The organism is Staphylococcus hsinchuensis (assembly GCF_038789205.1).
Lineage (GTDB): Bacteria > Bacillota > Bacilli > Staphylococcales > Staphylococcaceae > Staphylococcus > Staphylococcus hsinchuensis.
This window is the reverse complement of sequence record NZ_CP128355.1, coordinates 115,344-171,603: the sequence shown is the minus strand read 5'-3', so window position 1 is coordinate 171,603 and position 56,260 is coordinate 115,344. Positions and strand designations below refer to the sequence as shown.

Here is a 56,260-nt window from a genome sequence, read left to right as displayed (position 1 = left end):
GTGGGTGGTTAATAAGATTAATCGAGAGTGTTATCGTGTTACCCATCGTTTTACCACCGACAGTAATGGGGTTTATCTTGTTAATTGTATTTTCACCTCATAGTCCCATTGGTTTTTTCTTTGCACATATTTTGCATTTACCTGTGGTTTTTACATTGGTCGGGGCCATCATTGCATCAGTCATAGTAAGCTTTCCATTAATGTATCAACATACAGTTCAAGGATTTAGAAATATAGATGAGAAGATGTTGAATACAGCTCGAACAATGGGGGCGAGTGAAGGTAAGATTTTTTTGAAAATAATTCTACCTTTATCGAAAAGGTCAATGCTCGCAGGTATTATGATGAGTTTTGCGCGGGCTATAGGGGAGTTTGGGGCTACGCTTATGGTGGCAAGTTACATCCCTCATAAAACGAACACTTTACCATTAGAAATATACTTTTTAGTGGAACAAGGTAAGGAAAATCAAGCCTGGTTATGGGTTGTTGTATTGGTAGCATTTGCAATTACTGTTATAGGCACCATCAATGCATTGAATAAAGCACCGTATCAGGAGGACAGATAATTGATTGAACTCAAATTAAAACATGAACTCAATAACTATCAACTTTCTATAAACATAAAGGATACTACCCCGAAAATATATGCAATCAAAGGTCGTTCCGGAAGAGGGAAGACTACAATTTTAAATATTATAGCTGGTTTAAAACGAGCTAACGCTTGTTACTTAAATCTAAATAATAGAACATTAACTGATACGGAAAATAATAAAGAAGTGAAGATTCAAAAGCGTAACATCGGCTATTTATTTCAAGATTATCAACTCTTTCCAAATATGACAGTTTATCAGAATATTACGTTCATGGCTCAACATAGCGATCATATTGAAAATATCATGCATCAGCTCAACATTGCTGAATTAAGTGAGCAATATCCACGTCAATTATCAGGCGGGGAATCGCAACGTGTTGCATTAGCAAGGACGTTAAGTACCAAGCCCGACTTAGTACTGTTAGATGAACCATTCTCAAGTTTAGATGATGATACAAAAGATGAAAGTATCTCGCTTGTACGTAATATTTTTGAACAGTGGCAAATTCCAATCATTTTCGTTACGCATTCGAAATTTGAGGCACAATCATTAGCACACGAAATCATTGATCTTGAGGTATCACGTTAATATATCTTATTCTCAATTTGAATTAAAAAAGGAGCAAAACGTTAAAATCTAACAATTTAATTAGATTTCAACGTTTTGCTCTTTATATATAGGCAGACATTATGCATTGTCTTCTGGTATCGGAAAAGCTTTGAATATTTCACCTGTCGCTAATGCATTGCTTAATGTTGAAAGCCAAGCATAATACGTTTTTGAATGTTCAATTTGAGTCAGTAATTTGGTTGCTTCCTCTCTAATTTCTGTCGATGTGGAGTCAGATTGTACGATTGGATTTAGTATATCTTCAGCTTTATGTATTGCTTCTAAATTTAATTTAATTTCACGTTCCCATTTTTGTGAAAAGAAGTTGCCAAAGAAAGTAAAGAAATCTTTTTCAGCGGTAAAATGCTGTTTACGACTGCCTCGTATAAAGTCTTGTTTGACTCCATCAAATTCTTGTAATCTTTTTACCCCAGCGCTCATGCTAGGTTTACTCATTTGTAGTTCATTGCGCATTTCGTCTAATGTCATGCTCTTGTGTTCGAATACCATCGTTCCATATAGATTACCTACGCTACGATTAACACCATACAAATCCATTGTTTCTCCAATTGAGTTTATAACTATATCTTTAGCTATATCTAATTGCTCTGTATAATCTTTTGCTCGTCCCACAATCTCACCTCCATTGCATTGTATATGTTTAGTTACCTTTTAATTAATTGATAGAAAACGATTGTTACATTTACATTTTATGTTGTGACTTTTAAAAAATATTATTATAGTTGCAACTTACAATTTTAAATGATTATGAAACAACTGTACACCCAAATTCAACTATTTATTTAGATATTACTTTGTTTTTTCATTTGATGCAATGACTAAGAAATATACATCAACCTTTTGGGAATTTTTAATGATTTTGCTAGAACAGGTGTAAACCATTGTTACATAAATGTGCAAGTTTTATAATGAATATAATGATTGAGAGGGGAATTAATTGCGATGAGTGATAAATATTCTAGACAAACGTTGTTTAAACATATAGGTCAACATGGGCAACAACAACTGATGGACGCACGTGTATTGATTGTAGGCATGGGAGCCTTAGGAACGCATGTTGCCGAAAGTTTAGTAAGAGCAGGTATCGGTCATTTAACGATGATTGACCGTGATTATATTGAAGAAAGCAACTTGCAAAGACAAACTTTATTTACTGAACGTGATGCTCGCCAAGCTTTGCCTAAAGTGATTGCTGCTGAGAATAAATTAAAGCTTATACGTGAAGACGTAAGCATTGAAGCTCATATTGGAAATATGGACCGGTGGTTTCTAGAGAATTATGCTCAAAATGTTCAACTTATTATAGATGCGACAGATAACTTTGAAACACGTCAGTTAATAAATGACTTTGCATATCAACAACACACACCGTGGATTTATGGTGGAGTTGTACAAAGTACATATATTGAAGCAGCATTTATCCCTGGTGAAACACCATGTTTTAATTGTTTAGTTCCTCAACTACCAACAATCAATGTCACATGTGATACAGTGGGGGTAATTCATCCTGCTGTAACGATGACGACCAGTCTACAAGTTCGTGATGCTATGAAAATATTAACGCATCAAAGTTTTACACCTAAAGTAACATACGGTGACATATGGGAGGGTGAACACTTTCAATTTGGTTTTAGTAAACTTCAACGAAACGAGTGTGCCACATGTGGAGAGTCACCCACATTTCCATATTTAAATGAAGCAAAGCGTCAATATGCGAGTTTATGTGGTAGAGATACGGTACAATATGAAAACAACAATATTACCTGGGAAATATTGGAAACATTTTTATATCAACGTCATATTCAATATCGTTCTAATCATTATATGATACATTTTAACTTTAATCATCATCGCATCGTTTACTTTAAAGGGGGGCGTTTTTTAATACATGGTATGACGAATCCGCAACAAGCAACGACCTTAATCAATAAATTATTTGGGTAGAGGAGTGGACTTATGCATCATAATGAAACATTAAAGAGAAATATTAAATGTGCAGTGCTTACTATTTCTGACACGAGGGACGTTAATACAGATAAAGGGGGACAATTGATACAAAACCTTCTATCTGAAAGCGACATGACTGTAGATTCCGAGATACATTATGTCATAGTGAAGGATGAGATAGATGCTATTCAGCAGCAACTTCAAGAATGGCTTGCCCAAGATGTCGATGTAATTATTACGACAGGAGGCACAGGTATTGCCGAAAGAGACGTTACGATTGAAGCGATTGAACCTTATTTAACTAAAGAGATAGAAGGATTTGGTGAACTCTTTAGGTATTTAAGTTATGTAGAAGATGTTGGTTCACGTGCAATGCTTTCAAGAGCTATTGGTGGCACAATTAAAGATAAGCTTATCTTTTGCTTACCTGGATCTACAGGCGCAATAAAATTAGCGATGAATCGATTAATCATACCAGAAGTGAACCATCTCATCTCAGAAATTAGGAAATAATCATTTATATATATTAATGAAGATTAGTCTGTTGTTCTCGTATAGTCACCAGACTTACCACCGCTTTTTGATAGCAGATAAGTTTCGCCGATAACCATTGATTTATCGAGTGCTTTCGTCATATCGTAAATCGTTAAAGCTGTAACAGAGGCAGCAGTTAAAGCTTCCATTTCCACACCTGTCTTGCCGGTAGTGGATACAGTGACCTCAATATTTAAAACGTAAGATTCGGATGCTTGTTTCCAATCAAATACAACATCAATGCCGGTTAGCGGTAAAGGATGGCACATAGGTATCATATTTGAAGTGTTCTTCGCTGCCATAACGCCAGCAATTTGAGCCGTATTTAATACATTACCTTTATCATTTGTATGTTGAACAATCTGTTGGTATATGTCTGGATTTACAGTAATGCTTGAATGTGCAACGGCAATTCGTTTCGTAACTTCTTTACTAGAAACATCGACCATCTTCGCATTACCTTGTTGATTGATATGTGTGAATTCAGTCAAAAGAATACCTCCTTATTTTAATATAAATTATAACACGAAAGGAGCAGTTTTGATGCCAGTTGAGAAAAGAACGCCACTACCCGTAGGAAATGCAATAGAACGTATCGTAAATGAAGATATTCAATCAGAGACCATAGAGGTTTCATTAAATGAAAGCTTAAATTATATTTTAGCAGAAGATATCGTAGCAACTCATGATATTCCTCGTTTTAACAAATCACCGTATGACGGTTTTGCACTTCGCAGTGTTGATACTTTAAATGCGAGTGGTGACAACCGAGTTGAATTTAATGTCATTGATCATATTGGTGCTGGTGACGTTTCGAAAAAAGTCGTAGGGGAGCAAGAAGCAGTGCGTATTATGACAGGTGCTGCGGTTCCTGAAGGTGCAGATGCAGTCGTTATGTTAGAACAGACAGTCGAAGGCGATCAAAGTTTCACGATTCGTAAACCTTTTAATCGTAATGAAAATATTTCTTTTAAGGGTGAAGAAACGCAACAAGGTGACCTGATCTTAGAAAAAGGTCAACACATCAATGCCGGAACAATAGCAGTATTAGCAACATTTGGTTATACAGAGATACCAGTTTTTAAAAGACCGAGCGTGGCTATTATAGCAACTGGTAGTGAGTTGTTAGATGTAGAAGATGAATTAGAGCCTGGAAAGATTAGAAACTCAAATGGTCCTATGGTAGCTGCATTATGTAAAAAGTTAGACTTACCTTGTAGCACTTATAAAATACAACAAGATGATTTAGAAAGTTCTATTCAACGTGTTACTGAAGCGTTAAAGCAACATGATATCGTTATTACGACAGGCGGGGTATCAGTAGGTGATTTTGATTATTTACCACAGATTTATGAAGCATTAGATGCAAACGTATTGTTCAATAAAGTAGCAATGCGACCTGGTAGTGTGACGACAGTTGCTGTAGCTCAAGGTAAATATTTATTTGGTCTGTCAGGTAATCCATCTGCCTGCTTTACTGGATTTGAGTTGTTTGTTAAGCCTGCAGTTCTGTCTATGATGGGGGCACATAAGCGTTTCCCACAAGTAGTACAAGCAACTTTAATGGATAACTTTAAAAAAGCAAATCCATTTATGCGATTTGTTCGTGCTCAAGCGACATTTGATGGTAAACAAATGACCGTGAAACCGGCTGGATTTAATAAATCGAGTGCAGTTGTCGCGATTGCCCACAGTAATTGTATTATGGTATTACCTGGAGGGTCTAGAGGACATCAGCAAGGCTATACAGTCGATGTAATATTAACCGAATCTCAAACATATGAATGGGATGCGTTCGTATGATTTTACAAATTGTAGGGTTGAAAAATTCAGGCAAAACGACACTCGTCCAACATTCAGTGAAGTTATTGAAGGAACATCATTATATGGTGGCGACAATCAAACATCACGGGCACCAGAGTGAACACGATATTACTTTGCAACAATCCAATGTAGATCATATGAAACATTTTGATGCTGGTGCAGATCAAAGTATCGTGCAAGGATATGAATATCAACAAAGCGTCACAAGAACTGCTAAACAAAGTTTGGATGAAATCATCAGTCAGTCTGTTACAATAGACAGTAACATTATTCTAGTTGAAGGTTTTAAAGAAGCGGATTTTAATAAAGTACTCGTGTATCGAACTGAATCTGATAAAAACACTTTAGCTGAGCTCTCTAATGTTAAATATTATATTAACATAGACGATCAAGATGCATTAGCAAGCTATGATGAGTGGTTATTATCTTTTGTAAATAAGAAGGAATGAAGGTTATGAAACAATTTGAAATCGTTAATACACCTATAGAAACCGAACAATATAGGGACTTTGTAGTAAATCCATATCAAGGTGCAGTCGTAGTGTTTTCGGGCCATGTTAGAGAATGGACGAAAGGTGTCAAAACAGAATATCTTGAGTACGAAGCGTATACACCTATGGCAGAGAAGAAATTAGCACAAATTGGAGATGAAATTAACGCACAATGGCCAGGCACCGAAGTCGCAATTGTACATCGTATCGGGCCATTACAAATTTCAGATATAGCAGTACTTATAAGTGTCTCATCACCCCATCGTAAAGATGCATACCAAGCGAATGAATATGCGATTGAGCGCATTAAAGCTATTGTACCGATATGGAAGAAAGAAATTTGGGAAGATGGTTCCGAATGGCAAGGTGATCAACGTGGAAACCATACAGAGGCTAAAAAAGGAGGCCAATCATGAAAGTCCTATACTTTGCTGAATTAAAAGAAATATTGGGCACTGATTCAGAAAATATTGATCTAAGTTATGACATAACAGTTAAGGATTTTATTACAAATTTATTTAAGAAACATCCAAGTATTCAAGAAAAACAGTTTCAAATAGCGGTAAATGAGGAGTTTGTTCAAAGTGATGACGTCGTTAGACCTAATGATATTGTGGCCTTGATTCCGCCCGTTAGTGGAGGTTAATGAAAGATGATAGCTATTATTCTTGCAGGCGGTCGTTCAGAACGTTTTGGTGAACCGAAAGCATTTGCCGAAATTGATTCTCAAATGTTCTATCAACGCATAATTAACGTCTTAGATCGTACGAATATGTTTAACAAAATAGTTATAAGTACTAATGAAAAGATTGTTGATCAATTTAACTATGATCCTATCGTTATCGATCAGTCTATTCATAAAGATAAAGGGCCTTTAGCTGGAATCTATTCAACGATGTGTGCCTTTCCAAATGAAGAATTATATTTTGTTATTTCTGTAGATACACCGTTGATTACACAAAAAGCAATTAGTCATTTATACCAATTTATGGTAGAACATCTCATTGATGATCAATTAGACATTGCAGGCTTTAAAGAGGGTCAATATCCTATACCAACGATTGCTTTTTATAGTCCACGTACTAAAGAAGTAATAAAGCAAGCATTAACTTCGAACGATTATAGTTTGAAAAATGTCTATTCAAATATGAGAAGTGACTGGTTAGATGTCGATGAGATTAATTCACCAGAATACTGGTATAAAAATATTAATTATCAACAAGATTTAGACTCTATAAAACAAAAGTTAGAAAAATAGATCGGGGGTCTAACTGTATGGTACAACAAATCACTGATAAACTAGGTCGGCCAATACGTGATTTAAGAATTTCGGTTACAGATCGTTGTAATTTTCGTTGCGATTACTGTATGCCTAAAGAAATATTTGGTGATGATTTCGTATTTTTACCCAAAGATGAATTACTCACGTTTGAAGAAATGGAACGTGTTGCACGTATTTATGCACAATTGGGTGTGAAAAAGATACGTATTACTGGTGGTGAACCACTGTTAAGACGAGACTTATATAAACTTATTGAAAAACTCAATGCAATAGAAGGTATAGAGGATATTGGTTTAACCACAAACGGTTTACTACTGAAAAAGCATGGAGAAAATTTATATAACGCTGGATTACATCGTTTAAATGTCAGTTTAGACGCGATTGATGACGAGACGTTTCAATCTATAAATAATAGAAATATTAAGGCGACGACGATATTAGAACAAATAGATTATGCCAAATCGATAGGTTTTCATGTGAAAGTGAATGTTGTTATACAAAAAGGTGTAAATGACGACCAAGTGTTACCGATGATTCAATATTTTAAAGATAAAAATATTGAAATTAGATTCATTGAATTTATGGATGTAGGCAACGATAATGGTTGGGATTTTAGTAAAGTGGTAACTAAAGATGAAATGTTATCACAAATTGAAGCGAATTATGATATTGAAGGCGTGCCACCAAAGTATTATGGTGAGGTCGCTAAATATTATCAACATAAAGATAATGGAGCGAAATTTGGTTTAATCACTAGTGTTTCCAGTTCATTTTGTTCTTCTTGTACAAGAGCACGTTTGTCATCAGATGGAAAGTTTTACGGTTGTTTATTTAGTGAAGTAGATGGATTTGATATTAAGTCATATCTCAGAGCAGGTGCCTCTGATCAACAGTTATATGAAAAATTCATTGAATTATGGCATTTAAGAGATGATCGTTATTCAGATGAAAGAACAGAACAAACAGTAGCTAATAGAAAACGCAAAAAAATTAACATGAATTATATTGGCGGTTGAATGTTAGCTAAATATAAGAAAAAGAGGAGTCTGAGATATCTATTTTTGTCTCAGATTCTTTTTTGTATGTCAAAATAATTAAGTGATTTAAAATATCCCACAATAATAGTAGCGTTATCAATAAACTAACCACTGAATCACTTGCCCCCTAATTATAAATTAAGAAATAAAAATTCAAACAAAATAGTACATGAGTTTCTAAATGATGAATTTAAAATTAATGTTCATACTAAAAAATTCGATAAGAAATATAGGATATAAAAAAAGCAATGCATAGAGAAATTTATTTATTTTAAACTATATAAATAATAGATTTAATGAACGTAATGTAGTATAATACAAAAAAAGGATTAATTAATTTAAGCCTAAACTAGCAAGGAAAGACAATGAGGAGGCAATGCAATATGGAAAGTAACGTGTCGTATTTCATAATGTCTGAAAGGGCATTAAGTCAACTGAAACACTGGTTGAAATCTGAACATCGACTATCAATTGAAGAATTTGTAGTTTTGTATAAAGTTCTAGAATCAAAGAAGATCAGTGGAAAAGAATTACGTGACACCTTACACTTTGAAATGTTGTGGGATACTAGTAAGATAGATGTGATTATAAGAAAGATTTATAAAAAGGAATTAATTTCTAAATTACGTTCAGAAACCGATGAAAGACAAGTATTTTATTATTATGATGCAAATCAATCAAAGGGCATAGAAAGTATTATTAAAGATGTTGAAAATATTAAAATACCGCAATAATTAATACGTTTTTAATCAACTCATTAACACCGAGAAGTAGTTAATCCATTTATACGAAAAAAGATGGGGGCGGGACAGAAATCGAATTTTCTAAGAGAGATTTCGTAGTCCCACCCCGGCAAGGATGACTAGGATTGAAAAAAGTTTGTTCTAAGCGCATTTTCAATTCAGACATCTACTGCCAAATTGATAAAGAGTCTGAGACACCTATTCTTGTCTCAGACTCATCTTTTTTTTATTAACTAATTTGTTCTGATTTTACGTTTTTACCGTGTAGGAAGAAGTAAAGTACTGTCATTACTAAAACAACAATAGCCATAATACCGTAAAGTTGAGCGTAACTCATTGTAGAAGTTAAGAAACCTAAAACGTAAGGACCAAAGCCAATGCCTAAATCTAACCCAATGAAATAAGTTGAAGTAGCTATACCATACTTCTCAGGTGGAGAAACTTTAATTGCTATCGCTTGCATACATGATGAAATATTCCCGTAACCAGCGCCTAAGAGTAGGCCAGCAATAATGAGTAGCAATCCGTTATGTGTTAAACATAAGGCCACAAATGTTAAAAATAAACAAATAAATGCAGGATAAGCTACAACATTTTCGTTTTTATCATCCATTAATCTACCAGCAATTGGACGTGTGATTAATGAAGCAATCGCATAAAAAATAAAGAAGTAACTTGAAAGTGCTACGAGGTGAATTTCTTCAGCAAAAAATTGTAAGAATGTTAATATGGAAGCATATGTTAAACCTGCAATTAACATAATTAACGCGATAGGCAATGCTTCTTTAGCAATATAATTATGAATACTTAAAGCACTATGTTGATTTGTTGTTTTATTGTTCGTTGGCGTTATGTCGAATTTGATATTTACGAAGAAAGTAATGATTAAACTAATAATCCCACAAACTAGACAAATCACAAATAGTAACTCAATTGGGAAACTGTGAATTAAAAGCAATCCGAAAAATGGTCCAATCGCAGCACCAATGACAAGACTCAATGAAAATAAACTTATGCCTTCACTCTTACGTTCAGGCGGTGTTACAAATGCAGCAATGGTACCTGTTGCTGTAGTCGTTATACCCGTAGCAATACCATTTATGAGACGGGTGAACATGAGTAAACCAAGGGAACCTTGTATAAAGTAGAAAAGTTGCGTAATAATTAGAAAGCCTAGGCCTATTAATAAAATCTTTTTAGGTCCTAATTTATTAACGAATCTACCTGTCGCAAAGCGTCCGATGAGAGATCCGATAATGAATAAACCAGATACCAACCCTGCGATACTATCAGATGCGTGATATTCAGATTTAGTATAGCTAGCAATAATAACTATAAGTAAATACATACACAAATAGATTAAAAAATTAGTAATAAAGTTAATGTTAAAACTCTTCGTCCAAATAGGTGTTTTGGTTGAAGCTGCTTGTGTCATTTAATTGTCCTCCATTCCGATAATACTTTCATGAATTAATTCCATAGTTTGAACTGTAGTTTTGATTTGTTCTTCTGAGATAGCTACATTTTGAAGTATGTCATTTTGTACCTGTTCGATACGATGTAAAATTTCGCGGTATAGCTCTTGACCCTCAGGTGATAGTGATAGTATTTTTTCTCTTTTATCACTGCCTTGTTCAATGTGGAGTAAAGACTTTTCAGAGAGTACCTTTAATATCTTTCGGGTCGTTGGTTTCTCAATTGCACGACGTTTTGAAATTTGTACCAATGTCGTTGGTCCATTCATTGCAATATCTTTTAAAATGAGCCACTGTGCAGAATAAAGGTTAAATTCATCAAAAATTGGCTGTAATTGTTTAATATACGGTCGATACATAGCAGTAAATTGATTAAATAAAGAATTCGCTCCCATAAGATCCTCCTTAAAAATATAGTTAGCTAAGCTAACTATTTGGACGTATATTATTCTACGACTTTTATCCATACAAAGCAATAGCTTATTTCAAATTCCTTTAGAAAAACATTATTTTAATGCAATAAAGTTTTGTTTAAGTGGAAGAATAAAATAACATATGATTAATCAATATTATTGTTTTAAACGAGTAAAGTGTAAGCGAATTTGTTAAGATAAAACAAAGCTATAAAGATAGGAGTGAGGCTATGGATGATTTGAAATTGGACCACATCATTCACTATGTCCAGAATTTAAATGACTTTAATTATCCAGGTCATTTGTTTAAGTTGTATCAAGGTGGGCAGCATGAAAAGTTAGGTACATACAATCGTTTAGCATTTATAGATAATACTTATTTAGAGTTATTAGATGTCCATAAACCTCAATTATTAAAAAAGGTAGTTAAAACTGAAGAAGGTCGTGTAACGTTTCCGTCTAAAATTGTGCAAGATAACTTTCGCCAAGGGATAAAAAATATAGCGTTTCGAACTCAAGATATTGATCAAGTGAAACAAAGTTTGGAATTAAGAAATGTTGATGTGATTGGGCCAGTAAAGATGCAACGTGAAAATAGAAGAGGTAAACGTTTAACGTGGCGCGTTCTATATATTGCTGATCCTGATTACCGAGTTAAGCCACCGTTCTTCATTCAATGGGATGATGCAGATGGGGTCAGAGCTAAAAAGATTGATCCATACGCTCAAAATGAATTTAAGGTACATGGAATCAAGATTAATAGTACTGAACGTAAACATACTGTAGCAAAATGGAAAAATTGGTTTGATATGGAAGTCGTGGATGAAACAGATCATTACACGACAATGAAATTGAAACATGACGATATACTTTATCACATTTATGACGGAGATTTTTCAGGTTATAAGACTATTTTATTGAAAGATAAAAAGACAACATCTTCATATACATTAATCATTCGAGGCGCCACATATCAGTTTACTGCAGACAGTGAAAAGGAATGAATTTGATTCGCGCATTAGTATCTAAAAGTATATTTGAGTGTTAAAATAGAGAAGTAAGCGGTAGCGTGTTTTGAACGCCAATTTGGGCTTGATGGAGCATTGTTAAACAGACAATTATTTAAATCAATTGATGAATCAGTCCTACGTAAATAATGTACGTATGAGCAAAATTAGCACAGGTTATTCATGCTCATTTTATTGCATAACTATACTTCAAATTAAAAAGAAAAGCACACAAGAAATAACGTATTAAAATGAAGCAATACCGTAAAATAAGTGCTGTAAGGTATATCTCATTAGCATGTTTTATTATGTGAAAGTATGCATTAAGCGATGTATAATAAAATGGAGTGTAACGATAAAGGAGAATTTCGGTTTATGGAAAAGATAAATATCACAGATCAAGAACACGATGCGTTTGTTAAAGCACATCCACAAGGAGATTTACTACAATTAACAAAGTGGGCAGAAACAAAAAAGCTCACGGGTTGGTATTCTAAAAGAGTAGCAGTAGGAGAATCAGGTGAAATTGTTGGAGTAGCCCAACTATTATTTAAAAAAATACCTAAACTACCTTATACACTATGTTACGTATCTAGAGGTTTTGTAACTGATTATAGTAATAAGTTAGCTTTAGAAACCTTACTAGAAGCTACAATTCAAATCGCTAAAGAAGAAAAAGCTTATACAATTAAAATTGATCCCGACGTAGAAGTTGATAATGGCGCGGATGCATTAAAACATTTAAATGAGCTTGGATTTAAACACAAAGGTTTTAAAGAAGGTTTATCGAAAGACTATATCCAACCTCGGATGACAATGATAACACCAATCGATAAGTCTGATGATGAATTAATGCAAAGTTTCGAAAGAAGAAACCGTTCTAAAGTTAGACTTTCATTAAAAAGAGGCACTAAAGTTGAACGTTCAAATCGTGAAGGCTTAAAAACATTTGCGGAATTAATGAAAATAACGGGTGAACGCGACGGCTTCTTAACAAGAGACATTAGCTACTTCCAAAATATTTACGATGCTTTAAACCCTGACGGAGATGCTGAACTGTTCTTAGTAAAATTAGAACCAAAAGAAGTCTTGAAAGACTTACGAGACGAAAGACAGAATAGTGAAGAAGAAAAATCACGTTTATTAGAGAAAAAGCAAAACAAAAAAGTATTAAATAAAATTAACGATGCAGATAACAAAATTGCAAAAACACAAGAGTTGATAGACGAAATGGAAGAGTTAGAAGAGAAACATCCTGATGGTATGTATTTATCTGGCGCTTTACTCATGTTTGCAGGAAATAAATCTTATTATTTATATGGTGCTTCTTCAAATGAATATCGTAACTTCTTACCTAACCATCATATGCAGTATGAGATGATGCGTTTTGCAAGAGAACGTGGAGCAACAACATACGATTTCGGTGGCACAGACAATAATCCAGATAAAGACTCATCGCATTACGGTCTTTGGACATTTAAAAAGGTATGGGGCACATATCTAAGCGAAAAGATTGGTGAATTTGACTATGTGTTAAATAAACCATTATACCAAGCTATTGAGAATGTAAAACCGAAACTGACAAAAGCTAAAATCAACCTTTCTAGAAAACTAAAAAGAAAATAATCGTTAGGTTTACAAAATTTTATAATCTAATTAACACTCTATAAAGTTGTGAAAGCTAAAATGTTAATCGTGGTTAATATCATGCAATTTATTTACATGATTCACGATTACATATTCACAATTTTATAGAGTTTTTACATATTTAACCGATAATAAAAAAACATTTCCAGTAAATGTTTTTATTTGTTATGAATTATGTATTTTATTGAACTTAATTATGTTAAATTGGGTGTAATACTATAAAAAGGAGAGGGGATTCATGCATGATTAAAAAATTGCTGCAATTTTCATTAGGAAACAAATTTGCAATTTTCCTAATGGTATTGCTCGTCATTTTAGGTGGGGTATATTCAAGTGTGAAGATGAAACTTGAATTGTTACCCGATGTTGAGCCACCGATGATTACAGTACAAACAACAATGGAAGGTGCTACACCACAGACTGTTAAAGAAGAAGTCAGTGATAAAATTGACGATCAAGTCAGGTCAATGGCGAAAGTGAAAAATGTTGAAGCTGAATCAGATCAGAATGCGTCTATGGTAAAAGTAGAATATGATCAAGGTACAGACTTAGATAAAGTAGAAAATGATTTAAAAAAAGAATTGGATAAAATATCATTCAAAGATGGTGTTAAAGAACCTGAACTTGTCAGAAATTCAATGAATGCTTTTCCAATCGTAGCGTACTCATTTACTACTAAGGATAATAACTTGAAAAAAACTACAAGTGAAGTTAAAAAGAACCTTATCCCTAAATTACAAACGGTAGATGGTGTTCAGAACGTACAAATTAACGGTGATACAAACCGTGAAGTATCAATTAAATTCGATCAAGATAAATTGAAGAAAAAAGGCTTAACAGCTGATAACGTTCAACAATACATAAAGAGTGCGACGAACGAAACACCATTAGGTTTGTTCCAATTCAATAAAACTGAAAAATCGATCGTTATTGATGGTCAATTTAAATCAGTAAAAGGATTGAAAAATTTAGAAATACCTTTATCTGCTTCAAGTATGTCTAGTGGTCAACAAGGAGACAAAGGTGATTCACAAGGTGGCTCACAAGGGGGCTCTCAAGGTAGCTCAAGTGGTTCAATGCAACAAAGTGCTTCTAGCCCACAAGCAGCTAGCAGTGCTAAAGGTATGCCATCTGTTAAATTAAAAGATGTCGCTAATGTTTCAATAGGAGACAATAGAGAGTCTATCTCTAAAACGAATGGCAAAGATGCAATAAATGTTCAAATTATTAAAGCACAAGATGCGAATACTGTTCAAGTTGCAAAAGATACGAAGAAGGAAATTGATGAATTTACTAAACGTAATCCAAATATTAAAGATACGAAAGTAATGGATACTGCGAAACCTATTGAAGATGCGATTTATACAATGGTTGAAAAGGCATTACTCGGTACAATATTTGCGATTATCGTTATCTTATTATTCTTAAGAAACATCAAGACGACGCTGATTTCAATCGTATCTATCCCGATGTCTATATTAATCGCAATGGTTGCACTAAAACTTGCTGATGTATCGTTAAACATCTTAACTTTAGGAGCCTTAACTATAGCGATAGGACGAGTAATTGATGATTCCATTGTTGTAGTGGAGAACATATATAGGAGATTGTTCGATAAAAATGAACAATTACAAGGCGGTCGTTTGATTACAAGTGCAACAGCTGAAGTGTTTAAACCGATTTTATCTTCTACGCTTGTAACGATTGTCGTATTTTTACCTCTAGCATTTGTAACCGGTACAGTAGGAGAGATGTTTAGACCGTTTGCATTAGCGATTGCATTCAGTTTATTAGCATCATTACTCGTTGCCATTACAATTATTCCAGCTTTAAGTGCGACACTATTTAAAAATGGAGTAAAACGCAAGCAAGAAGAAACACTAGGTTCAATTGGTAAAGGCTATAAAAAAGTATTAAGTTGGGCATTAAATCATAAATGGTTAGTGATGATTATTACAACTGTACTACTATTTGCTAGTATTGCTTTAGGAGCCGCAAAATTAGGTACAAGTTTCATTTCAAGTGGGGAAGACAAGTATATGGCTTTAACATATACACCTAAGCCTGGCGAAACGAAGAAAAGTGTACTGAAGCATGCTAAACAAGTACAAAAATATTTAAATGGTAAAGATAAAGTTAAGACAGTTGAATATTCTGTGGGAGGTAAATCACCTTCAGACCCAACAGGTACGTCTAATAATATGGCTATCATGGTCGAATACGATAAAGACACGAAAAACTTTGATAAAGAGCCTGATAAAGTATTGAAACATATAGAAAAATTCCATCAACCTGGAGAATGGGGTAACCAAGACATGAGTGGTGGCGGTGGCACTAACAATAAACTAGAAATTACAGTCACAGGCCCTACACTTGACTCTATTAAAGGTACAGTTAAGAAAATGGAATCAAAAATGAAAGATATGAAAGGTTTAGCAAATGTTAAATCAGACTTAACCGAAACCTATGATCAGTATGATCTTAAAGTTGATCATAATAAAGCGAGTCAATATGGTTTATCTGCTTCACAACTTGCGATGAGTCTAAATGAAAATACACCAGAACAAACAGTTTCAACAGTAAAAGACCACGGTAAAAAAGTAGATGTGAAGATTAAACAAGATAAAGAAACACATTGGACTAAAAACAAACTTAAAAATACAGAAATTCAAACACCAACAGGTAAATCAATTAAACTGAGCGATGTAGCTGAATTGAAGAAATCAACAACACCAAACAAAGTTATGACTAAAGCTGGAGATCAAGCAACAACCGTATCCGCCAAAGTTACTGACAAAGATGTTGGTGGCGTTTCTCAAAAAGTAATTTCTAAAGTGAACTCAATTGATAAGCCTAGCAATGTGAAAGTTAATGTAGGTGGGGCAAGCGAAGATATTGGTAAAGCAATGACTCAATTATTAGTAGCAATGCTCGCTGCAATAATCATTGTCTATCTCGTATTAGTATTAACGTTTAAAGGTGCTTTAGCACCACTAACTATACTGTTCTCATTACCATATACAGTAATCGGGGTAGTAATTGCCCTTGTGGTGACAGGTGAAACTGTTTCAGTTTCAAGTATGATAGGTATGTTAATGCTAATCGGTATCGTTGTCACTAACGCAATCGTTTTAATTGACCGCGTCATCAACAAAGAACGTGAAGGATTAAATATGAAAGATGCATTACTAGAAGCTGGTGGAACGAGAATTAGACCAATTCTCATGACAGCATTAGCTACGATTTGTGCTTTAATACCATTACTTTTCGGGGAAAATAGTTCAATTATTATCTCTAAAGGTATGGCAGCTACAGTAGTTGGAGGACTCATTTCTTCAACGCTATTAACTTTAATCGTAGTACCAGTGATTTATGAGATTCTATTCGCAATCAAACATAAATTCACAAGACGTAAATCTAAAAAGTAAATAAATATTTTAGCGATTCATTTCCTTGCAATTGAAGTAGGGGAATGAATCGTTTTTTATTTTATGAAAAAGAAGAAAAATATGCCCTTAGAAGTAAATGAGAATTACTTCTAAGGGCATAAGATTTTACCAAATATATAAAAGAATCAAGTATGATAATCATTGGTTTATGAAGATATTTAATAAACGATAAGCGTTAAAATAAGGTAGATAACAAATAATGAAATTGTTATGATGTTTAGAATTTTTAATGCTTTTTCATCGTCTTTACTATGTTTAAATGCCGTAATTTCTACGTTGGCTACAATTAGCAAGAGTATGACGAACACCCACCAATTGACTAATGGGAATGAAAGCGTCGTAAGAGCCACGACAAATAATAATAATATTGCCATAATTATACGTAAAATACGTGTGATAATAGTATTCATCTTATAAATACTAATATAGCTAACGATAAGATATAATATCGGTAGTAATATGAGGTAAAGTTGCATTGAATGACATCCTTTCTATTTTCGCTCTTTATCTTAGCATGACCAGATTGCGATGACTAGGTTATTTATTTTCTTGTTGTCTCATTTCAGAACGAACAGATGCCATTTCTTGTTCTATTTCATCAAGTTGACGGACCAATGGATCTACATCTTGATTGACAGATTCTCTTTTATCTAGATCATTTTGTAATCTTACATAATCATATTTAAGTTCTTCTAACTTGTCATTTAAATTCATCTGAGTTGACTCCTTTTTTGAAAACTATTCAATACTTTATTTTAATATAAATTATAACACGAAACTGAAAGCTTCTAAAATAGACACAATTTATGTTAAAGTATGAAAATGTAATGAAAACGAAATATAAAATGAAAGAAGGATTATTGTGACGCAACAATTTATCATAATCATTTTACTTATCGCCTTAGGTTACTTTTTAAAACATCTTAACTTTCTAAAAGCAAATGATAGTCAAGTATTGTCGACGTTGGTATTTAATGTCACGCTTCCTTCGTTAGTTATAGTTAATTTGAATAAAGCCGAACTAGATCCTTCACTTTCTGTATTATCGATCATGATGATTATTTATGGTTTGGTTGCGAAAACACTCGTTGTTTATTTATTTTTAAAATATGACAACCAAGTTCGCGGAACAGTAGGCATGATGATGGCTTCTTTAAATATCGGGCTATTTGCATATCCACTCGTGGCAGCTATTTGGCCAGATTCAGGCATGATATACTTCGGTATGGCTGATATTGGTGGTGCGCTCATTATGTTTGGGGTAACATACTTTGTTGGAAGTTACTTTAGTAGTGGTGGAGATAGTTTTGATTTTAAATACTTAGCGAAAAACATAGTGAAATCTGTTCCACTTATGACATACATGATTATGTTTATATTGAATATGGCAAATATTCATTTTCCCAAGCCAGTAACTCAATTCTTTTCCGATTTATCAGGTGCCAACATGCCGCTATCTATGATTTTACTTGGGTTAATGCTTAACTTTAATATTGATAAACGCTATTTACCAATTGCACTTAAATACCTTGGTATACATTATGGTTTTGGTATAGCGATGGGGCTATTGGTACACTTCTTTTTACCAGTATCAGACCCTATGATTAAGACGACGTTACAAGTTGCCTGGATTTTACCTGTAGGTATAGCGATTATTCCATATTCCATTCAATTTAAGTATAAAACCATACCACTTACAGGAATGGTTATTAATGCGTCTATCATCATCAGTATTATATTGATTTATGTTTATCAAGCATTATTTGTATAAGTATAATTCATGATAAAGCTTTAAATAATATGAAAAAGCCGATCAGATATGCAATTCTGATCGGCTTTTATATATAGGTATGGAAATGTTTTCTTAACCTTTACCACCCATAAACGCTGGATAATTAGTCATACCACCATCAACGTAAATAGTTGTCCCGTGTATATAACTTGAGAAATCTGAAGCTAAGAATAATGCTACATTGGCAACTTGATCTGCTTCGCCAATTTCTTTAGCTGGAATCATTTCTAATGTTTCTTCACGTGTTTTTGGATCTGAAAACTTCTCTTTCGTATGTTCAGTTACAATGGCACCTGGAGAAATATTGTTTATACGGATACCATGTTGTGCGTATTCCATAGACATCGTTTCCATCATGAGCTTTAATCCGCCTTTACTTGCTGCATAGTTCGCATAATTAGGCCATGGAATTGTGTCATGAACACTAGAAGTATTTATAATTACACCTTTTTTATCTTCTTTTAAAAACTGTTTAACTGCTGCTTTTGCTCCAATAAATGCGCCAGTTAAGTTGATATCAATTACTTTATTCCATTCTTCTACTGACATTTCATGTGTAGGAATAGGTTTTTCATAACCAGCATTATTTAGCATAATATCTAATGTCCCATATTCATCCACAGCAGCTTGAACAAGCTTGTTTACGTCAGCTTCCACTGAGACATCAGCTTGAACTTTAATTGCTTGTCCACCGGCTTCTTCTATAAGATTAATAGATTGTTCCATCGCTTCTAAATGACGATCAGAACGATAATTCATCACGACTTTAGCCTGAGCTTTACCAAATGATTCCGCGAATGCTTTACCTATACCGCTACCAGCACCAGTAATAACTACGACTTTACCTTTTAAATCTTCAAACATAGAAACTCCTCCAATATTTATAATTACCTATAAAATAAGAATTTGACCATTTTTACGTCATTGAGGTTAACCTTTAATATTACCGAGTACAAAAGCCGCGATAATAATGAGGGCGATACCAGACCATATTCCAATCATCTGACGTTTATCTTTGCGTTCTCCAAGTAAGAAGATACCACCAAGCGTTGAAACGATAACTAATAGTTGTGAAAATGAAAAGCTTGTTGCGACGCCAACTTTAGGTTGAGAATAGAACATAAATAAGTTACCAATACCCCAAACAATACCTGGAATCAAGTTCCAAAGTGTGCTTTTTGTTGAAGTTTCTCGATTGATTGATAATATTATTCCTCCGATTGCCATTCCGACTGATTGGAAGAACAATGCACTCATACCATCTACACCAAAGATTTGTGCGACAACAACATATACAACATAACCAACAGTAGAAATTAGTAAAATTGGCATTGCTTTCCCAAAGTTTTTATTATTTTCTGCTGCTTCATTTTTACCTTTAATTGAGGTAAGTGCTATTCCGATTACGAGGAGAACCATAGCAACTAAACCTAATAACACTTGGGTTCCTGTGCTCCATTCACCTAAGAAAATAGCACTAAATAAAGTTGTCCCAACTAATTGTAAGCCTGTAGAAATAGGCATCGTTTTCGATACACCAATAAGACTTACGGATTTTAACTGGTACCCTTGACCTAACGCCCAGAAGGCGCCTGAAATTAAGCCGACTATAATGACGGTGATATTATCAAATTTGGCATTTCCTGTTAATAATAAAATAATACCGATAATTAACGCGCCAAATGTTGTACCTCGTATTTGATTATAGGGGCCTCCACCTACAAAAACATTAATTAACACAACACTACCCCAAAAAAGGGCAGGTAGTAAGGCAATTAATAAATCCATCTATTACTCACTCACTCTCTATTTTCTTTCTTATAGACAGATTTCTCAATGTCTATAGCAACTCATTTTATAGTAAAAAAACGTTTTAGTAAAAAATATAGCTTATTTTTTTAAAAGGGTTTATTTTAAAGGATTTTAATTTTCAGAGAAATAAAATTAGCGTAATTCAATTAATGAGGCTAGTATATACATGATAAGTCGAGTGTAAACATAGTCGTTTGTTAAAAATAGCTTAATAAACCAACACATATAATAGTTAAAATTAATGAATTCGGGTTGCATAAAGGTAAAATAAAAAAGTCATGTGTTACACATGACTTGAAACAAATTTGAACTTTTTATATTCCACGTTCACATTAAACCCTAGCTCGTTAAAACGTTCAACGAGTTTGTTGTTTTTACTACGAATTTTGAAATATATGATGTTTATATCGTAATGTTGGAAAGCATAATGAAGTGCATGCGTTAATAAATCGAAAGCAATGCCTTTCATTCTATAGTCTGAATGTGATGTGAAATACTTAACTTCAGCATTATGGTTGTCTTCATAGACTTGTAAATATAGATAGCCTTTAAGCAATCCCTCGGACATAAATACATATAATTTATTATTGTCGTCTAAAGAATTAACAATTTCATCCGCTGTCATCGCACCATGTTTAAATGTGTGTGCGTGTAACTTTTGAAAGGCGCGATAATATGAAGGGTGATATTCAGCAATATTTTGTTCATGTTCGGTAGTACCAACATCTTTTGTTGCGATTAAATGATAGTCTGTAAAGTTGTAACCGGCTTCTATAGCTTTCATCATAGGTGTGTAATCTTGTTCATTTACAATGAAAGAAAAGTTAAAACTTACTTCTTCTGGTTTACTTTCTGTTAATGATTTAAATAAATCTTGAAATAACTCTAGAGAAAGAGGTTCGCCTTTACGAATAAATGGTCCGATAACTTTATATTTATTATCATCATATTTAAATGGTAAGAGCAACATTTGGATTTGATCTTGATCATCAATTTGTGCAAATACACCTGGTTCCTCTATCGTGTTACGGATGTATTGTTCAACATCTTCACTGTTTTGTTGTAATTTGTATAAATAAGAAGCTGAGATATCATCGGCATCGTTGATAAATTTCATTATTTCTTTGTAGTCGTTAATTTGAATAGTTTTCATAACATACCTCCTTCAGAGATCCTATTACTTTAATTATATGAATAAATTAAGATAAATGGAAGTTATGAGGTGCTATATACATGTTACAATGAGAATATTATTTAAAGTTTTGAAAGGAAGACATTATGAAATCACTGATTATAGCTGAAAAACCTTCCGTTGGCAGAGATATAGCTAAGTCTCTAAATATTAATACTAAAAGACACGGTTTTTTCGAAAATGAAAAATACATTGTAACTTGGGCATTAGGACATCTCGTGACTAACGCAACGCCTGAACAATACGATGTACAGTATAAAGAATGGAAGTTAACTGACTTACCTATAGTTCCGAAACAAATGAAAACTGTCGTTATAAATAAAACGAGAAAACAATTTTCGATAATCAAAGGTCTTATCAATGATAACAAAGTGAAAGATATTATTATCGCAACGGATGCAGGGCGAGAAGGGGAACTCGTTGCACGACTTATATTAGATAAATCTAAAAATAAAAAACCCATTAAACGCTTATGGATTAGCTCAGTAACGTCAAAAGCGATTAAAGAGGGATTTAAGAAATTGTACGATGGGCGCAAGTTTAATGACTTATATCAAGCAGCTTTAGCAAGAAGTGAAGCGGACTGGATTGTTGGAATTAACGCAACGCGTGCCTTAACAACGAAGTATGATGCGCAATTATCATTAGGCCGTGTTCAAACGCCTACAATACAATTAGTACAAATGCGTCAAAATGAGATTAATCAATTCACCCCCGAAACTTATTATTCGCTGAAGTTGATGGTGGGAGGATTTGAATTTAAATGTGTAACACCAAAATCGCATTCTGACAAAGCATATTTAGAACAGATACAAACACAGATTAAAGGGCAAGCTGGTGAGATTACTGACATTAATAGAACGCGTAAAAAATCCTATCCTTCACAGTTATATAGTTTAACCGATTTACAGCAGGATGCGTATAAACGATTCCATATGACACCTAAAGAATCACTTAATGTACTGCAAAACCTATATGAACGTCATAAATTACTTACATATCCTCGAACGGATTCGAATTATTTAACGGATGATATGGTGCCTACACTTAAAGATAGAATAAAAGCTTTATTCGCTACAGATTTTAAAGATATAGCAAAATCCCAAATGAACCGTTCATTTAGTGGGAAATTTAAATTTGTAAATAATAGCAAAGTCTCAGACCATCATGCGATTATTCCTACAGAAATACGTCCTGATATGTCACAACTGAGCCCTAGAGAATCTAAAATATATTTGATGGTAGCTCAAAGATTTCTGGAGAACTTATTACCACCACATGAATATGAAAGTGTATCTGTTACGTTACAAACATCAGATTATAAGTTTATTTTCAACGATAAGGTAACGATAAATCCTGGTTATTTAGCATTAAGAGACAAAGAGGCTAATGCCCATCGAGACTTAAATCAATTACAACGAGGCAATACTTTCACATTAAATAATGTGAAGATTGAAGATCATGAAACAACAGCACCGAGTTATTTTAATGAAGGTACGTTACTTAAAGCAATGGAAAGCCCCCATAAATATTTCGATTTACAAGATACGAAACACCAAAAAACTTTAAAAATTGCAGGTGGTATCGGGACGGTCGCAACACGTGCAGATATCATTGAAAAGTTATTTAACATGAACGCCATTGAATCACGAGATGGTAAAATAAAAGTAACACCAAAGGGTAAACAAATATTAGAATTAGCACCACAACGATTAACTTCACCATTATTGACTGCAGAGTGGGAAGAGAAACTTCTCAAAATAGAAAAAGGTCAATATAACGCACAACAATTTATTAATGAGATGAAAAACTTCACATATGAAGTTGTAAATGAGATTAAAGAAAGTGATCAGAAATATAAGCACGATAATCTTACTTCAACCGAATGCCCAACGTGTGGCAAATTTATGATAAAAGTAAAAAAGAAAAACGGGCAAATGCTCGTATGTCAAGATCCCTCATGTAAAACGAAAAAGAATGTTCAGAGAAAGACTAAAGCTAAATGTCCAAACTGTCACAAAAGAATGACCTTGTTTGGCAAAGGAAAAGAGGCAACTTATCGTTGTGTTTGTGGCCATACAGAAACACAAGCACAAATGGATCAGCGTCTAAAAAATAAAAAAACAGCAAAAGTGAATAAGAAAGATCTCAAAAAATATATGAACCAAGATGATGGCATAGAAAATAACCCATTTAAAGATGCATTGAAAGATTTGAAATTGTAGCTTTTTATCGAACGTAGAGATATTTAATTATAATAAAGTTCGTGTTTGCTATTGTAAAAGTGCAAGAATGGTATTAAAATATGTAAGTATTTTAAATAAAGGAGAACTAACCATGAAAAAGTATTTCGAATTTGATAAACATGGTACAAGCTATAAGAAAGAGATACTTGGTGGTCTTACAACTTTCTTGTCCATGGCGTACATTTTAGCGGTAAATCCTCAAGTTTTAAGTTTAGCAGGCGTGCATGGTGTGACTGAGGACATGAAGATGGATCAAGGCGCAATCTTTGTAGCGACAGCTCTTGCAGCCTTTGTCGGTTCATTGTTTATGGGATTGATTGCGAGATATCCCATTGCATTAGCGCCAGGAATGGGGCTTAATGCATTTTTCGCTTTCACCGTTGTATTAACGATGGGAATTCCTTGGCAAATTGGTTTAACTGGCGTGTTATTCTCAGGTATATTCTTTGCAATATTAACATTAACAGGTCTACGGGAAACCATTATCAATGCTATACCATATCAAATGAAAATGGCGGTTTCTGCGGGGATAGGATTATTTATTACCTTCGTCGGATTGCAAAACTCTGGTATCATCGTTAAAAATGATTCAACCCTTGTTACGTTAGGTCATCTTACTGAAGGTCCCGTTTTATTAACAATCTTCGGTATAATCGCTACAGTTATTTTATATGTATTACGTGTACCGGGAGCTATTTTTGTTGGTATGGTTTTAACTTCAATCATTGGAATGCTAACAGGACTTATACATACACCAAAAGGCATTGTTAGTTCGGTACCGAGTATCGAGCCGACATTTGGTGCAGCATTCGAAGCTTTCAAGGATCCAGGACAATTACTTACAGTACAGTTTTTAATTGTTATTTTAACTTTCTTATTTATTGATTTCTTTGATACAGCAGGTACGTTAGTAGCGGTTGCTACACAAGCAGGTATGATGAAAGATAATAAATTACCAAGAGCTGGTAAAGCATTATTTTCAGATTCACTAGCTACAATTGTAGGTTCAATTTTTGGAACGACAACTACGACTACTTATATCGAATCAACATCAGGTGTTGCAGTTGGAGCCAGAACTGGTTTTGCTAGTTTAGTAACTGGATGTTGTTTCTTACTTGCAATGTTCTTCAGTCCATTAATGGAAGTAGTAACTAGTGCCGTAACTACTCCAGCACTAGTTGTAGTAGGTGTATTAATGGCATCTAATTTTGCTGAAATTGAATGGAAGAAATTCGAAGTTGCAGTTCCTTCATTTATTACTATTATAATGATGCCTTTATCATATTCTATTGCGACAGGTATTGCATGCGGGTTTATATTTTATCCAATTACTATGCTTATTTCAAAAAGACATAAAGAAGTACATCCTATTATGTATGTGCTCATGGCATTATTTATTTTATACTTTGTATTTGTTCACGGATAAGAAAAAGACACACGATTCAAGTGATATTAACTTGAACCGTGTGTCTTTTTATTTAAATGTTACATATAATGGAAGAAAAGCATCAAAATAGATTTAATTATCTTAGTTATTTGCGTCTTCTGTGTTCAGTATAAATTACTTTTGCATGCTTATTTGGAACGTATAGGGGCGCAGAAAGTAAAACAAGCATAAAAAATAACATTAAAAAGAATAAAACCCAATGAATGATCATTCCTAAAAATGGAACGATAGCCAAAAATGAACCGATAATACCTATAAAAAGAATGATAACCATAGGGCGAATTGTATTTTGTCGGTCGATAAGTAAATATACGGCCATGACTAAATAAAGGAAAGCGTTGATTAATAGAGGTTGCCAACCTGTACTAAGGATAAAGCTTCCACCTAAAAACGGAACGCCATATATACACTCACTTATGATGAGTATCAAACTTATAATAACAAGAAATGCACGACTGCCTCTCGTCATATAAAATCACCACCTGTTTTGTTGCTTATTTTCATTTTAAAGCATATAAATGGTAAAAACTAGGAAAGTTATTTCATAAATACTAGAAAAATTCCTTAAAGTGGTTGAAGTGTATCGTAATTTCAAGTAGAATAACAAGGTATGTGTTAGAAAAAAGCTTGAACAAATTTGGAGAAAAGCTTGATAACGCACAGTTTTTCATGTATTATATATAAATGTTGGACTTTAGTAAATGCGATGAAGCGAAAGGTTACTGACACACCCGGCCGCTTTGCCATGGCGCTGTGTGAGATAGTTTTCGTGGAGAAGTCTATCACTAAATGTAGACGAATAAGGAGGGAAAATTATGGCAAAACAAAAAATCAGAATCAGATTAAAAGCTTATGATCACAGAGTGATTGATCAATCAGCTGAAAAAATCGTTGAAACAGCGAAACGTTCTGGTGCAGATGTTTCTGGACCAATTCCGCTACCAACTGAAAAATCAGTTTATACAATCATCCGTGCGGTGCATAAGTACAAAGATTCACGTGAACAATTCGAACAACGTACACATAAACGTTTAATCGACATTGTAAACCCTACACCAAAAACTGTTGATGCTCTTATGGGCTTAAACTTACCATCAGGTGTAGACATCGAAATCAAATTATAATAACAAATTACAGGAGGTGGACTTTCGATGACCAAAGGAATCTTAGGAAGAAAAATTGGAATGACACAAGTTTTCGGTGAAAACGGTGATTTAATTCCAGTAACAGTAGTAGAAGCAAGTCAAAACGTAGTATTACAAAAGAAAACTGAAGAGGTTGATGGTTATAATGCAATCCAAGTAGGTTTTGAAGACAAACAAGCATATAAAAAAGATAGTAAATCTAATAAATATGCAAACAAACCAGCTGAAGGTCATGCTAAGAAAGCAGGCACAGCACCTAAGCGCTTCATTCGTGAATTCAGAAACGTTAACGTTGATGAATACGAAGTAGGTCAAGAAGTCTCAGTTGATACATTTGAAGCTGGCGACGTAATTGATGTAACTGGCGTATCTAAAGGTAAAGGTTTCCAAGGTGCTATCAAGCGTCATAATCAAGCACGCGGACCAATGGGACACGGTTCTCATTTCCACAGATCACCAGGTTCAGTAGGTATGGCGTCAGATGCGTCTAAAGTATTCAAAGGACAAAAAATGCCTGGTCGTATGGGCGGTAACACAGTTACAGTTCAGAACTTAGAAGTAGTTCAAATCGACACAGACAACAACGTTATTTTAGTAAAAGGTAATGTACCTGGTCCTAAAAAAGGATTAGTAGAAATTATATCTTCAATTAAAGGAACTAAATAATATATAACGAAAGGAGGAAATGCATAATGGCTAATTATGATGTATTAAAAGTGGACGGAACTAAATCAAGTTCAGTTGAATTAAACGATGCAGTATTTGCTATCGAACCAAATAAAGATGTTTTATTTGAAGCAATCACATTACAACGTGCTTCATTACGCCAAGGTACACATGCTGTTAAAAATCGTTCAGCAGTAAGTGGTGGTGGACGTAAACCATGGAGACAAAAAGGTACAGGACGTGCGCGTCAAGGTACAATCCGTGCTCCACAATGGCGTGGTGGTGGTGTCGTATTCGGACCAACACCAAGAAGTTATGCATACAAAATGCCTAAGAAAATGCGTCGCTTAGCATTGCGCTCAGCATTATCTTACAAAGTACAAAACGAAAGCTTAACAATCGTTGATGCTTTAAGTTTAGAAGCTCCAAAAACAAAAGAGTTCAAAAACATTCTTACAAACTTAAAACAACCTGAAAAAGTATTAGTAGTTACTGAATCAGAAGATATGAACGTTGAATTATCAGCACGTAATATCCCTGGCTTACAAGTTACTACAGCTCAAGGTTTAAATGTATTAGATATCACTAGCGCTGACAGTGTATTAATTACTGAATCAGCTGCTAAAAAAGTTGAGGAGGTGCTCGGATAATGGAAGCAAGAGATGTTCTTAAGCGCCCCGTAATCACTGAAAAATCTTCAGCTGCAATGGCAGAAGATAAATATACATTTGACGTTGATACTCGTGCGAACAAAACACAAGTTAAAATCGCAGTTGAAGAAATTTTCGACGTGAAAGTAGACAATGTAAACATCATTAACTACAAACCAAAGAAAAAGCGCATGGGCCGTTATCAAGGCTATACAAATAAAAGACGTGTCGCAATTGTGAAATTAAAAGAAGGATCAATCGATCTATTTAACTAAAAATTATACCAATAAGGAGGTAAACGACAATGGCTCTAAAAAAATATAAGCCAATTACGAATGGTCGTCGTAATATGACTACGTTAGATTTCGCAGAAATTACGAAAACTACACCTGAAAAGTCATTATTACAACCGCTACCGAAAAGAGCGGGACGAAATAACCAAGGTAAATTGACAGTTCGCCATCATGGTGGCGGTCATAAACGTCAATACCGTGTTATTGATTTCAAAAGAAATAAAGATGGCATTCCAGCTAAAGTTGATTCAATTCAATACGATCCAAACCGTTCAGCAAACATCGCATTATTAGTATATGCAGACGGTGAAAAACGCTACATCATCGCTCCTAAAAACCTAAAAGTAGGTCAAGTACTTGAAAGTGGTGAAGAAGCAGATATCAAATTAGGTAACGCATTACCGTTACAATTCATCCCAGTTGGTACAGTAGTACACAACATCGAATTAAAACCTGGTAAAGGTGGACAAATCGCACGTTCAGCAGGTGCAAGTGCACAAGTACTTGGTAAAGAAGGTAAATATGTATTAATCAGATTAAGATCTGGCGAAGTACGTATGATTCTTTCTACTTGCCGTGCAACAATCGGACAAGTTGGTAACATCCAACACGAACTAGTTAACGTTGGTAAAGCAGGACGCTCAAGATGGAAAGGTGTTCGTCCAACAGTTCGTGGTTCTGTAATGAACCCTAACGATCACCCACACGGTGGTGGTGAAGGCCGTGCGCCAATCGGATTACCATCTCCAATGTCACCATGGGGTAAACCTACGCTTGGTAAGAAAACTCGTCGTGGTAAAAAATCTTCAGACAAACTTATCGTTCGTAGACGTAAGAGAAAATAAAAATAACTTATTTGAGTGTGCGGCTTAATTGCTGCACGCACACAATAAGAAGGGAGGCGCCACTATGGCTCGTAGTATTAAAAAAGGACCTTTCGTCGATGATCATCTTATGAAAAAAGTTGAAGCTCAAAGCGGAAGCGAGAAAAAACAAGTGATTAAAACATGGTCACGCCGTTCAACTGTATTCCCAGATTTCATCGGACATACATTTGCAGTATATGATGGTCGCAAACACGTACCAGTATTCATTACTGAAGATATGGTTGGTCATAAATTAGGTGAATTCGTACCAACACGTACATTCAAAGGTCACGTAGTTGACGATAAAAAAACTAGAAGATAATTTCTAACAAGTAGAGGAGGAAATACGAATGGAAGCAAAAGCGGTTGCTAAAACAATCAGAATCGCACCTCGTAAAGTTAGATTAGTATTAGATCTAATTAGAGGTAAAAGTGCTGGTGAAGCTCTAGCGATTTTAAAATTAAAAAACAAAGCTTCATCACCAGTCGTTGAAAAATTATTAATGTCCGCTTTAGCAAATGCAGAGCATAACTACGATATGAACCCTGACGAATTAGTAGTTAAAGAAGCATATGCTAACGAAGGACCAACATTAAAACGTTTCCGTCCACGTGCACAAGGTCGTGCAAGTGCGATTAACAAACGTACAAGCCACATTACAATCGTCGTAAGTGACGGTAAAGATAAAGAAGAAGCTAAAGAAGCTTAATAAACTTTAAGGAGGGAATACTGTGGGTCAAAAAATTAATCCAATCGGACTTCGTGTCGGAGTTATCCGTGATTGGGAAGCTAAATGGTATGCAGAAAAAGATTTCGCTTCACAATTACACGAAGATTTAAGAATCCGTAAATTTATTGATAACGCATTAAAAGAAGCATCAGTTTCTCACGTTGATATCGAACGTGCTGCTAACCGCATCAACATTGCTATTCACACTGGTAAACCAGGAATGGTTATCGGTAAAGGCGGTTCAGAAATTGAAAAATTACGTAACAAATTAAATTCATTAACTAACAAAAAAGTACACATCAACGTAGTAGAAATTAAAAAAGTTGATTTAGACGCTAAATTAGTAGCGGAAAACATCGCACGTCAATTAGAAAACCGTGCTTCATTCCGTCGTGTACAAAAACAAGCTATCTCAAGAGCTATGAAACTTGGTGCAAAAGGTGTTAAAACACAAGTTTCAGGTCGTTTAGGCGGAGCTGACATCGCTCGTGCTGAACGTTATTCAGAAGGAACTGTTCCACTTCATACTTTACGTGCTGACATTGGTTATGCACACGCTGAAGCAGATACTACTTACGGTAAATTAGGTATTAAAGTATGGATCTATCGTGGAGAAGTTCTTCCTACTATGAACACTAGTGAAGGAGGAAAATAATAATGTTACTACCAAAACGTGTAAAATACCGTCGTCAACATCGTCCAAAGACAACTGGTCGTTCAAAAGGCGGTAACTATGTAACATTTGGTGAGTATGGTCTTCAAGCAACAACAACGTCTTGGATCACTTCTCGTCAAATCGAATCTGCTCGTATTGCAATGACACGTTACATGAAACGTGGCGGGAAAGTTTGGATTAAAATCTTCCCACACAAACCATACACTAAAAAACCTTTAGAAGTACGTATGGGTGCTGGTAAAGGTTCAGTAGAAGGCTGGATCGCAGTTGCAAAACCAGGTAGAATTTTATTCGAAGTTGCGGGTGTTAACGAAGAAGTAGCACGCGAAGCATTACGTTTAGCAAGTCACAAACTTCCAGTTAAAACTAAGTTTGTAAAACGTGAAGAATTGGGTGGTGAAACAAATGAAAGCTAAGGAAATTAGAGACTTAACCACTTCAGAAATCGAAGAACAAATCAAATCTTCAAAAGAAGAACTTTTTAACCTACGCTTTCAGTTAGCTACAGGTCAATTAGAGGAGACTGCACGAATTCGCACAGTAAGAAAAACGATTGCTCGTCTTAAAACTGTTGCTCGTGAAAGAGAAATTGAACAAGGAAAAGCTAATCAATAATTAATTGGAAGAGGAGGTTACAAAAGTGAACGAAAGAAATGATCGTAAAGTTTATGTAGGTAGAGTCGTTTCCGATAAAATGGATAAAACTGTAACTGTACTTGTTGAAACATACAAAACACACAAACTATATGGTAAACGAGTAAAATACTCTAAAAAATACAAAACACATGATGAAAACAACTCAGCTAAATTAGGGGACATTGTTAAAATTCAAGAAACACGTCCTTTATCAGCAACGAAACGATTCCGTTTAGTAGAAATTGTTGAAGAATCAGTTATTATTTAATTAATGTCAAGATAAAGGAGGTTTAACTCATGATCCAACAAGAAACACGTTTAAAAGTAGCAGATAACTCTGGTGCTCGTGAAGTTCTTACTGTCAAAGTATTAGGTGGATCTGGTCGTAAAACAGCGAATATCGGTGACGTTATCGTAGTTACTGTTAAAAATGCTACACCAGGTGGCGTTGTCAAAAAAGGTGAAGTAGTAAAAGCTGTTGTCGTACGTACTAAATCTGGTGTACGTCGTAAAGATGGTTCATATATTAAATTTGATGAAAATGCATGTGTCATTATTCGTGACGACAAAGGACCACGTGGTACTCGTATTTTTGGACCTGTAGCTCGTGAATTACGTGAAGGTAATTTCATGAAGATTGTATCACTAGCTCCAGAAGTACTATAATCAAATCATTTATAATATAAAGACTTAAGGAGGTGCCACACATGCATATCAAAAAAGGTGACAATGTAAAAGTTATCGCAGGTAAAGACAAAGGTAAGGAAGGTAAAGTTGTTCAAACATTACCTAAACAAGACCGTGTCGTTGTGGAAGGTGTTAACGTAATCAAAAAACACAAAAAACCAACTCAATTTAATCCTGAAGGTGGAATCTTAGAAACAGAGGCAGCAATCCATGTTTCTAACGTACAATTATTAGATCCAAAAACAAACGAACCAACACGTGTTGGATACAAAATCGAAGATGGTAAAAAAGTTCGTATCGCTAAAAAATCAGGCGAAGAAATCAAATCTAATAATGAATAATTAATTGAAAGGAGGATCCACTTTGAACCGTTTAAAAGAAAGATATAGCTCTGAAGTTACTCAAAACTTAGTTAAAAAGTTTAACTACAGTTCAGTAATGGAAGTACCAAAAATTGAAAAAATTGTTGTGAATATGGGTGTTGGTGACGCTGTTCAAAATTCTAAAGTGTTAGACGACGCTGTAGAAGAATTACAAGCAATCACTGGTCAAAAACCATTAATCACTAAAGCGAAAAAATCAGTAGCAACATTCCGTTTACGTGAAGGTATGCCAATCGGTGCAAAAACAACTTTACGTGGAGAAAGAATGTATGACTTCTTAGACAAACTAATCTCAGTTTCACTACCACGTGTACGTGACTTCCGTGGTGTTTCTAAAACTGCATTCGACGGTAGAGGTAACTATACTTTAGGTATTAAAGAACAATTAATTTTCCCAGAAATTGACTACGATCGAGTAAGTAAAGTAAGAGGAATGGATATCGTTATCGTAACGACTGCTAACACTGACGAGGAAGCTCGTGAATTGTTAACACAATTCGGTATGCCATTTCAAAAATAATCTCTAAAGGAGGCTAATTAAGTGGCTAAAAGTTCAATGGTTGCTAAGCAACAGAAAAAACAAAAGTACCAAGTACGTGAGTATACACGCTGTGAACGTTGTGGTCGTCCACATTCTGTATATCGTAAATTTAAATTATGCCGTATTTGTTTCCGTGAATTAGCTTATAAAGGCCAAATCCCTGGCGTTCGTAAAGCTAGCTGGTAATATATAAAAGTCTGAAAGGAGGCAACAATCAATGACAATCAACGATCCAATTGCAGATATGCTAACTCGTGTAAGAAACGCAAACATGGTGCGTCACGATAAATTAGAATTACCTGCATCAAATATCAAAAAAGAAATTGCTGAAATATTAAAGAGTGAAGGTTTCATCAAAAATGTAGAATACGTTGAAGACGATAAACAAGGAGTTATCCGTTTATTCCTTAAATATGGTCAAAACAACGAATGTGTTATCACAGGTTTAAAACGTATTTCTAAACCAGGTTTACGTGTTTATGCAAAAGCTAACGAAGTACCTAAAGTACTTAACGGTTTAGGTATTGCATTAGTTTCAACTTCTGAAGGTGTTATCACTGACAAAGAAGCTAGAAAACGTAACATCGGTGGAGAAATCTTAGCATACATTTGGTAATAATAAATAAGGAGGTGCGATAACATGAGTCGTGTTGGTAAAAAAATTATTGACATTCCAAGTGACGTAACAGTAAGTATTGAAGGCAATACTGTAACTGTTAAAGGTCCTAAAGGTGAACTATCAAAAACTTTAAGTGAAAGAATGACATATAAACAAGAAGAAAGTACATTAGAAGTTGTAAGACCAACTGATTCTAAAGATGATAGAACAGTACATGGTACAACTCGTGCTTTAATCAATAATATGATTTTAGGTGTTTCTCAAGGTTACCAAAAAACACTTGAACTAGTAGGTGTTGGTTACCGTGCGCAAATGCAAGGTAAAGACTTAGTACTAAACGTTGGTTATTCACACCCAGTTGAATTCAAAGCTGACGAAGGTATTAACTTTTCTGTTGAGAAAAATACTAAAGTTACTGTAGAAGGTATTTCTAAGGAACAAGTTGGAGCAATGGCTTCAAACATCCGTGCAGTAAGACCTCCAGAACCTTATAAAGGTAAAGGAATTCGTTACCAAGGTGAATATGTTCGCCGTAAAGAAGGTAAAACTGGTAAATAATAAATAACTTTCAGAAGAAAGGAGTAGTAAAATGATCAGCAAAATTGATAAAAATAAAGTACGTTTAAAAAGACATGCTCGTGTTCGTACTAAATTATCTGGTACAGCTGAAAAACCACGTTTAAACATTTATCGTTCAAACAAGCATATCTATGCACAAGTTATCGATGATGTGAACGGTGAAACGTTAGCGCAAGCATCAACTCAAGAAGATGCATTTGCAAACGAATCTGGTTCAAAAGTTGAATTATCAGCTAAAGTCGGAGAAACAGTAGCCAAAAGAGCAAGCGAAAAAGGCGTTAAAACAATCGTATTCGACCGTGGAGGTTACTTATACCATGGCCGTGTGAAAGCTTTAGCCGAAGCAGCTCGTGAAAATGGATTAGAATTTTAATTTAAAGGAGGGACATTTACATGGCTCGTAGAGAAGAAGCTAAAGAGTTTGAAGAACGCGTTGTTACAATTAACCGTGTTGCAAAAGTTGTAAAAGGTGGACGTAGTTTCCGTTTCACAGCTCTAGTAGTTGTTGGTGATAAAAACGGACGCGTTGGATTCGGAACAGGTAAAGCACAAGAGGTTCCAGAAGCTATCAAAAAAGCTGTAGAATCAGCTAAAAAAGATTTAGTTCACGTACCACGTGTTGAAGGAACTACTCCTCACATCATCACTGGTCGTTATAGTTCAGGTAGCGTACTTATGAAACCAGCTGCACCAGGTACTGGTGTTATCGCAGGTGGTCCAGTTCGTGCGGTATTAGAATTAGCAGGTATTACTGATATCTTAAGTAAATCATTAGGTTCAAACACTCCAATTAACATGGTTCGTGCGACAATCAATGGTTTACAAAACCTTAAAAACGCTGAAGATGTTGCGAAATTACGTGGCAAATCAGTAGAAGAATTATACAATTAAGGAGGGAAAATAAATTATGGCTAAATTACAAATTACCCTCACTCGTAGTGTTATAGGTCGTCCAGAAACACAACGTAAAACTGTTGAAGCTTTAGGTTTGAAAAAAACTAATTCTTCAGTAGTTGTTGAAGATAACCCAGCTATTCGTGGGCAAATCAACAAAGTAAGTCACTTAGTGACAGTAGAAGAAAAATAATTTGAGGAGGTGCCGAAATGAAATTACATGAGTTAAAACCAGCTGAAGGTTCACGTAGAGAACGTAACCGCGTAGGTCGTGGTGCAGCTACAGGTAACGGAAAAACAAGTGGTCGCGGTCAAAAAGGACAAAAAGCGCGTTCAGGTGGTAAAGTAAGACCAGGATTCGAAGGTGGTCAATTACCATTATTCCGTCGCTTACCAAAACGAGGTTTTACTAACATTAACAGTAAGGAATATGCTATTGTTAACTTAGACCAACTTAACAAGTTTGAGGATGGTACAGAAGTAACTCCAGCCTTATTAGTAGAATCTGGTGTAGTTAAAAGTGAAAAATCTGGTATTAAAATATTAGGTAATGGTACGCTTGATAAGAAACTAACAGTTAAAGCTCATAAATTCTCTGCTTCTGCAGCAGATGCTATTGATGCAAAAGGTGGAGCACACGAGGTGATCTAATGTTTAAAACGCTTGTGGAGTTCTTTAAAACAAAAGAAGTCCGTAACAAGATCTTTTTTACACTCGCAATGTTAGTTATATTTAAAATAGGTACTTTTATTCCCGCACCCGGGGTTAACCCAAATGCCTTTGAAAATCATCAAGGTTCTCAAGGTGTCACTGATTTGTTAAACACATTCGGTGGTGGAGCCTTGAAGAACTTTTCTATCTTTGCTATGGGGATAATGCCTTATATTACTGCATCGATTGTAATGCAGTTATTACAAATGGATATTGTTCCGAAGTTTACAGAGTGGGCAAAACAGGGTGATGCAGGAAGAAGAAAGCTGAATAACTTTACACGTTATTTTGCAATTGCTCTTGCATTTATACAATCAATCGGAATGGCGTTCCAATTTAACAATTATCTAAAAGGCCAATTGCTAATAGATAATTCGATATTAAGTTATTTATTGATTGCTGTCGTGTTAACAGCTGGTACGGCATTCTTAATTTGGTTGGGTGAACAAATCACTCAATTTGGTGTAGGTAATGGTATTTCGATCATTATCTTTGCAGGTATATTGTCATCATTACCATCATCTTTAGGTCAATTTTATCAACAAGCATTTGTCGGACAAGATGATGTCTCAATGGCTTGGTTGAAAGTAATTGGTTTAGTTGTGGGTATGATTTTATTAACAGTAGGTGCAATTTACGTATTACAAGCTATTCGTAAAATACCAATTCAATACGCTAAGAAACAATCAACACAACGATTAGGTTCACAAGCAACGTATTTACCTTTAAAAGTTAACTCTGCAGGGGTTATCCCAGTTATCTTTTCAATGGCGTTTTTCTTGTTACCAAGAACATTAACTTTATTCTTCCCCAAAGCAGAATGGGCACAAAAGATTTCAGACGTAGCCAATCCATCACATAATATCGGAATGGTTGTATATGTTATATTAATTATTGCATTTGCGTACTTCTATGCGTTTGTGCAAGTTAATCCTGAAAAAATGGCAGATAACCTAAAGAAACAAGGAAGCTATGTTCCCGGTATTAGACCTGGTGAGCAAACTAAAAAATATATTACTAGAGTACTCTATCGTTTGACGTTTGTAGGTTCTTTATTCTTAGCAGTGATTGCCATTTTACCTATTCTTGCTACGAAGTTTATGAACTTACCACAATCCATTCAGGTTGGTGGTACAAGTTTACTTATCGTTATAGGTGTTGCAATTGAAACTATGAAGAGTCTAGAAGCTCAAGTAAGTCAAAAAGATTATAGAGGCTTTGGTGGTAGATAAATTGTAGGAGGGCACTTATGAATATCATTTTAATGGGTTTACCTGGTGCAGGTAAAGGAACTCAAGCGAGTGAAATTGTTAAGAAATTCCCAATTCCACACATATCTACTGGTGACATGTTCAGAAAAGCGATTAAAGATAAAACTGATTTAGGTAAAAAAGCTGAATCATATATGGATCGTGGTGAACTTGTTCCTGATGAAGTTACTGTGGGTATCGTTAAAGAAAGAATTTCTGAAGACGATGCGAAGAAAGGGTTCTTATTAGACGGTTTTCCTCGTACTATCGATCAAGCTGAAGCATTAAATAGTATTATGCAAGAACTTGATAGAGAAATTGATGCAGTTATAAACATTGAGGTGCCAGAAGAAGAATTAATGAACCGCCTTACTGGTCGTAGAATTTGCGAGAAGTGCGGAACAACTTATCATCTTGTATTTAATCCTCCAAAGGTTGAAGGTGTATGTGATCTTGACGGAGGGAAATTGTATCAACGTGAAGATGACAACCCAGAAACAGTTGCAAATCGTTTAGAAGTCAATGTTAAACAATCTAAACCTATTATCACTTATTATCAAGATAAAGGTGTATTGCGTAACATTGATGGTTCAAGAGATATTGACGAAGTTACAAAAGATGTAATCAATATTTTAGAAAACTTATAGGATCAACTATTACGGTCTGTAGTTAAGCCAAAGGTATAATTGAATAAGAGTGATAATGCGATTGAGTAATTCATTTTAATTTTGTTAGACTTTTATAAACGCACTAATAGACTCGTATGGTTTGAGTTGATAGGTAACGATAACCAACTATATGTATAAGGGGGAAATTAGTAAATGGCAAAACAAGATGTAATTGAATTAGAAGGTACTGTATTAGATACTTTACCGAATGCAATGTTTAAAGTAGAATTGGAAAATGGTCATGAGATTTTAGCACATGTAAGTGGTAAAATCAGAATGAATTATATCCGTATTCTACCTGGCGACAAAGTAACAGTAGAAATGTCTCCGTACGATTTAACACGCGGAAGAATTACTTATCGTTATAAATAAAGTCACTCCATAATATAGGGAGGTATAAAAATGAAAGTAAGACCATCAGTAAAACCAATTTGCGAAAAATGCAAAGTCATTAAACGTAAAGGTAAAGTAATGGTAATTTGTAGCAATCCTAAGCACAAACAAAAACAAGGATAATAAAGAGAGGTGTAAATAATTATGGCACGTATTGCAGGAGTGGATATTCCACGTGAAAAACGTATCGTTATTTCATTAACATATGTATACGGTATCGGTACAACAACAGCAAACAAAATTGCTGAAGAAGCAAATGTTTCACCAGCTACACGAGTTAAAGATCTAACAGATGACGAATTAGGTCGTATCCGTGAAGTAGTAGACGGCTATAAAGTTGAAGGTGACTTACGCCGTGAGCAAAACTTAAACATTAAACGTTTAATGGAAATCTCATCTTACCGTGGTATTCGTCACCGTCGTGGCTTACCAGTACGCGGACAAAAGACTAAAAACAATGCTCGTACAAGAAAAGGCCCAGTTAAAACTGTAGCTAATAAGAAAAAATAATAGGTAAAGGAGGCAAAATATAAATGGCACGTAAACAACAAGTATCTCGTAAACGTAAAGTGAAAAAGAATATTGAGAATGGTGTTGCACACATCCGCTCAACATTCAACAATACAATCGTAACTATCACTGATGAGTTTGGTAACGCATTATCATGGTCATCAGCAGGTGCACTTGGATTCAAAGGTTCTAAAAAATCAACACCATTTGCTGCTCAAATGGCATCAGAAACTGCATCTAAGACAGCTATGGAACATGGTTTAAAAACTGTTGAAGTTACTGTAAAAGGACCTGGTCCAGGTCGTGAATCAGCTATCCGTGCATTACAATCAGCTGGTTTAGAAGTAACTGCAATCCGTGACGTTACTCCAGTACCACATAATGGTTGTCGTCCACCAAAACGTCGTCGCGTATAATTTTATTGTTTAGTCACAGGTCACTGAGAAATACAGTATATATCAAGTCGACGTATTCAAGGAGGATTTTTGTAAATGATTGAAATAGAAAAACCTAGAATTGAAACAATTGAAATTAGTGAAGATGCTAAATTCGGTAAGTTCGTTGTTGAACCACTAGAGCGTGGCTACGGTACTACACTAGGAAACTCCTTACGTCGTATCCTACTATCTTCATTACCAGGTGCAGCCGTCAAGTACATTGAAATCGAAGGTGTGTTACACGAATTCTCAGCAATAGATAATGTAGTCGAAGATGTTTCAACAATTATTATGAACATTAAAAAACTTGCATTAAAAATCTATTCTGAAGAAGACAAAACTTTAGAAATTGATGTTAAAGATGAGGGCGAAGTTACTGCAAGTGACATTACTCATGATAGTGATGTAGAGATTTTAAATCCTGATATTAAAATCGCAACAGTTTCTAAAGGTGGACATTTAAAAATCCGTCTTGTTGCTAATAAGGGTAGAGGTTACGCATTAGCAGAAGAAAATAACACTAGTGATTTACCAATTGGTGTAATTCCAGTGGATTCACTTTATTCACCTGTTGAACGTGTAAACTATACAGTTGAAAATACACGTGTAGGTCAAAGTAGTGATTTTGATAAATTGACTTTAGATGTCTGGACAGATGGTTCGATTACGCCACAAGAATCTGTATCTTTAGCAGCTAAGATCTTAACTGAACACTTGAATATCTTCGTTGGATTAACTGATGAAGCTCAAAATGCTGAAATCATGATTGAAAAAGAAGAAGATCAAAAAGAAAAAGTATTAGAAATGTCAATTGAAGAACTAGATTTATCTGTTCGTTCATACAACTGCTTAAAACGTGCAGGCATTAACTCTGTTCAAGAATTAGCTGATAAATCAGAAGCAGATATGATGAAAGTGCGTAATTTAGGACGTAAATCTTTAGAAGAAGTTAAATATAAACTTGAAGATTTAGGTTTAGGTTTAAGAAAAGAAGATTAATATAAAGGAGGTTAACTCATGGGTTACAGAAAATTAGGACGTACTTCTGATCAACGTAAAGCAATGCTACGTGACTTAGCGACGTCACTTATCGTTAGCGAACGCATTGAAACTACAGAAGCTCGTGCAAAAGAACTACGTAGCATCGTAGAAAAATTAATCACTTTAGGTAAAAAAGGCGATATCGCTTCTCGTCGTCAAGCAGCTGAAACATTACGTAAAGTTGAAATTTTAAATGAAGATGAAACTACTCAAACAGCACTTCAAAAGCTATTTGGTGAAATTGCTGAACGTTATGAAGAACGTCAAGGCGGTTACACTCGTATCTTAAAAGCAGGCCCTCGTCGTGGTGATGGTGCTGAGTCAGTAATCATTGAATTAGTTTAATTTAAATACACGTACTACTATATATAAAGCAAATGAGTGCAACGATAGTATTTGCCACATACAAATATTGTCTAGCTCAGAGTACCCCATCAAAACTAAATAACTTGTTAAAGCGTGAACTCAATATTGATGGGGTGCGCGCTTTTTTTTTACTCCCCCTTATTAGCTATGCTAATTAGGGGGAGTTATGCATTTGCCAATGCAAATGCGAACCGCTAAACCCTTATTAGTTTTACTAATTAGGGGGAGTTGACTGTGGGACAGAAATCTAGAAAGATTTCGTAGTCCCACGTCGGCAAGGATGACTAGAATTGAAACAAGCTTTTTAAAGCGCGATTTCAATTCAGACATCTACTGCCAAACATGTAGCAGGTATGTAATTAGAATAATCGAATATGCGAATCTTTGAGCCATTGAAACGCTGGTGATTAGGGGGAGTCTTTTAGGGAACACCTGAGCAGAGTTCATGTGTAAGTATCACTAAGTTGCAGGGCAATAAGTGCTGCTTTATTTGTTCAATATGATTGAGGGGTGTGCATTTTTAGCATGTTTCATGTAGAATAAAATAGATGTATTAATTTATTTTGGAGGCAATTGAAATGGTCATGGATAACCATGCGATAGCGTTTAATCATGTTTCATTTAAATACGATGAGGATGCATCTTTAGTACTAGATGATGTATCTTTTAATGTGCCTACAGGCCAATGGACATCTATTGTTGGTCATAATGGTTCTGGAAAGTCTACGATTGCTAAATTAATGATTGGTATTGAAGAGCCAGTAGCAGGAACGATTTATTTAAATGGTCAGCAACTTAACGCATCTTCGGTTCAAGAGTTAAGAAAGCAGATTGGTATTGTATTTCAAAATCCTGAGAATCAATTTGTAGGGGCTACGGTTGAATTTGATGTTGCATTTGGGCTAGAAAATCATGCAGTGGGTTATGAAAAAATGCAACAAATTGTTCCTGACGTACTGCAAGATGTGGAGATGTTGGATAAAGCAAAGTATGAACCACAATCATTATCGGGTGGTCAAAAACAACGTGTTGCTATTGCAGGGGTTCTTGCATTGAATACAGATATCATTATTTTGGATGAAGCAACTTCAATGTTGGATCCTTCGGGGCGTAAAGAATTATTAAACTTGATTCGAGAATTGAAACAACACAGAGATGTTACGATTATATCGATTACGCATGATTTAACAGAAGCTTTAGTAGCTGATCATTTAATTGTGATGAACGAGGGTAAAGTTTATGATGCAGGACCACCACAATATATTTTTAAAGATGGTGCTCAATTGACGAAAATAGGTTTAGATTTACCATTTTCAATGCGTATGAATCAGCTCCTCTTTAATAAAAACGACTTTGTAACTTACGAAAGGTTGTTGGAGAATTTATGACAGTCAAATTTAATCATGTGAGTTATACCTATCAAGTAGGCACACCCTTTGAACATCAAGCTTTAGCAGACGTTGTAACGCAATTTGAAAATGGCCGATACTATGCACTCATAGGTCAAACTGGTTCTGGGAAGTCGACTTTAATACAACATTTCAATGGTTTACGAAAACCCACTGAAGGTGCTTTGCAAATTGACGATTTAACGATTACGAAAAAGAGTAAGGATAAACATTTAAAGTCTATTCGTAAAAGAATAGGAATGGTCTTTCAATTTCCTGAGTCACAGCTATTTGAGGAAACAGTGGAAAAAGAGATTCTTTTTGGGCCTAAAAATTTTGGCATGCCAGTGGAGCAAGTTAAAGACAGAGCAAAATCATTATTAGAAGAGTTTGGCTTTGATAAAGATATAATGCAGCAATCACCATTTCAAATGTCAGGTGGTCAAATGCGTAAGATAGCATTGACTTCAATATTAGCAATGGATCCAGATATTATCATTTTAGATGAGCCTACTGCAGGTTTGGACCCTCAAAGTAGAATTCAAGTGATGACAATGATAAAAGAGCTACAGTTAGAACACCAAAAGACAATCATACTCGTAACACATGAAATGAATGATGTTGCACGTTATGTAGATGAAGTGAAAGTGATGGCGAATGGGAATGTCATAGATAGTTGTTCGCCACGCAAGTTGTTTCGAGATGTTTCATTTGTACAACAATATAATTTAGAGTTACCAGATGTAGTACAATTACAACATGATGTTGAACAGAAAAACAAAATTAGCTTTAACGATCTAGCATTAACCGAAACAGAATTTGTTGAATTGTATAAGGAGTGGCAACGTCATGAAAGATAAATTAATTATTGGTCGTTACATCCCTTTAAATACTACTATTCACAATTTAGACCCAAGAGCGAAATTTATCTTTACTTTTATATTTATCATACTTATCTTTTTAGCACATTCTGTGGCTACTTATCTCTGGTTATTTATACTGATATTCATTTTTATGAAATCAGCACATATCAAACCATGGTTTTTAATAAAAGGCTTAACTCCCATATGGTTCTTTATGATATTTACCTTTTTAATGCATGTATTTGTGACAAAAGGTGGTACACGTCTTGTAGAATTTGGTGTGATATCTATCGATACAAACGGAATTGTGGAAGGGATATTTATTGGTTTAAGATTAATTTTTATATTATTAATTTCAACAATTTTAACCTTAACGACGAGTCCTATTGATTTAACGGATGCATTTGAAAAGTTGTTAACGCCTTTAAAATGGATTAAAGTACCCGTCAACCAATTAAGTTTAATGATGTCTATTGCTTTAAGGTTTATACCAACTTTAATGGATGAATTAGATAAAATCATCTTTGCACAAAAATCAAGAGGATCAGAAATGAGTTCGGGAAGTATTTTAAATCGTATTAAAGCTTATATCCCATTATTAATTCCACTATTTATCTCATCGTTTCAACGAGCAGAAGATCTCGCTATTGCTATGGAAGTGAGAGGTTATGATGCGAATAGCCAAAGAACAAGTTACCGTCAATTACATTGGCACATGAAAGATACAATTTCAATAATACTTTTAATACCGATCGCAGGTATTTTAATTGGGTTAAAGTTATTAGGAGTGTAGTAAGATGCGTGTTTTAGTAAACATTTCATATCAAGGAAGTCAGTTTCTTGGCTTTCAAATCCAACAAAATGGTCGAACAGTACAACAACAATTTGAAAAGATTTTGACTAGAATGCACAAACGGCACGTCAGAATTCATCCTACCAGTCGCACAGATAGAGGAGTCCATGCGATTGAGCAGTATTTTCATTTTGATACGGAACTCAATATATCTAGGCAACAATGGCAGTATGCAATGAATCGATTTTTACCGGATGACGTATGTGTTAATGAAGTAACATTTGTAGATTCAGAGTTTCATTGTAGATATGACAGTTTAGGTAAATGCTACCGTTATAAAGTGTATCAAGACCAGCGTAAGGATCCGTTTCAGAGTGGACTTAAAACGCACATACCAGAAGAATTAGATATTGAAAAAATGCAACAAGCAGCGCGCTTATTTATCGGAACACATGACTTCACAGCATTTTGCTCACAAAAAGCAGAAACAGAAAGCAAAGTACGTACTTTATATGATAGTAAAATTGTTAAAACGGAAGATGGCTTTGATTACATCGTTGCTGGTTCAGGCTTTTTATACAATATGGTTCGGGTTCTAGTGGCATTTTTAGTTCAAGTAGGGAAAGGCAAACAAGACCCTCAAGCTGTCCCTCAGTTATTAGCAGATAAAGATAGAAATAAAATTCCGTTTACAGCACCACCTGAAGGACTGTACTTGCAAAAGGTATATTTAACGGAAAATGCACTTATTTCAGATTACGGAAAAGACGTTTTAACAGACAAAAAAATTGATACAAAATATCAAAATGAGATTGACAAAACCCTTTAAAAATTATACGATTATTAACGGTATTGTTTTATATCACCCCACGATAAGCCCCGGAAACTTATTGTGTTACAAGATATAGAAGCACGTAGAACAAATAATGGAAATAAATGAAAATTTATGATTTAAGAGTATCTACTATTAAACAAGAAATATTTATTTATTTACTCTAGGAGGACAATGAAATGCGTCAAACATTTATGGCAAATGAATCAAACATTGAACGTAAATGGTATGTTATCGATGCAGACGGACAAACATTAGGTCGTTTATCATCTGAAGTAGCATCTATTTTACGTGGTAAGAATAAAGTAACTTATACACCGCACGTTGACACTGGTGATTATGTAATCATCATTAACGCTTCAAAAATTAAATTCACTGGTAATAAAGAACAAGATAAAGTTTATTACCGTCACTCAAATCACCCAGGTGGAATCAAATCAATCACAGCTGGTGAGTTAAGAGCAACTAACCCAGAGCGTTTACTTGAAACTTCAATTAAAGGTATGTTACCAAGTAACCGCTTAGGCGAAAAACAAGGTAAAAAACTATTTGTATATGGTGGCGCTGAACATCCACACGCTGCACAACAACCAGAAAACTACGAGTTACGTGGTTAATTAGAAGGAGGAAATTACATTGGCACAAGTTGAATATAGAGGCACAGGCCGTCGTAAAAACTCAGTAGCACGTGTACGTTTAGTACCTGGTGAAGGTAATATCACTGTAAACGATCGTGATGTACGTAGCTACTTACCATTCGAATCATTAATCTTAGATTTAAACCAACCATTTGAAGTAACTGAAACTAAAGGTAACTATGATGTATTAGTAAACGTTCACGGTGGTGGATTCACAGGACAAGCTCAAGCAATCCGTCACGGTATCTCACGTGCATTATTAGAAGCAGACCCTGAGTACAGAGGTTCTTTAAAACGCGCTGGATTACTAACTCGTGACCCACGTATGAAAGAACGTAAGAAACCAGGTCTTAAAAAAGCACGTCGTTCACCACAATTCTCAAAACGTTAATTTGTCACTGTTGCGAAATTATTTGCTTACAGTTTCGATACGCAAATTGCGTTCAAAAAGCACGCTTTGGATTATTCCAAAGCGTGCTTTTTTTATTTTATAATGCAATAAGTTCTAACAAGGATTTTCGATTTTCTTCTCCGTATACATGAGGCATGACCATAACTTCATCAATATTGTATTTAGCATACAATCCATTTAACGCTTCCTTAACTTCCTCAGGGGACCCTGCTATAACACGACTTTTATTTTTATAAATTTTAGCTTGTTCTCTTTCAGAAAACTTTCTTTCATTCGCATATTGGATTGAGTAATATGACGTAGGTTGATTTAAATAATTTATTCGCAATAACCATAAATGAAATGCGCGTAACAAATCATTTAACACTTTCTCATTTTTAGCAGTTACCACGAAAGTAGCTAACATCACATAAGGCTGTTTATCTGAATGGAGCTGTTTAAAATGCGAACGATAAGTTTCAATAACCGAATTTAATGCCCGTTGCTGTTGACCCATTTGCATCACAACGAGTGGTAGTCCTTTTTCTGCAGCAAGTTTGGCACTCCGCGTACTCATGCCTAATATGAACATTTGAGGTTGGGTAGCAATTTGAGGTGTGGCTAATAAGCCTTTAAAACGATTATGTTCTGATGTGTCATCATTAAAATAAGCTAATAAGTCATCAATTTGCGTACTATAATTGACTTCGCTTTTATCTTTATGTTCGTTTAATGCTTCATTCACATTTCTAAAGCTCGATGATTTTCCCGTACCAATATCGACTCTATTTGGATGTCTGGCTTCCATAATTTTCAACTGTTCGCTCACTTTATAGGCACTATAATGTGGCAACATAATACCGCCACTACCGATACGAATTGTCGACGTATTTTCTAACAGTGACATCATAATCATCTCTGGAGCGCTAGATGCGACAGATAAGACTTGATGATGTTCTGCAACCCAATATCGATGGTATCCTAATTGTTCTGCCCATTGTGCGAGTTCTATAGAATGATTCAAAGCTTCTGTAGTATTGCGGCCTTCAAAAATAGGTACATAGTCTAAAACACTTAGCTTCATTTAAGTTGCTCCTATCAATTTGGTGTTTCTACGTTCAATGTTAAAGTTAAGGTCATCATAACACGCTATGTAAATCTCCTATAAACGATTTGATTGCCTTGTACAAGCTCCTCCATTTAAAATGAAATAAAAGAATGAATGGAGGCATGTTTTATGAACAATGAACGTATTGTATTAGCACAAAGACCACAAGGAATTCCTTCTGATGATGTATTTCGTACCGAAACAGTAGAATTAAATGATTTACAAGACGATGAAATTCAAGTTGAAGCTTTATATATTTCAGTAGATCCTTACTTGAGAGGTAGAATGAATGACACAAAATCTTACGTGCCACCGTTTCAACTTGATGAGCCAATTACAAGTCATCTTGTCGGTAAAGTCACAGAATCAAAGCATTCACAATTTGAAAAAGGTGATATTGTAACAGGTAGAGCACCATGGCAAAAGGTGACAAACATTTCAGGCGAAGATATGACCAAAGTATCACAAACTGATGTGCCATTATATTTATATCTAAGTGTATTAGGTCTAACAGGTCAAACAGCATATCACGGACTATTAAAAATAGGAGAACCTCAACCAGAAGAAACGGTTGTAGTTTCAGCAGCATCAGGGGCAGTAGGTTCAGTCGTAGGTCAAATTGCAAAAATTAAAGGCGCACATGTTGTTGGTATTGCGGGTGGTCCTGAGAAAACAGCCTACTTAACTGAGGAATTAGGTTTTGATGCCGCTGTTGATTATAAAAAAGATGATTTCAAAGAGCAGCTAGCTAATGCAGTGCCTAATGGTATCGACGTTTATTTCGAAAATGTAGGTGGCGATATTGCAGATGAAGTGTTTAAACACTTAAATCAGTTTGCACGAATTCCTGTATGCGGTGCGATTTCTCAATATAACGATACAGAAATTGAACATGGTCCACGCATTCAACCAATATTGATTAAATCACAAGCATTGATGAAAGGTTTCATTGTTGGTAATTATGCAAATGACTTTAAAAATGCTAGTAAAGAATTAGCACAATGGGTACAATCAGACCAAATAAAAACGAAAACTTCAATTATGGAAGGGTTCGACAACCTACCGCAAGCTTTTAGAAACTTATTTACTGGTGATAATTTCGGTAAACAAGTAGTAAAAGTTGCAGAAGTGGATTAAATTTAGGAGTTGGTATGATGAAAGCAATTGTTTCAAATAATCAATTTTCATTAGATGATGGGAACCAATTTTCAGAAATAGATATACCTCAGCCGGAACCTGGTGAGGGAGAAATACTAATTAAAGTAGAGACGTTGAGTGTCAATCCTGTAGATACGAAATTGAGACAACAACCATTTAGTGATGAAGAAAAACATCGTATATTAGGTTATGATGCAGTAGGAACGATTGAAAAAATCGGAAACAATGTTTCAACATTTAAAAAAGGTGACAGAGTATTTTATTCTGGTGCGCCATCTTATGCAGGTGCCAATCAGCAGTATCAACTTATGGATGTACGTTTAGTTGCACACGCACCTCAATCATTGAAGCCGACTGAAGCGGCTGCACTACCGTTAACAGGTTTAACAGCTTATGAGACGTTATTTGATACTTTCAATATCTCAGAAAATCCACAGGAAAATCGTGGTAAAACATTGTTAATCATAAATGGTAGTGGTGGGGTTGGCAGTATTGCAACTCAAATTGCCAAAGCTTATGGGTTACGTGTCATTACTACAGCTTCTAGAACAGAAACGATAGAATGGTCAAAACAGATGGGGGCAGACCTCGTCCTTAACCATAAAAATGACCTATCAGATGAATTAAAAAAACACGACCTTGCTGATGTTGATTATATATTTTGCACCTTTAATACTGATGCTTATTATGAAAAAATGATTGAACTCGTAAAGCCACATGGCAAGATTACTACAATTGTTGCGTTTCAAGACAAACAAGATTTGAATTTATTAAAATCAAAGAGTGTCACATTTACACACGAATTCATGTTCACAAGACCGTTACATCAAACTGAAGATATGCAAAAACATCAAACTTATTTACAAGATATTGCACAAAAGGTTGATGACGGCGTTTATCACACGACATTAAATCAAACATTAAATGGGCTTACGACAGAAACGCTTTTTAAAGCACATGAAATACTAGAAAGCCATAAGATGATTGGTAAGTTAGTCATTCAAGTTGATGAAGATAGCGAAAATTAAAATAAGCGGAGTGGAATAGAAATCGAATTTTTTAATAGAGATTTCGTAATCCCACCCTGACAATGATGACTGGGATGGAAAAGCTTGATATAAGCTCGTTTTCAATTCAGATTCTAAGCCACCAACGAAGATTAGTTTTATCTTCGCTGGTGGCTTTTAATATGGTTTTATATGGATTTGATTATTTAATATATAATAAAATATTATTAATTAATATATTTACGATAAACTTGCACAAGGTTCACGAAAAATATTTTTATTTTCATTATAAACGGGTATATAAATTGTACAAAGAAAAGGGAGTGTTATTTTGACATGCGGTTAAAAAAATTAACAGCAGTATTTTGGATTGCACTAGCAATTTGTACACTATTTGTTATTTATGGTGCAATTCTACCGAAACAACTTGAGAAAGTAACTCAAACAATTACCAACTTTATTGCAGTTAATTTTGGTTGGTATTATTTATTACTTGTTTTAGCTATATTAGTAGTTTGCGTATATTTATTATTCTCTCGCTTTGCTTCAATCACATTAGGTGAAGAAGGTGAGGATCCAGAGTTTTCTCTTAAATCATGGTTCGCTATGTTATTTAGCGCAGGTATGGGAATTGGCCTTGTATTCTGGACGACAGCAGAACCAATAAGTCATGCATATACGTTAACACCGTTACATAAAAAAGGGACACAAGCAGCAATAAATGATGCAATGCAATTTTCATTTTTCCATTGGGGTGTTCATGCATGGGCAGTGTATGGCATCGTCGGTTTAGTGTTTGCTTATTTTAGTTTCCATAGAGGTTACCCTGGTTTAGTTAGTGCTACGTTAACACCTATATTGGGCTCTAAGATGATGAAGGGGCCTGTTGGAGGCGCTATAGACGTATTAGCGATAATTGCCACAGTGACAGGGGTTGCTGCCACGTTAGGTTTTGGTGCATTACAAATTAATGAAGGTTTAAATTTCTTGTTTAAAGTACCGTCTAACTTTGGCATGCAAGTAGTCATCATTATTATAGCAACGATATTATTTACTTGGTCGGCCTGGTCAGGTATTGATAAAGGTATTAAAGGATTAAGTAATATTAATATGGTGCTTGCGTTTATTGTGCTATTAATTTTGTTTTGTGTATGACCTACATTAACAATCTTAAATACGTTTACTAACTCACTTGGTGATTACATTGCTAATTTCTTTAAAATGAGTTTACGTATACCACAATCAGGTGGAGAAAAATATAAATGGCTTCAACAATGGACAATTTTCTACTGGGCTTGGTGGATTTCATGGGCGCCATTTGTTGGAATATTTATCGCTTGTGTATCTCGTGGTCGTACAATCAAAGAATTTATTATTGGTGTTTTATTTGTGCCAGCAGTAGTTTGTTTCTTATTTTTCGCAGTGTTTGGAGCTTCAGCAATGCAGTTACAGCAAAATAAAGTAGCAAATATTGCAAAGGAAGCGACAGAAACAGCAACCTTCGCAACGTTGCAACATTATCCATTAGGTTTCTTATTAAGTATCATCACTTTAGTGGTTATTATGATATTCTTCGTTACTTCAGCAGATTCAGCCACATATGTGTTAGGTATGTTAAGTTCAAAAGGTTCAATTAATCCTTCTAGTATCGTAAAAGTAAGTTGGGGAGTTATTCTCGCGTTGTTCGCGGTTATCATGATTTATACTGGTGGAACGCAATCAATTCAAAATTTATTGATTATTGCGGCATTACCATTCTCCATAGTGATAATTTTAATGGTGTGGTCATTGTTTAAATCATTAGCTGTAGAAAAACCACGATCCAGTAAAAAGAAACGGGAAAGACATGAAAATGCATAAAAAGCAAATAATTTTTATCTTAAATTAAGGAAAATCACTTCTTTAATTGAAAATGTAACTTTTACCATAAAATAATAAAAATATAGGTTTTTAGCGATTGTATAAAGGGTATTAATCAGTTGTAACAACAGCAACATATTATAGTATTGGAGGTGGCATACGAGGTGAAACGACTAAAGAATTTTATACTAGGGCTATTAATTGTAGTAATTGTCGGAGTATTACTATTTATGTTTATTAAAGATTCACGTATTAGTAAATACCAAGATCAATTAATGCACTTTAATTGGTTCGTTCCAACATTAATTGGTTTGTCGGCGTTACTCATCTTAATCGGTCTTATAATGGTATTCAGCTTGTTTAAACCTACGTATAGAAAGCCTGGATTATATAAAGATTTTGAAGACGGCCATATTTATATTTCAAGAAAGTCAGTTGAGAAATCAGCGTACGACACTATTTTGAAATATGATGAAGTCAGACAACCGAATGTAGTAGCAAAACTTTATAACAAGAAAAAGAAATCGCATATAGCATTAAAAGCAGATTTTTTCGTTCCTGGCGATGTACAAGTGAATTCGTTAACGGAAGAAATTAGAAATGATATCAAGCAAAATGTTGAACATTTTACAGAATTACCAGTTTCGAAGTTAGAAGTTAACGTGAAAGACCAAAAAACTGCAGGCAAGCGAGTGTTGTAAGGGAGGGATATCATGAGTGAAAATAATAATTCAAATGAACAAGATTATCTACAACAAATCATCAATTTCTTCAAGGAATATAAATGGAGAATCATTGGTTTCCTAGCATTTTTAATCATTGCGTTACTATTTTTAAATATAGGTTTCTGGAGTACAATTTTAATCATCGTTTTATGTTTGATTGGCGTAGGTATAGGGTATACGAAAGATCGAACACAAGATTTTCTTAACTTTTTAAATCGATGGAGTTAGTTTGTATAAAGAGAAAACAACATTTGGCCATTGACTTATAAAATATTTATTATAAAGGAGAATTATTATGGCAGTAGATAACAATAAAGCTAAACAAGCATATGACAACCAAACAGGTGTAACTGAACAAGAAAGACGCGAACAACAAGCACAACAACAACAAAACCAAGAGCAACAATTTTCTAATAAATTAACTTTTTCAGACGAAGTAGTTGAAAAAATTGCTGGAATCGCAGCACGTGAAGTACAAGGCATCTTAGAAATGAAAGGCGGCTTTGTCGATAACATTTCAAACTCATTTGGAAGCAGCAACAACGTAACACAAGGTGTAAGCGTTGAAGTTGGTGAAAAACAAGCCGCAGTAGACTTAAAAGTAATCTTAGAATATGGTGAATCAGCACCAAAAATCTTCCGCAAAGTGACTGACTTAGTGAAAGAACAAGTTAAACACATTACTGGTTTAGATGTAGTAGAAGTTAATATGCGCGTTGAAGATGTAATGACTAGAAAAGAGTGGGCTCAAAAGAAAGAAAAAGGCGATAACCCTTCAAATGAACAAAAGAATTTAAAATAATATAAATTTAGAAAACCCTAAATGCAATTATGCATTTAGGGTTTTTTATTGGTGTTATTGAATATCTAATATTTCAATTTGTATAAAAACCCCCATTAAAAGTTTGAATAAATTCTTTTAGTGGGGGTTGAAAAATTAAACATTATTTTCGAACCAAGGGATTTTTTACTTGAATGTACGTATAGTAATCAGCTTCATCTTCTAATCGCATGGTTGTAACACATTTATAATCTATTTTTGGTGCGAAGATTGTTTGACGTATTGCATCAATATTAGATTGCTCTGACTCAGACATTGAGTTAGCAATTTGATTAAGTTTAACGTCAATAATATCGCTAATTTCCGACCATATTGTTGATTCTAATTTCCGGTTATCACACGATTTAGCAATACTTGCAATAAGTTCTCCTAGATGATTTTGAATCGTAGAGTAAAACATTTTATTAAATACTGTAGTTTTAGAATCCGTTAATATTAAAGATTTTTCATGGAAGTGCTCGGTTGAATATCCAGCTTGATTGAGCTGTACTTTATCAATACGTAGCCCCTCAAAATCTCTAATATACATTTTATTTAAACTACCGTCTTGATTGAAACTTGCAATCGTATTTTGTAAATGTGCTTCCATGGCGATACCATATTTGACTACTAAAGGTAAAGTCATATCGAGAATTGCTTGACTGTACTGTTTAAACCATTCAATTGACGCTTTATTAAATGACTCAATGTTTTGGTGTGCTTTGTAAAGTTTAATCAGTGATACTAAAGGCGTCTCATCGTTTAACGGATGTGTTGCGACTAAACTGGATGGTATCAATGGTACCGTGTCAGATGAAATCATTTGGTTGATGTTCGTTCTAAATAAAGTCCCCAATTGTTCGCTACGTTGTACTTGTACATCAGATGAATCAGAAGGGTGATAAAAATGAATCCCAGCAATTTCATCAATAGTATCGGCCTCAATTTCACTAAATAATGGATCGGTAGACTTAATATTATTTAAAATAGCAGTTAACTGAGGTCCATTAATCGTTGTTTGTTCAGAAAGTGTACGAATTTCACCAGTAATATGGACATTTGTCGACAGTTTAATATGAGGTGTCGTTATCGGTAATTCTGGCATCAATGTTCTGAATGATAACCCTGCAAAATAATTGATATCATATTGAAGTGGTATCATTTGACCAGATTTTAGCTCTTCTTGATATTCCTTCAACAAAATATTGTCGTATTGCCACGGATGAATGGCCATCACATAATATTGTTCTAGTTGTTGAGCGCTTACGTGTTGTAACGCTACGTCATGTAATCCTTTAAATTGATGATATATCGTTGAATTATAATCACCATCTAAAGTAGCAACTTTGGCTATATCTTTTGCAATTAATACAAAATGCATCGGGATAGGATGACCAAATTCAGATGAATAGTTGATTGTTGTAGCAGGACTCATCCCTTTTCGTAATTTAGCACCTGGATGAAGTGGGTGTCCTTCTATCACGGCTTGTTCAGATCTTAAATAAGGATCTTGATGTTGATTAATGAGCTCAAACAATGGCACGGTTACATCAGCAAGTTGATATGTTTGAAAGCTTAAAGCAATCGCCATGTTTGCAGCACTATTATTTATATCGTCTAAAAATTGTTCACTGGCTTCATTATTTAAGTGAGGTGCTTCACTTAAAATTAGATTTAATATTGTTTCTGGATGCAGTACGCGTTGTATTTGATGTTGATTGGTTATGTAAAATGGGCCTTGAACATCTATACGGTCAAAAGCATGTATACCACTAATAGGAGCATACAATGTTTTATCAGTAGTTGGGAAAGCGATTTTTAAAACTTGGTGACAGTTTGTATTTAATGAGTAGGGTAGGTTTGAAATATCAACAATATTACTTCTCTCACGACTATTGACCAAATTCTCTCTATGTAATGAAGTAATCAAACGTTGTGTTATTTTATCTCTACTTGGCATGAGCATAGTGTTGAAATGCTCGGCCCATAATTTGTTTGTGGAATTTAAATAAGATAAGGCCTCACGTTCGTCATGCGTGAGTTCTATATTTAAACTGGAAAAATTATTGTTCGAATTCATATAAAGCACCTCTAAAATTTATTTTACAAATGTATACAATATTTGTATAATCTATATTAACGATAATGAGAATTGTTATCAATTAAAAAGATAGGTGGAATATCATGGCAAAATACTTCTTTCCTAGTTCATTCTTACTGTTTTTAGGAAATTGGATTGGCCAAATCACTTTAAATTGGTATGTGTTTAATTTATATCACAATGCAATTTACTTAGGTTTAATTAACTTTTTTAGGCTAGTACCAATTTTACTCATTAGTTTGTGGGCTGGGGCATTAGCAGACAGATGTGATCGTGGTAAACTATTGCGCATCACAATTACTTCATCATTTATATTAACGACAATATTATGTTTATTAGTTTTACAAAATAATAATCTACCTATCGCTATATTTTTAATATATTCACTTGGACGCGGTATCATTAGTGCAGTTGAAACACCTGTAAGACAAGCCGTATTACCAGATTTAACTGAACGATTATCAACGACACAAGCCGTATCATATCATTCATTTATTATTAATATATGTCGTTCAATTGGGCCAGCAGTTGCTGGGTTTATCATGGCAACTTATAACGCTGAAGTGAGTTTTTCGGTACAAGCACTGTGTTACTTTATCGCAGTACTTTGTTGTATACCTTTGAAATTTCCAAAAAATATTCAAACACGTGAACAATCTAAAGTAAGCATTAAGTTTGTACTCGAATATTTTAAGGATCATCGCATAGGTGCGCGAATTTTCATTACGTCATTATTAATTATGGCTACAGGTTTTACATATACCACATTATTACCTGTACTAACCGATAAGACATTTCCAGATCAGGTCGCCATTTTTGGTAATGCAATGACGTGTTGTGCGATAGGGGGTATTATCGCGACGATGATATTACCAAATTTACTTAATAAAATTTCAATGGTTCATATGTACTATTTTAGTTCAATATTGTTTGGTATCGCATTAATAGGTGCTATGAGTAACCAAACAATAATTTTATTTATTTCTCTTTTCTTTATTGGATTATTTAGTCAATGGGCCAGAACGACAAATAGAGTATATTTTCAAAAGCAATTACCGAGAGAACATCGGGGTAAAATATTAAGTGTCGTGATGATGGATAGAGGCATGATACCTTTAGGTGCTGTTGTGATGAGTTTTCTTGCTGATTTAATTGGTATTATTGAAACATTTTTAATTATGGGTATCAGTACAACAGTTATTGGAATCGTATTTCTTATTATTAATAAATTTAGTAAAGATGGAGGCAAAGTTGTATGAATCAACAAATGTGGCTAGTTGCCGATCAAAATGTTCAACACCGTATCATAAATGCGATGATAAAGGAACATATTTATACTGAGGATACGCAATTAAGTGAAAGTGACGAATTGGTGATATTTAACAAAAATAACTACAAATTGAATATAGAAAAAGTGAGAACCACAGCATTAATGCGCTATCAATTTAATGGTTTTCCTCAATTTGTGGTAGGTGAAAGAGTTGAGGAAGTAGCTTCCGTAGAACGTTTATTAGAAATAATTGAACATTACTTTGATATACCTGTATCTCAAAGGTTAACAGAGGAACTAGTCTCTAGTCGAAATGGCTTTGTATTAACGTATAAACATTTTGAGAACAGAAAGGCGTTAATCAAATCTAGTTTACAATTTACTAAAATGCCTGAGAGTTTAAACTTTTTTGCCTGGTTACAATATTTAAATGATAACAATCAGTTAGATGAATTAAATTATTCCGAAAGTTTGATACTTGAAGGACATCCGACGCACCCTCTGTCTAAAACGAAACTTCCATTAACTGATGAAGAAGTAAAACGTTATGCGCCTGAATTTGAAAAAATTATACCTTTAAAAATCATGCTTATTCATCATACACATTGCGTAACAACATCGATGGAACAAAATGATCAATATATTTTGGATTACATTATTCCAGAGTATAAAGGGAAATTGGAAGCATTCCTCGCTCCTTATCAGCTAAAGTTAGAAGACTATAGAGTTATGATTGTCCATCCATGGCAATATGACAACGTGATTGTGCAACAATTTTCTGAATGGATAAAAGAGAGCAAACTTTTACCAACTCCATTTGAAATTGAATCTAAAGCAACACTTTCCTTTAGAACGATGGCGTTACTGCATAAACCGTACCACATTAAATTACCTGTAAATGTGCAAGCGACGAGTGCTGTGAGAACCGTATCGACAGTAACAACCGTTGATGGCCCTAAGTTGAGTTATGAGTTACAAGATATGTTGAACATATATCCACAAT

71 protein-coding genes and 1 pseudogene (2 of these 72 only partly in view) are annotated in these 56,260 nt (G+C 34.6%); 60 read left to right on the top strand and 12 right to left on the bottom strand.

What is annotated here, in order from left to right:
• Positions 1 to 566, top strand: the 3' portion of a protein-coding gene (gene modB / locus QQM35_RS00975) for a molybdate ABC transporter permease subunit (protein WP_251517933.1). It extends 106 nt beyond the left edge of the window; 566 of the gene's 672 nt are visible here — the last part of the coding sequence; the start codon falls outside the window, past its left edge; the stop codon is at positions 564 to 566.
• On the top strand, positions 567 to 1,181 hold the full coding sequence (locus QQM35_RS00970; protein ID WP_251517935.1) for an ATP-binding cassette domain-containing protein: 615 nt from the start codon (positions 567 to 569) through the stop codon (positions 1,179 to 1,181). It abuts the gene before it with no gap.
• 99 nt (positions 1,182 to 1,280) lie between these two features.
• On the opposite strand, the gene cudC is transcribed toward QQM35_RS00970, so the two are convergent.
• A complete protein-coding gene (gene cudC / locus QQM35_RS00965; RefSeq protein WP_251517937.1) occupies positions 1,281 to 1,835 on the bottom strand; it encodes a choline uptake/conversion transcriptional regulator CudC in 555 nt (184 codons plus the stop codon).
• A gap of 330 nt (positions 1,836 to 2,165) precedes the next feature.
• Between cudC and QQM35_RS00960 the strand changes: the two genes are divergently transcribed.
• Complete coding sequence (locus tag QQM35_RS00960) at positions 2,166 to 3,167, top strand: ThiF family adenylyltransferase (RefSeq protein ID WP_251517939.1); 1,002 nt, start codon at positions 2,166 to 2,168, stop codon at positions 3,165 to 3,167.
• Positions 3,168 to 3,179: 12 nt separating this feature from the next.
• Positions 3,180 to 3,683: a MogA/MoaB family molybdenum cofactor biosynthesis protein gene (locus QQM35_RS00955; RefSeq protein WP_251517941.1), complete on the top strand. Its 504-nt coding sequence runs from the start codon at positions 3,180 to 3,182 to the stop codon at positions 3,681 to 3,683.
• 23 nt (positions 3,684 to 3,706) lie between these two features.
• Here QQM35_RS00955 and moaC read toward each other — a convergent pair whose 3' ends face one another.
• Positions 3,707 to 4,195: a cyclic pyranopterin monophosphate synthase MoaC gene (moaC, locus tag QQM35_RS00950; protein ID WP_251517943.1), complete on the bottom strand. Its 489-nt coding sequence runs from the start codon at positions 4,193 to 4,195 to the stop codon at positions 3,707 to 3,709.
• A 52-nt stretch (positions 4,196 to 4,247) separates the two neighbouring features.
• Here moaC and glp point away from each other — a divergent pair, with 52 nt between their 5' ends.
• The 7 genes from glp to QQM35_RS00915 all read left to right on the top strand — a co-directional run bounded on the left by glp (position 4,248) and on the right by QQM35_RS00915 (position 9,072).
• On the top strand, positions 4,248 to 5,507 hold the full coding sequence (gene glp / locus QQM35_RS00945; protein WP_251517946.1) for a gephyrin-like molybdotransferase Glp: 1,260 nt from the start codon (positions 4,248 to 4,250) through the stop codon (positions 5,505 to 5,507).
• Positions 5,504 to 5,977: a molybdopterin-guanine dinucleotide biosynthesis protein B gene (mobB, locus tag QQM35_RS00940; RefSeq protein WP_251517949.1), complete on the top strand. Its 474-nt coding sequence runs from the start codon at positions 5,504 to 5,506 to the stop codon at positions 5,975 to 5,977. Before glp ends, mobB begins: the two co-directional genes overlap by 4 nt.
• A gap of 5 nt (positions 5,978 to 5,982) precedes the next feature.
• Complete coding sequence (locus QQM35_RS00935; RefSeq protein WP_251517951.1) at positions 5,983 to 6,435, top strand: molybdenum cofactor biosynthesis protein MoaE; 453 nt, start codon at positions 5,983 to 5,985, stop codon at positions 6,433 to 6,435.
• Positions 6,432 to 6,665: a molybdopterin converting factor subunit 1 gene (gene moaD, locus QQM35_RS00930; protein ID WP_251517954.1), complete on the top strand. Its 234-nt coding sequence runs from the start codon at positions 6,432 to 6,434 to the stop codon at positions 6,663 to 6,665. Before QQM35_RS00935 ends, moaD begins: the two co-directional genes overlap by 4 nt.
• A 6-nt stretch (positions 6,666 to 6,671) precedes the next feature.
• Complete coding sequence (mobA, locus tag QQM35_RS00925; RefSeq protein ID WP_251517957.1) at positions 6,672 to 7,277, top strand: molybdenum cofactor guanylyltransferase MobA; 606 nt, start codon at positions 6,672 to 6,674, stop codon at positions 7,275 to 7,277.
• A 17-nt stretch (positions 7,278 to 7,294) separates the two neighbouring features.
• The gene (gene moaA, locus QQM35_RS00920; RefSeq protein WP_251517960.1) at positions 7,295 to 8,317 is read left to right on the top strand and encodes a GTP 3',8-cyclase MoaA; all 1,023 of its coding nucleotides are present in this window, start codon (positions 7,295 to 7,297) and stop codon (positions 8,315 to 8,317) included.
• Between the two features lie 404 nt (positions 8,318 to 8,721).
• On the top strand, positions 8,722 to 9,072 hold the full coding sequence (locus QQM35_RS00915; protein WP_251517963.1) for a transcriptional regulator, SarA/Rot family: 351 nt from the start codon (positions 8,722 to 8,724) through the stop codon (positions 9,070 to 9,072).
• 238 nt (positions 9,073 to 9,310) lie between these two features.
• Here QQM35_RS00915 and QQM35_RS00910 read toward each other — a convergent pair whose 3' ends face one another.
• Together QQM35_RS00910 and QQM35_RS00905 are read right to left on the bottom strand one after the other, a co-directional pair.
• Entirely contained in the window at positions 9,311 to 10,516 is a 1,206-nt protein-coding gene (locus QQM35_RS00910; protein ID WP_251517966.1) for an MFS transporter, read from the bottom strand.
• Entirely contained in the window at positions 10,517 to 10,951 is a 435-nt protein-coding gene (locus QQM35_RS00905; protein WP_251517969.1) for a MarR family winged helix-turn-helix transcriptional regulator, read from the bottom strand.
• A 248-nt stretch (positions 10,952 to 11,199) separates the two neighbouring features.
• On the opposite strand from QQM35_RS00905, the gene QQM35_RS00900 reads away from it, so the two are divergent.
• From QQM35_RS00900 to QQM35_RS00890, 3 genes are all read left to right on the top strand, one after another.
• On the top strand, positions 11,200 to 11,973 hold the full coding sequence (locus QQM35_RS00900) for a VOC family protein (RefSeq protein ID WP_251517971.1): 774 nt from the start codon (positions 11,200 to 11,202) through the stop codon (positions 11,971 to 11,973).
• 378 nt (positions 11,974 to 12,351) lie between these two features.
• On the top strand, positions 12,352 to 13,602 hold the full coding sequence (locus QQM35_RS00895) for a lipid II:glycine glycyltransferase FemX (protein WP_251517972.1): 1,251 nt from the start codon (positions 12,352 to 12,354) through the stop codon (positions 13,600 to 13,602).
• Positions 13,603 to 13,865: 263 nt separating this feature from the next.
• A complete protein-coding gene (locus QQM35_RS00890; protein ID WP_342610424.1) occupies positions 13,866 to 17,051 on the top strand; it encodes an efflux RND transporter permease subunit in 3,186 nt (1,061 codons plus the stop codon).
• A gap of 179 nt (positions 17,052 to 17,230) precedes the next feature.
• Here QQM35_RS00890 and mspA read toward each other — a convergent pair whose 3' ends face one another.
• Both mspA and QQM35_RS00880 read right to left on the bottom strand, forming a co-directional pair.
• Positions 17,231 to 17,548: a membrane stabilizing protein MspA gene (mspA, locus tag QQM35_RS00885; protein WP_251517977.1), complete on the bottom strand. Its 318-nt coding sequence runs from the start codon at positions 17,546 to 17,548 to the stop codon at positions 17,231 to 17,233.
• A 61-nt stretch (positions 17,549 to 17,609) separates the two neighbouring features.
• Entirely contained in the window at positions 17,610 to 17,786 is a 177-nt protein-coding gene (locus tag QQM35_RS00880; protein ID WP_251517979.1) for an SE1832 family protein, read from the bottom strand.
• Positions 17,787 to 17,934: 148 nt separating this feature from the next.
• On the opposite strand from QQM35_RS00880, the gene QQM35_RS00875 reads away from it, so the two are divergent.
• Positions 17,935 to 18,843, top strand: coding sequence for an AEC family transporter (locus QQM35_RS00875; protein WP_251517981.1), 909 nt, complete (start codon positions 17,935 to 17,937; stop codon positions 18,841 to 18,843).
• A 93-nt stretch (positions 18,844 to 18,936) separates the two neighbouring features.
• Here the strand turns inward: QQM35_RS00875 and QQM35_RS00870 are convergent, their stop codons facing one another.
• The 3 genes from QQM35_RS00870 to QQM35_RS00860 all read right to left on the bottom strand — a co-directional run bounded on the left by QQM35_RS00870 (position 18,937) and on the right by QQM35_RS00860 (position 21,829).
• Positions 18,937 to 19,728 carry a glucose 1-dehydrogenase gene (locus QQM35_RS00870; protein WP_251517983.1) on the bottom strand — a complete coding sequence of 264 codons (792 nt, stop codon included), beginning with the start codon at positions 19,726 to 19,728 and terminating at the stop codon, positions 18,937 to 18,939.
• Positions 19,729 to 19,794: 66 nt separating this feature from the next.
• A complete protein-coding gene (locus QQM35_RS00865; RefSeq protein ID WP_251517985.1) occupies positions 19,795 to 20,652 on the bottom strand; it encodes a RhaT/GlcU family sugar-proton symporter in 858 nt (285 codons plus the stop codon).
• 307 nt (positions 20,653 to 20,959) lie between these two features.
• Complete coding sequence (locus tag QQM35_RS00860; RefSeq protein WP_342610423.1) at positions 20,960 to 21,829, bottom strand: GNAT family N-acetyltransferase; 870 nt, start codon at positions 21,827 to 21,829, stop codon at positions 20,960 to 20,962.
• Between the two features lie 125 nt (positions 21,830 to 21,954).
• On the opposite strand from QQM35_RS00860, the gene QQM35_RS00855 reads away from it, so the two are divergent.
• The gene (locus tag QQM35_RS00855) at positions 21,955 to 24,093 is read left to right on the top strand and encodes a DNA topoisomerase III (protein WP_342610422.1); all 2,139 of its coding nucleotides are present in this window, start codon (positions 21,955 to 21,957) and stop codon (positions 24,091 to 24,093) included.
• Positions 24,094 to 24,205: 112 nt separating this feature from the next.
• Positions 24,206 to 25,540: an NCS2 family permease gene (locus QQM35_RS00850; RefSeq protein ID WP_251517997.1), complete on the top strand. Its 1,335-nt coding sequence runs from the start codon at positions 24,206 to 24,208 to the stop codon at positions 25,538 to 25,540.
• A 106-nt stretch (positions 25,541 to 25,646) separates the two neighbouring features.
• Here the strand turns inward: QQM35_RS00850 and QQM35_RS00845 are convergent, their stop codons facing one another.
• The gene (locus tag QQM35_RS00845) at positions 25,647 to 26,030 is read right to left on the bottom strand and encodes a hypothetical protein (RefSeq protein ID WP_251517999.1); all 384 of its coding nucleotides are present in this window, start codon (positions 26,028 to 26,030) and stop codon (positions 25,647 to 25,649) included.
• Between the two features lie 346 nt (positions 26,031 to 26,376).
• Between QQM35_RS00845 and rpsJ the strand changes: the two genes are divergently transcribed.
• The 35 genes from rpsJ (at position 26,377) to rpsI (ending at position 45,208) form a co-directional block, all read left to right on the top strand.
• The gene (gene rpsJ / locus QQM35_RS00840) at positions 26,377 to 26,685 is read left to right on the top strand and encodes a 30S ribosomal protein S10 (protein WP_001118667.1); all 309 of its coding nucleotides are present in this window, start codon (positions 26,377 to 26,379) and stop codon (positions 26,683 to 26,685) included.
• Positions 26,686 to 26,712: 27 nt separating this feature from the next.
• Positions 26,713 to 27,372, top strand: a complete 660-nt coding sequence (gene rplC, locus QQM35_RS00835) for a 50S ribosomal protein L3 (RefSeq protein WP_251518001.1) — start codon at positions 26,713 to 26,715, stop codon at positions 27,370 to 27,372.
• Between the two features lie 26 nt (positions 27,373 to 27,398).
• A complete protein-coding gene (rplD, locus tag QQM35_RS00830) occupies positions 27,399 to 28,022 on the top strand; it encodes a 50S ribosomal protein L4 (protein ID WP_251518003.1) in 624 nt (207 codons plus the stop codon).
• The gene (rplW, locus tag QQM35_RS00825; RefSeq protein WP_002482614.1) at positions 28,022 to 28,297 is read left to right on the top strand and encodes a 50S ribosomal protein L23; all 276 of its coding nucleotides are present in this window, start codon (positions 28,022 to 28,024) and stop codon (positions 28,295 to 28,297) included. Before rplD ends, rplW begins: the two co-directional genes overlap by 1 nt.
• A gap of 29 nt (positions 28,298 to 28,326) precedes the next feature.
• Positions 28,327 to 29,160 carry a 50S ribosomal protein L2 gene (gene rplB / locus QQM35_RS00820; protein WP_251518005.1) on the top strand — a complete coding sequence of 278 codons (834 nt, stop codon included), beginning with the start codon at positions 28,327 to 28,329 and terminating at the stop codon, positions 29,158 to 29,160.
• Positions 29,161 to 29,224: 64 nt separating this feature from the next.
• Positions 29,225 to 29,503, top strand: coding sequence for a 30S ribosomal protein S19 (gene rpsS / locus QQM35_RS00815; protein WP_251518007.1), 279 nt, complete (start codon positions 29,225 to 29,227; stop codon positions 29,501 to 29,503).
• 28 nt (positions 29,504 to 29,531) lie between these two features.
• Positions 29,532 to 29,891, top strand: a complete 360-nt coding sequence (gene rplV / locus QQM35_RS00810; protein WP_251518009.1) for a 50S ribosomal protein L22 — start codon at positions 29,532 to 29,534, stop codon at positions 29,889 to 29,891.
• A gap of 22 nt (positions 29,892 to 29,913) precedes the next feature.
• Complete coding sequence (rpsC, locus tag QQM35_RS00805) at positions 29,914 to 30,567, top strand: 30S ribosomal protein S3 (protein ID WP_251518012.1); 654 nt, start codon at positions 29,914 to 29,916, stop codon at positions 30,565 to 30,567.
• Between the two features lie 2 nt (positions 30,568 to 30,569).
• Positions 30,570 to 31,004 (top strand): 50S ribosomal protein L16, encoded by a 435-nt coding sequence (gene rplP, locus QQM35_RS00800; RefSeq protein WP_251518014.1) that lies wholly within the window; start codon positions 30,570 to 30,572, stop codon positions 31,002 to 31,004.
• Positions 30,994 to 31,203 (top strand): 50S ribosomal protein L29, encoded by a 210-nt coding sequence (gene rpmC, locus QQM35_RS00795; RefSeq protein ID WP_002482620.1) that lies wholly within the window; start codon positions 30,994 to 30,996, stop codon positions 31,201 to 31,203. The genes rplP and rpmC overlap by 11 nt, the downstream gene beginning before the upstream one ends.
• Before the next feature lie 25 nt (positions 31,204 to 31,228).
• Complete coding sequence (rpsQ, locus tag QQM35_RS00790; protein WP_251518016.1) at positions 31,229 to 31,492, top strand: 30S ribosomal protein S17; 264 nt, start codon at positions 31,229 to 31,231, stop codon at positions 31,490 to 31,492.
• A gap of 29 nt (positions 31,493 to 31,521) precedes the next feature.
• The gene (gene rplN / locus QQM35_RS00785; protein ID WP_251518018.1) at positions 31,522 to 31,890 is read left to right on the top strand and encodes a 50S ribosomal protein L14; all 369 of its coding nucleotides are present in this window, start codon (positions 31,522 to 31,524) and stop codon (positions 31,888 to 31,890) included.
• A 41-nt stretch (positions 31,891 to 31,931) separates the two neighbouring features.
• Positions 31,932 to 32,252 (top strand): 50S ribosomal protein L24, encoded by a 321-nt coding sequence (rplX, locus tag QQM35_RS00780; protein ID WP_251518020.1) that lies wholly within the window; start codon positions 31,932 to 31,934, stop codon positions 32,250 to 32,252.
• Positions 32,253 to 32,274: 22 nt separating this feature from the next.
• The gene (gene rplE / locus QQM35_RS00775; protein ID WP_251518022.1) at positions 32,275 to 32,814 is read left to right on the top strand and encodes a 50S ribosomal protein L5; all 540 of its coding nucleotides are present in this window, start codon (positions 32,275 to 32,277) and stop codon (positions 32,812 to 32,814) included.
• Positions 32,815 to 32,835: 21 nt separating this feature from the next.
• Positions 32,836 to 33,021, top strand: coding sequence for a type Z 30S ribosomal protein S14 (locus QQM35_RS00770; RefSeq protein ID WP_251518024.1), 186 nt, complete (start codon positions 32,836 to 32,838; stop codon positions 33,019 to 33,021).
• Between the two features lie 31 nt (positions 33,022 to 33,052).
• A complete protein-coding gene (rpsH, locus tag QQM35_RS00765) occupies positions 33,053 to 33,451 on the top strand; it encodes a 30S ribosomal protein S8 (protein WP_342610421.1) in 399 nt (132 codons plus the stop codon).
• A 24-nt stretch (positions 33,452 to 33,475) separates the two neighbouring features.
• Positions 33,476 to 34,012: a 50S ribosomal protein L6 gene (gene rplF, locus QQM35_RS00760; protein WP_251518029.1), complete on the top strand. Its 537-nt coding sequence runs from the start codon at positions 33,476 to 33,478 to the stop codon at positions 34,010 to 34,012.
• 31 nt (positions 34,013 to 34,043) lie between these two features.
• Entirely contained in the window at positions 34,044 to 34,406 is a 363-nt protein-coding gene (rplR, locus tag QQM35_RS00755; protein ID WP_251518031.1) for a 50S ribosomal protein L18, read from the top strand.
• A 20-nt stretch (positions 34,407 to 34,426) separates the two neighbouring features.
• The gene (gene rpsE / locus QQM35_RS00750) at positions 34,427 to 34,924 is read left to right on the top strand and encodes a 30S ribosomal protein S5 (protein WP_251518033.1); all 498 of its coding nucleotides are present in this window, start codon (positions 34,427 to 34,429) and stop codon (positions 34,922 to 34,924) included.
• Positions 34,925 to 34,940: 16 nt separating this feature from the next.
• Entirely contained in the window at positions 34,941 to 35,120 is a 180-nt protein-coding gene (gene rpmD, locus QQM35_RS00745) for a 50S ribosomal protein L30 (protein WP_002482630.1), read from the top strand.
• Between the two features lie 17 nt (positions 35,121 to 35,137).
• Positions 35,138 to 35,578 carry a 50S ribosomal protein L15 gene (rplO, locus tag QQM35_RS00740; RefSeq protein WP_342610420.1) on the top strand — a complete coding sequence of 147 codons (441 nt, stop codon included), beginning with the start codon at positions 35,138 to 35,140 and terminating at the stop codon, positions 35,576 to 35,578.
• Positions 35,578 to 36,870, top strand: coding sequence for a preprotein translocase subunit SecY (gene secY, locus QQM35_RS00735; RefSeq protein ID WP_251518037.1), 1,293 nt, complete (start codon positions 35,578 to 35,580; stop codon positions 36,868 to 36,870). The genes rplO and secY overlap by 1 nt, the downstream gene beginning before the upstream one ends.
• A gap of 17 nt (positions 36,871 to 36,887) precedes the next feature.
• Positions 36,888 to 37,535 (top strand): adenylate kinase, encoded by a 648-nt coding sequence (locus tag QQM35_RS00730; protein ID WP_251518039.1) that lies wholly within the window; start codon positions 36,888 to 36,890, stop codon positions 37,533 to 37,535.
• Positions 37,536 to 37,709: 174 nt separating this feature from the next.
• Positions 37,710 to 37,928: a translation initiation factor IF-1 gene (infA, locus tag QQM35_RS00725; protein ID WP_001118443.1), complete on the top strand. Its 219-nt coding sequence runs from the start codon at positions 37,710 to 37,712 to the stop codon at positions 37,926 to 37,928.
• Between the two features lie 30 nt (positions 37,929 to 37,958).
• A complete protein-coding gene (rpmJ, locus tag QQM35_RS00720) occupies positions 37,959 to 38,072 on the top strand; it encodes a 50S ribosomal protein L36 (protein WP_002471372.1) in 114 nt (37 codons plus the stop codon).
• A gap of 21 nt (positions 38,073 to 38,093) precedes the next feature.
• Positions 38,094 to 38,459 (top strand): 30S ribosomal protein S13, encoded by a 366-nt coding sequence (gene rpsM / locus QQM35_RS00715; protein ID WP_251518041.1) that lies wholly within the window; start codon positions 38,094 to 38,096, stop codon positions 38,457 to 38,459.
• A gap of 23 nt (positions 38,460 to 38,482) precedes the next feature.
• Complete coding sequence (gene rpsK / locus QQM35_RS00710; protein WP_251518043.1) at positions 38,483 to 38,875, top strand: 30S ribosomal protein S11; 393 nt, start codon at positions 38,483 to 38,485, stop codon at positions 38,873 to 38,875.
• 75 nt (positions 38,876 to 38,950) lie between these two features.
• Positions 38,951 to 39,895, top strand: coding sequence for a DNA-directed RNA polymerase subunit alpha (locus tag QQM35_RS00705; protein WP_251518045.1), 945 nt, complete (start codon positions 38,951 to 38,953; stop codon positions 39,893 to 39,895).
• A gap of 18 nt (positions 39,896 to 39,913) precedes the next feature.
• Positions 39,914 to 40,282 carry a 50S ribosomal protein L17 gene (gene rplQ, locus QQM35_RS00700; RefSeq protein WP_251518047.1) on the top strand — a complete coding sequence of 123 codons (369 nt, stop codon included), beginning with the start codon at positions 39,914 to 39,916 and terminating at the stop codon, positions 40,280 to 40,282.
• Positions 40,283 to 40,881: 599 nt separating this feature from the next.
• The gene (locus QQM35_RS00695) at positions 40,882 to 41,691 is read left to right on the top strand and encodes an energy-coupling factor transporter ATPase (RefSeq protein WP_251518049.1); all 810 of its coding nucleotides are present in this window, start codon (positions 40,882 to 40,884) and stop codon (positions 41,689 to 41,691) included.
• Positions 41,688 to 42,551, top strand: a complete 864-nt coding sequence (locus tag QQM35_RS00690; protein WP_251518051.1) for an energy-coupling factor transporter ATPase — start codon at positions 41,688 to 41,690, stop codon at positions 42,549 to 42,551. The genes QQM35_RS00695 and QQM35_RS00690 overlap by 4 nt, the downstream gene beginning before the upstream one ends.
• Positions 42,541 to 43,347, top strand: coding sequence for an energy-coupling factor transporter transmembrane component T family protein (locus tag QQM35_RS00685; RefSeq protein ID WP_251518053.1), 807 nt, complete (start codon positions 42,541 to 42,543; stop codon positions 43,345 to 43,347). The genes QQM35_RS00690 and QQM35_RS00685 overlap by 11 nt, the downstream gene beginning before the upstream one ends.
• A gap of 4 nt (positions 43,348 to 43,351) precedes the next feature.
• Entirely contained in the window at positions 43,352 to 44,176 is an 825-nt protein-coding gene (gene truA / locus QQM35_RS00680; protein WP_342610418.1) for a tRNA pseudouridine(38-40) synthase TruA, read from the top strand.
• Between the two features lie 182 nt (positions 44,177 to 44,358).
• On the top strand, positions 44,359 to 44,796 hold the full coding sequence (rplM, locus tag QQM35_RS00675) for a 50S ribosomal protein L13 (RefSeq protein ID WP_251518058.1): 438 nt from the start codon (positions 44,359 to 44,361) through the stop codon (positions 44,794 to 44,796).
• 19 nt (positions 44,797 to 44,815) lie between these two features.
• Positions 44,816 to 45,208, top strand: a complete 393-nt coding sequence (gene rpsI, locus QQM35_RS00670; RefSeq protein WP_251518061.1) for a 30S ribosomal protein S9 — start codon at positions 44,816 to 44,818, stop codon at positions 45,206 to 45,208.
• 97 nt (positions 45,209 to 45,305) lie between these two features.
• Here rpsI and QQM35_RS00665 read toward each other — a convergent pair whose 3' ends face one another.
• Positions 45,306 to 46,292 (bottom strand): LLM class flavin-dependent oxidoreductase, encoded by a 987-nt coding sequence (locus tag QQM35_RS00665; RefSeq protein ID WP_251518064.1) that lies wholly within the window; start codon positions 46,290 to 46,292, stop codon positions 45,306 to 45,308.
• Positions 46,293 to 46,445: 153 nt separating this feature from the next.
• Between QQM35_RS00665 and QQM35_RS00660 the strand changes: the two genes are divergently transcribed.
• From QQM35_RS00660 to QQM35_RS00635, 6 genes and pseudogenes are all read left to right on the top strand, one after another.
• Positions 46,446 to 47,453, top strand: coding sequence for an NADP-dependent oxidoreductase (locus QQM35_RS00660; protein WP_251518067.1), 1,008 nt, complete (start codon positions 46,446 to 46,448; stop codon positions 47,451 to 47,453).
• 17 nt (positions 47,454 to 47,470) lie between these two features.
• A complete protein-coding gene (locus QQM35_RS00655; protein WP_251518069.1) occupies positions 47,471 to 48,502 on the top strand; it encodes a zinc-binding alcohol dehydrogenase family protein in 1,032 nt (343 codons plus the stop codon).
• Positions 48,503 to 48,817: 315 nt separating this feature from the next.
• Positions 48,818 to 50,341, top strand: a pseudogene (locus tag QQM35_RS00650) (BCCT family transporter).
• A gap of 164 nt (positions 50,342 to 50,505) precedes the next feature.
• Positions 50,506 to 51,042, top strand: a complete 537-nt coding sequence (gene amaP / locus QQM35_RS00645) for an alkaline shock response membrane anchor protein AmaP (protein ID WP_251518075.1) — start codon at positions 50,506 to 50,508, stop codon at positions 51,040 to 51,042.
• 12 nt (positions 51,043 to 51,054) lie between these two features.
• Entirely contained in the window at positions 51,055 to 51,294 is a 240-nt protein-coding gene (locus QQM35_RS00640) for a DUF2273 domain-containing protein (protein ID WP_342610417.1), read from the top strand.
• A 67-nt stretch (positions 51,295 to 51,361) separates the two neighbouring features.
• Positions 51,362 to 51,868: an Asp23/Gls24 family envelope stress response protein gene (locus QQM35_RS00635; RefSeq protein WP_251518080.1), complete on the top strand. Its 507-nt coding sequence runs from the start codon at positions 51,362 to 51,364 to the stop codon at positions 51,866 to 51,868.
• Positions 51,869 to 52,010: 142 nt separating this feature from the next.
• Here the strand turns inward: QQM35_RS00635 and QQM35_RS00630 are convergent, their stop codons facing one another.
• Complete coding sequence (locus QQM35_RS00630; RefSeq protein WP_251518083.1) at positions 52,011 to 53,966, bottom strand: IucA/IucC family protein; 1,956 nt, start codon at positions 53,964 to 53,966, stop codon at positions 52,011 to 52,013.
• A gap of 104 nt (positions 53,967 to 54,070) precedes the next feature.
• On the opposite strand from QQM35_RS00630, the gene QQM35_RS00625 reads away from it, so the two are divergent.
• A complete protein-coding gene (locus QQM35_RS00625; protein WP_251942586.1) occupies positions 54,071 to 55,246 on the top strand; it encodes an MFS transporter in 1,176 nt (391 codons plus the stop codon).
• Positions 55,243 to 56,260: the 5' portion of an IucA/IucC family protein gene (locus QQM35_RS00620; protein WP_342610415.1), read on the top strand. The gene runs 740 nt beyond the window's last position; 1,018 of the gene's 1,758 nt are visible here — the first part of the coding sequence; it begins with the start codon at positions 55,243 to 55,245; its stop codon lies off the right edge, out of view. The genes QQM35_RS00625 and QQM35_RS00620 overlap by 4 nt, the downstream gene beginning before the upstream one ends.

What these genes read in the sequence shown, in the direction of transcription:
- rplM (WP_251518058.1), top strand. Translation starts at nt 44,359, where the DNA reads ATGCGTCAAACATTTATGGCAAATGAATCAAACATTGAACGTAAATGG.
- QQM35_RS00640 (WP_342610417.1), top strand. Translation starts at nt 51,055, where the DNA reads ATGAGTGAAAATAATAATTCAAATGAACAAGATTATCTACAACAAATC.
- QQM35_RS00935 (WP_251517951.1), top strand. Translation starts at nt 5,983, where the DNA reads ATGAAACAATTTGAAATCGTTAATACACCTATAGAAACCGAACAATAT.
- rpsM (WP_251518041.1), top strand. Translation starts at nt 38,094, where the DNA reads ATGGCACGTATTGCAGGAGTGGATATTCCACGTGAAAAACGTATCGTT.
- QQM35_RS00915 (WP_251517963.1), top strand. Translation starts at nt 8,722, where the DNA reads ATGGAAAGTAACGTGTCGTATTTCATAATGTCTGAAAGGGCATTAAGT.
- rplN (WP_251518018.1), top strand. Translation starts at nt 31,522, where the DNA reads ATGATCCAACAAGAAACACGTTTAAAAGTAGCAGATAACTCTGGTGCT.
- rplC (WP_251518001.1), top strand. Translation starts at nt 26,713, where the DNA reads ATGACCAAAGGAATCTTAGGAAGAAAAATTGGAATGACACAAGTTTTC.
- rplO (WP_342610420.1), top strand. Translation starts at nt 35,138, where the DNA reads ATGAAATTACATGAGTTAAAACCAGCTGAAGGTTCACGTAGAGAACGT.
- rplF (WP_251518029.1), top strand. Translation starts at nt 33,476, where the DNA reads ATGAGTCGTGTTGGTAAAAAAATTATTGACATTCCAAGTGACGTAACA.
- QQM35_RS00890 (WP_342610424.1), top strand. Translation starts at nt 13,866, where the DNA reads ATGATTAAAAAATTGCTGCAATTTTCATTAGGAAACAAATTTGCAATT.
- rplR (WP_251518031.1), top strand. Translation starts at nt 34,044, where the DNA reads ATGATCAGCAAAATTGATAAAAATAAAGTACGTTTAAAAAGACATGCT.
- rplP (WP_251518014.1), top strand. Translation starts at nt 30,570, where the DNA reads ATGTTACTACCAAAACGTGTAAAATACCGTCGTCAACATCGTCCAAAG.
- QQM35_RS00860 (WP_342610423.1), bottom strand. Translation starts at nt 21,829, where the DNA reads ATGAAAACTATTCAAATTAACGACTACAAAGAAATAATGAAATTTATC.
- QQM35_RS00730 (WP_251518039.1), top strand. Translation starts at nt 36,888, where the DNA reads ATGAATATCATTTTAATGGGTTTACCTGGTGCAGGTAAAGGAACTCAA.
- rpsE (WP_251518033.1), top strand. Translation starts at nt 34,427, where the DNA reads ATGGCTCGTAGAGAAGAAGCTAAAGAGTTTGAAGAACGCGTTGTTACA.
- rplV (WP_251518009.1), top strand. Translation starts at nt 29,532, where the DNA reads ATGGAAGCAAAAGCGGTTGCTAAAACAATCAGAATCGCACCTCGTAAA.
- QQM35_RS00665 (WP_251518064.1), bottom strand. Translation starts at nt 46,292, where the DNA reads ATGAAGCTAAGTGTTTTAGACTATGTACCTATTTTTGAAGGCCGCAAT.
- rplB (WP_251518005.1), top strand. Translation starts at nt 28,327, where the DNA reads ATGGCTCTAAAAAAATATAAGCCAATTACGAATGGTCGTCGTAATATG.
- rpsS (WP_251518007.1), top strand. Translation starts at nt 29,225, where the DNA reads ATGGCTCGTAGTATTAAAAAAGGACCTTTCGTCGATGATCATCTTATG.
- QQM35_RS00870 (WP_251517983.1), bottom strand. Translation starts at nt 19,728, where the DNA reads ATGTTTGAAGATTTAAAAGGTAAAGTCGTAGTTATTACTGGTGCTGGT.
- QQM35_RS00905 (WP_251517969.1), bottom strand. Translation starts at nt 10,951, where the DNA reads ATGGGAGCGAATTCTTTATTTAATCAATTTACTGCTATGTATCGACCG.
- glp (WP_251517946.1), top strand. Translation starts at nt 4,248, where the DNA reads ATGCCAGTTGAGAAAAGAACGCCACTACCCGTAGGAAATGCAATAGAA.
- QQM35_RS00705 (WP_251518045.1), top strand. Translation starts at nt 38,951, where the DNA reads ATGATTGAAATAGAAAAACCTAGAATTGAAACAATTGAAATTAGTGAA.
- rpmD (WP_002482630.1), top strand. Translation starts at nt 34,941, where the DNA reads ATGGCTAAATTACAAATTACCCTCACTCGTAGTGTTATAGGTCGTCCA.
- moaA (WP_251517960.1), top strand. Translation starts at nt 7,295, where the DNA reads ATGGTACAACAAATCACTGATAAACTAGGTCGGCCAATACGTGATTTA.
- QQM35_RS00855 (WP_342610422.1), top strand. Translation starts at nt 21,955, where the DNA reads ATGAAATCACTGATTATAGCTGAAAAACCTTCCGTTGGCAGAGATATA.
- moaD (WP_251517954.1), top strand. Translation starts at nt 6,432, where the DNA reads ATGAAAGTCCTATACTTTGCTGAATTAAAAGAAATATTGGGCACTGAT.
- QQM35_RS00900 (WP_251517971.1), top strand. Translation starts at nt 11,200, where the DNA reads ATGGATGATTTGAAATTGGACCACATCATTCACTATGTCCAGAATTTA.
- rpsJ (WP_001118667.1), top strand. Translation starts at nt 26,377, where the DNA reads ATGGCAAAACAAAAAATCAGAATCAGATTAAAAGCTTATGATCACAGA.
- QQM35_RS00845 (WP_251517999.1), bottom strand. Translation starts at nt 26,030, where the DNA reads ATGACGAGAGGCAGTCGTGCATTTCTTGTTATTATAAGTTTGATACTC.
- QQM35_RS00955 (WP_251517941.1), top strand. Translation starts at nt 3,180, where the DNA reads ATGCATCATAATGAAACATTAAAGAGAAATATTAAATGTGCAGTGCTT.
- rplD (WP_251518003.1), top strand. Translation starts at nt 27,399, where the DNA reads ATGGCTAATTATGATGTATTAAAAGTGGACGGAACTAAATCAAGTTCA.
- rplQ (WP_251518047.1), top strand. Translation starts at nt 39,914, where the DNA reads ATGGGTTACAGAAAATTAGGACGTACTTCTGATCAACGTAAAGCAATG.
- rplX (WP_251518020.1), top strand. Translation starts at nt 31,932, where the DNA reads ATGCATATCAAAAAAGGTGACAATGTAAAAGTTATCGCAGGTAAAGAC.
- rpmJ (WP_002471372.1), top strand. Translation starts at nt 37,959, where the DNA reads ATGAAAGTAAGACCATCAGTAAAACCAATTTGCGAAAAATGCAAAGTC.
- QQM35_RS00695 (WP_251518049.1), top strand. Translation starts at nt 40,882, where the DNA reads ATGGTCATGGATAACCATGCGATAGCGTTTAATCATGTTTCATTTAAA.
- QQM35_RS00630 (WP_251518083.1), bottom strand. Translation starts at nt 53,966, where the DNA reads ATGAATTCGAACAATAATTTTTCCAGTTTAAATATAGAACTCACGCAT.
- mobA (WP_251517957.1), top strand. Translation starts at nt 6,672, where the DNA reads ATGATAGCTATTATTCTTGCAGGCGGTCGTTCAGAACGTTTTGGTGAA.
- infA (WP_001118443.1), top strand. Translation starts at nt 37,710, where the DNA reads ATGGCAAAACAAGATGTAATTGAATTAGAAGGTACTGTATTAGATACT.
- mspA (WP_251517977.1), bottom strand. Translation starts at nt 17,548, where the DNA reads ATGCAACTTTACCTCATATTACTACCGATATTATATCTTATCGTTAGC.
- rpsK (WP_251518043.1), top strand. Translation starts at nt 38,483, where the DNA reads ATGGCACGTAAACAACAAGTATCTCGTAAACGTAAAGTGAAAAAGAAT.
- mobB (WP_251517949.1), top strand. Translation starts at nt 5,504, where the DNA reads ATGATTTTACAAATTGTAGGGTTGAAAAATTCAGGCAAAACGACACTC.
- QQM35_RS00880 (WP_251517979.1), bottom strand. Translation starts at nt 17,786, where the DNA reads ATGAATTTAAATGACAAGTTAGAAGAACTTAAATATGATTATGTAAGA.
- QQM35_RS00690 (WP_251518051.1), top strand. Translation starts at nt 41,688, where the DNA reads ATGACAGTCAAATTTAATCATGTGAGTTATACCTATCAAGTAGGCACA.
- rpmC (WP_002482620.1), top strand. Translation starts at nt 30,994, where the DNA reads ATGAAAGCTAAGGAAATTAGAGACTTAACCACTTCAGAAATCGAAGAA.
- QQM35_RS00655 (WP_251518069.1), top strand. Translation starts at nt 47,471, where the DNA reads ATGAAAGCAATTGTTTCAAATAATCAATTTTCATTAGATGATGGGAAC.
- QQM35_RS00910 (WP_251517966.1), bottom strand. Translation starts at nt 10,516, where the DNA reads ATGACACAAGCAGCTTCAACCAAAACACCTATTTGGACGAAGAGTTTT.
- rplW (WP_002482614.1), top strand. Translation starts at nt 28,022, where the DNA reads ATGGAAGCAAGAGATGTTCTTAAGCGCCCCGTAATCACTGAAAAATCT.
- rpsH (WP_342610421.1), top strand. Translation starts at nt 33,053, where the DNA reads ATGACAATCAACGATCCAATTGCAGATATGCTAACTCGTGTAAGAAAC.
- QQM35_RS00635 (WP_251518080.1), top strand. Translation starts at nt 51,362, where the DNA reads ATGGCAGTAGATAACAATAAAGCTAAACAAGCATATGACAACCAAACA.
- QQM35_RS00895 (WP_251517972.1), top strand. Translation starts at nt 12,352, where the DNA reads ATGGAAAAGATAAATATCACAGATCAAGAACACGATGCGTTTGTTAAA.
- truA (WP_342610418.1), top strand. Translation starts at nt 43,352, where the DNA reads ATGCGTGTTTTAGTAAACATTTCATATCAAGGAAGTCAGTTTCTTGGC.
- QQM35_RS00865 (WP_251517985.1), bottom strand. Translation starts at nt 20,652, where the DNA reads ATGGATTTATTAATTGCCTTACTACCTGCCCTTTTTTGGGGTAGTGTT.
- secY (WP_251518037.1), top strand. Translation starts at nt 35,578, where the DNA reads ATGTTTAAAACGCTTGTGGAGTTCTTTAAAACAAAAGAAGTCCGTAAC.
- QQM35_RS00660 (WP_251518067.1), top strand. Translation starts at nt 46,446, where the DNA reads ATGAACAATGAACGTATTGTATTAGCACAAAGACCACAAGGAATTCCT.
- QQM35_RS00625 (WP_251942586.1), top strand. Translation starts at nt 54,071, where the DNA reads ATGGCAAAATACTTCTTTCCTAGTTCATTCTTACTGTTTTTAGGAAAT.
- QQM35_RS00960 (WP_251517939.1), top strand. Translation starts at nt 2,166, where the DNA reads ATGAGTGATAAATATTCTAGACAAACGTTGTTTAAACATATAGGTCAA.
- QQM35_RS00850 (WP_251517997.1), top strand. Translation starts at nt 24,206, where the DNA reads ATGAAAAAGTATTTCGAATTTGATAAACATGGTACAAGCTATAAGAAA.
- QQM35_RS00685 (WP_251518053.1), top strand. Translation starts at nt 42,541, where the DNA reads ATGAAAGATAAATTAATTATTGGTCGTTACATCCCTTTAAATACTACT.